The organism is Acidovorax sp. JHL-3, from assembly GCF_000526295.1.
Lineage (GTDB): Bacteria > Pseudomonadota > Gammaproteobacteria > Burkholderiales > Burkholderiaceae_C > Acidovorax > Acidovorax defluvii.
Genome location: NZ_JAFU01000001.1, coordinates 2,729,331 through 2,772,500, shown reverse-complemented (window position 1 = coordinate 2,772,500; position 43,170 = coordinate 2,729,331). Strand labels below are relative to the sequence as shown.

Below are 43,170 nucleotides of genomic sequence, written 5' to 3'. Positions count from 1 at the left end.
GGAAAGGCGAAAAGAACCCCGGGAGGGGAGTGAAATAGATCCTGAAACCGCATGCTTACAAAAAGTAGGAGCCCTTAGGGGTGACTGCGTACCTTTTGTATAATGGGTCAGCGACTTACATTCAGTGGCAAGGTTAACCGAATAGGGAAGCCGTAGAGAAATCGAGTCCGAATAGGGCGAATCAGTCGCTGGGTGTAGACCCGAAACCAAGTGATCTATCCATGGCCAGGATGAAGGTGCCGTAACAGGTACTGGAGGTCCGAACCCACTAGTGTTGCAAAACTAGGGGATGAGCTGTGGATAGGGGTGAAAGGCTAAACAAACTTGGAAATAGCTGGTTCTCTCCGAAAACTATTTAGGTAGTGCCTCAAGTATTACCGTCGGGGGTAGAGCACTGTTTAGGCTAGGGGGTCATGGCGACTTACCAAACCTATGCAAACTCCGAATACCGACGAGTACAGCTTGGGAGACAGAGCACCGGGTGCTAACGTCCGGACTCAAGAGGGAAACAACCCAGACCGCCAGCTAAGGTCCCTAAAATTGGCTAAGTGGGAAACGAAGTGGGAAGGCTAAAACAGTCAGGATGTTGGCTTAGAAGCAGCCATCATTTAAAGAAAGCGTAATAGCTCACTGATCGAGTCGTCCTGCGCGGAAGATGTAACGGGGCTAAGCCAGTTACCGAAGCTGCGGATGTGCAATTTATTGCACGTGGTAGGAGAGCGTTCTGTAGGCCTGTGAAGGTGTCTGGTAACGGATGCTGGAGGTATCAGAAGTGCGAATGCTGACATGAGTAGCGTTAAAGGGGGTGAAAAGCCCCCTCGCCGTAAGCGCAAGGTTTTCTACGCAACGTTCATCGGCGTAGAGTGAGTCGGCCCCTAAGGCGAGGCAGAGATGCGTAGCTGATGGGAAACAGGTCAATATTCCTGTACCGATGTGTAGTGCGATGTGGGGACGGAGAAGGTTAGCTCAGCCAACTGTTGGATATGTTGGTTCAAGCCTGTAGTCGTGCCCGGTAGGCAAATCCGCCGGGCTTAGATGAGGGGTGATAACGAGGCTGCTTGCAGCCGAAGTGAGTGATACCCTGCTTCCAGGAAAAGCCACTAAGCTTCAGCTACACACGACCGTACCGCAAACCGACACTGGTGCGCGAGATGAGTATTCTAAGGCGCTTGAGAGAACTCAGGAGAAGGAACTCGGCAAATTGATACCGTAACTTCGGGAGAAGGTATGCCCCAAGTAGGTGAACCTGTACAAGGCGAGCCCAAAGGGGTTGCAAAAAATCGGTGGCTGCGACTGTTTAATAAAAACACAGCACTCTGCAAACACGAAAGTGGACGTATAGGGTGTGACGCCTGCCCGGTGCTGGAAGATTAAATGATGGGGTGCAAGCTCTTGACTGAAGTCCCAGTAAACGGCGGCCGTAACTATAACGGTCCTAAGGTAGCGAAATTCCTTGTCGGGTAAGTTCCGACCTGCACGAATGGCGTAACGATGGCCACACTGTCTCCTCCTGAGACTCAGCGAAGTTGAAATGTTTGTGATGATGCAATCTCCCCGCGGAAAGACGGAAAGACCCCATGAACCTTTACTGTAGCTTTGTATTGGACTTTGAACAGATCTGTGTAGGATAGGTGGGAGGCTTTGAAGTGAGGTCGCTAGATCTCATGGAGCCAACGTTGAAATACCACCCTGGTGTGTTTGAGGTTCTAACCTAGGTCCATTATCTGGATCGGGGACAGTGCATGGTAGGCAGTTTGACTGGGGCGGTCTCCTCCCAAAGCGTAACGGAGGAGTTCGAAGGTACGCTAGTTACGGTCGGACATCGTGACGATAGTGCAATGGCATAAGCGTGCTTAACTGCGAGACTGACAAGTCGAGCAGATGCGAAAGCAGGACATAGTGATCCGGTGGTTCTGTATGGAAGGGCCATCGCTCAACGGATAAAAGGTACTCTGGGGATAACAGGCTGATACCGCCCAAGAGTTCATATCGACGGCGGTGTTTGGCACCTCGATGTCGGCTCATCTCATCCTGGGGCTGTAGCCGGTCCCAAGGGTATGGCTGTTCGCCATTTAAAGAGGTACGTGAGCTGGGTTTAAAACGTCGTGAGACAGTTTGGTCCCTATCTTCCGTGGGCGCTGCAGATTTGAGGAAGCCTGCTCCTAGTACGAGAGGACCGGAGTGGACACACCTCTGGTGTATCGGTTGTCACGCCAGTGGCATTGCCGAGTAGCTAAGTGTGGAAGAGATAACCGCTGAAAGCATCTAAGCGGGAAACTCGTTTCAAGATGAGATCTGCCGGGGCCTTGAGCCCCCTAAAGAGTCGTTCAAGACCAGGACGTTGATAGGTCAGGTGTGGAAGCGCAGTAATGCGTTAAGCTAACTGATACTAATTGCTCGTGCGGCTTGACCCTATAACTTTGACAGCCTGTCTTCACATCCCCCAAAGATGTGTCAGACATTCTCTTCAAAGATTGTTATGCCAAGTTGACGCATTCAAAAAAACACACAATCTGATTCCAAACTCTATGAATTCGCCGAGCTGTTCCAGTAACAGCTCAGCACTCAGTTATGCCTGATGACCATAGCAAGTTGGTACCACTCCTTCCCATCCCGAACAGGACAGTGAAACGACTTTGCGCCGATGATAGTGCGGGTTCCCGTGTGAAAGTAGGTCATCGTCAGGCTCTTACAGCCCAGCAACGCCCCCCTCTGTGATCAGAAGGGGGCGTTTCTGCTTTGGAATTGCCAAAACACTGCACACCAAACTCAATGCCTGCCAAGCCAGCCGGCAAACGTTGCATCCGGTGAGTCTGCTTTGCACCTTATCGGCCAAGCCAGCCCAGAGATCGCCTGCGAGGGGCTTCAGACCACCAGGCTGGCCAAGAATTTGTTCACAAGATGAACGTTCGGTTTGCGAAAAAGGGTGGGGCAAAATTCAATAGTGATGGTCAGATATGCGAGAAAAGCAACATCCACCGCTGACTGGTGCATCTTGAGCCGAGCACTTTGGAGTCGAAAGCAATGATTGGCATTAGAGTTTTTTCAATCTTCTAATGGCTTCATGCAAGGTTTCGTCTTTTTTGGCAAAGCAAAAGCGAACGACTCCTTGATTAAAACCATCGCCGTAGAAAGCAGACAAGGGAATGGCGGCAACCCCCACTTCACGCACTAGCCACTGGCAAAAGTCCGACTCATTTAGATCGCTCACGTTTGTCGTGTCTACGCATTGAAAATAGCTGCCTGTATTGGGAAGCAATTTCAAACGCGAGCCTTCCAGGCCTTCGCGGAACAGGTCGCGTTTAGCTTGATAGAAAGCCGGTAGCTGTAGATAAGGCGCAGGATCTTTCAAATACTCGGCCAGTCCGTACTGCATGGGCGTGTTCACGGTAAACACATTGAACTGGTGTACCTTTCGGAATTCGGCAGTGAGGTATGCAGGTGCGGCCACGGTTCCAACCTTCCACCCCGTAACGTGGAAGGTTTTGCCAAAGCTCGATACAACGAAGGCCCGCGCCGCCAAGCCCGGGAAACGTGCGGTGCTCTGGTGTTCAGCACCATCGAAAACCATGTGTTCGTAAACTTCATCGCTGATCAGCAGGATGTTGGTGGGGGCCAGCAGTTCCTGCAGTGCGAGCATATCCTCAGCGCTCCAGACCGTAGCGCTAGGGTTGTGCGGACTGTTGATGATGAGGGCGCGGGTTCGTGGCGTGATTGCCCCGCCAATCAGAGAAAAGTCGGGGAGAAACGTTCCTGGGATAAGGGGGACCCGCACAACTATGCCACCTGCCAGCTCGATGTTGTGGGCGTAACTGTCATAACAAGGGTCGAGCACGATGACTTCGTCGCCCGCGTGCACGATGGCCAGAATGGCTGTGAGTATCGCTTGCGTAGCCCCTGCCGTAATCGTTATTTCGGTGTCGGCGCAATATTTTCGACCATAGGTTGTTTCTATTTTTGAGGCAACAGCCTCGCGCAAAGCTGGAATGCCGGGCATGGGCGGGTACTGGTTGTGACCGGCCTTCATGGCCTGTGTCACCGCATCGACCAAGGCTGGATCACATTCAAAATCAGGAAATCCCTGGCCCAGATTCACCGCATCATGTTCAGCAGCAAGTGCCGACATAGCTGAAAAAATGGTAGTGCCGACCTGGGGTAGCTTGCTGGGAAATGTCGGTGTGAGTGGACTCGCGGCGGTGGAGGTCATGGGAAAAAGCACAAAAGATGCGGGGGATCGGTCGGTTACGACAGATGCTCAGAGTTCGTAATCATTGACATGCCCTGCCATGGCACGGGCTATGAGTTCGCGGCTCAGGCGGTCGCTCAGCAGTTCGGCGAATTTGTAGACAAAGTTACGCAAGTAGGCTCCGCGCTTGAAGGCCACCCGTGCGACGCTCTGCCCGAAAAGATGCCCCACGGGTCGCACAACCAAGTCACCCAAAGGATCTTCGCGCATAGCCATTTCAGCCACGATGCCGATGCCCAAGCCCAGGCGCACATAAGTCTTGATCACGTCGGAGTCGATGGCTTCGAGTGCAATGCGCGGTTGAAGTCGCCTCGTTGCAAAGGCCTGGTCAATCTTGCCGCGCCCTGTAAAGGTTGGGTGGTAGGTAATGAGAGGTTCGTGGGCGATATCATCCAGTCCAATGCGCTCTTTCTGGGTCAGCGGATGACCCGGAGGCAGCACCAACACATGTTCCCATTCATAGCAGGGCAGGGTCACCAGCTCGGGGTAGTCGGCCAGCGACTCGGTAGCCATGCCAATTTCCGCCACTTCATCAATCACCATGCGTGCGACCTGATCGGGCGTGGTCTGGTGCAGGCTGATGTTGACTTTCGGGTATGCCTCGCGGAGTCGCGCCACGGGGACCGGCAATACATAGCGCGCCTGAGTATGGGTGGTGGCGATCGACAGGGTTCCACTGTCCTGCGCACTGAACTGTTCTCCAATGCGCTTGAGATTGCCTACCTCGCGCATGATGACCTCAATGCTCTTGAGTACGTGCTGGCCGGGTTCTGTGATGCGTTTGAGTCGCTTTCCGTGGCGCGCGAAAATGTCAATTCCGAGTTCTTCTTCCAGCTCGATGATTGCCTTGGATACGCCGGGCTGCGAGGTGTGCAGGGCTTTGGCCGCCTCGGTCAGATTAAGGTTGCGGCGGGCTGCCTCTTGAACAAATCGGAATTGGTGCAAATTCATATCTAATGACGCCTAAAAATTCGCATCATTATGTTTTATTTGTCTAAGAGTTGAAGTCGGTCGTGGAGAAGTCACAGGCTATTTCGGCCATCAGTGTCGTCATGCGGTTGTCCTCTCCAATGGCCGCCTGCACGCTGAATTTCACCGATGGGTGAAGTGAGCGGAGTTGCTCCACCAACAAGGGCAGGTCTTCACGCGCATGTTTTCCGGTACCAAGAAACATTGGCACGACCACCATGTGGGTTGCGCCCCGTTGAGCGAGAGCCTCTGCTGCCTGGGCCAATGTCGGTTCGCACAGCTCAAGATAGGCACATTGCACCAACCTATCTGGATGGTGCAAGGCAATGCGTGAGGCAACTGCTTCTATGGGCGCGCGCCAAAGAGGATCGCGTGAGCCATGGGAAAAGAGCACGATGGCAGGAAGTGTGTGGGGCATACGCAAAAGGGGTAGTAGTGGGCTTAGCGTCGCAAGACCAGCCAACCAAAGGCTGCGAGCGACAAGAGGGAGTAAATCAATCCAGGAGCCGCAGCAGTGAGCCAGGGTGACCAATTCTGCAAATTACCGGCGTAGCCGAACACATTGTTCAGTAAAAAGAAGCTGATGCCTGCCATCACGCCGCCAAATACATAACCTGCAATTCCGCCTGCACGAAAGTGCAAGTATGCAAACGGCAATGCCAAAACCACCATTACCAAGCAACTCAGGGGGTAAAAAACCTTGCGCCAAAACTCAATTTCATACCGTTGGGCGGACTGGCCGTTGGCATCAAGATGGCGGATGTACTGGAAGAGGTCGACCGTTGCCATACGGTCAGGCTTGAGCAGTGAGGCCGCCACCATGTCGGCACTGATGCGGGTCGGCCATTGCAGTGCGGGAGTTTGCAGCTGTTCGACCCGGACTTCCTCGCTGTCTAGTTGAAGAAAGCTACTGCGCCTTACTTGGAGTAGCTCCCACATCCCAGGGGAAGCGAATCGCCCCGACACCGCATGGGTCTGTGAGGTCAGTTGCCCTTTTTCATCAAATTCGAAAATGCGCACGCCCAACATGCCGCCTTCGGGGGTTAATGCGCGCACGTTCACTGCAAAGGAATGGTCTTGCTGGCGCTCTTTGAGCCAAGCGCCGGTGGCACCAGAGGTCAACCGTCCCAGGTGGCGCACCTTGATGAGCTGCGCCGCTCGTTCCGACAGTGGGGTAATGTAGTCGCCCACGGCAAAGGTCAGTAGTACAAAGAACCCACCAAGAGTCAGCAAGGTGCGCAATGCCTGCCAAGGGCCCAGGCCGCTGGTACGCATGATGGTGAATTCGGAGCTTTGGGCCAGCCGCGCCATGACGAAAATGGTGCCGATGAGCACTGTGATCGGGAGCAATTCGTAAAGATGATTGGGAATGCTCAGCGACACAAAAAGTAACGCGTGGGAGAGTTGGTAGCCGTCAGATCCCGTCCGTCCAACCCAACGCAACTCGTCGATCAGATCGAAGAAAAAAAACAGCGCAAGGAACCCCAGCGTCACAAATCCCACAGCAAGGAGTGCTTCTCGGTGAATGAAGCGGCGAAGTACTCTCATGCGGGACTCCGGGTTTTGCGCAGACGCCGGAGCGTCCAGTGATTGTGTCGCGCAGCCAGGATGGCCAGCGCGAGTACTGCCGTGCCACCATGAAGGAGAATCATGAAGGTTGGCAATCCCAGCTTTCCTGCTCCAACCCAGCTCTGCCCAAGCGTCATGAGGTTGTAGTACACAACGAAAGATAACAGTGCAAACATCATGCCGCCGCTGCGACCGGCGCGTGGGTTCACGCTGGCCAGAGCCAAGCCCAGAATGACAAAGTTGACGGCCGCCACTGCCAGTCCAAGTCTCCAGCCCAGTTCTGCCTGGTATGCGGGTATGGTCGATTGCAAGAACAGCTCATGGGTAGCGCGGGTCTTGACAGCCAGTTGATCTGTACCTGTGCCGGATGCCGAACCGATGCGGGTGCCGTATTCCGAAAACTCACTCAGTTTCAGGCCTGGCTGGTCCGTAGTGGACTCCAGTCGCTGCCCCTGACTAAGCAATGCGAAGCGTTCGCCTGCACGTATTTCCAGGCGAGCACTGCGAGCTGACGTTACCGATTCTTTGGCGCCGCTGCTGGCCGCAATGAAAATGTTGTTTCCCGCCTGGGTGTCCGGGCTGTCCTTGTCGATAAAAAACACCCGGCTACCGTTGGCTGACTCCTGAAATTCGCCAGGCGCAATGCGGTCGATGTCGCTGCGTTGTTCATAGCGCGTCTTGAGCTCCTGAATCTGGGCATTAGCCCACGGCCATACCCCAAGGGACAGGATGGCAATGACTGCCATCACGGGCCATGCAAAGCGCAGCAATGGGCGCAGCAGGCTCATGAGTCCCTGGCCACTTGAGAACCAGATCACCATTTCGCTGTCCCTGTACATGCGTGACAGGACTCCCACCACAGCGACAAAAAGACTCAGGCTGAGGATGATTGGGAGTTGCCCCAGCACCGTGAAGCCCATGACCAACATGACGTCGGAAGGGTTGACACTGCCGCGCGACGCCTGACCGAGGGTTCGGATCAGCATCATGGTCATGACTACCGTGACGAGCACCACGAGCGTGGCGCCAAAGCTCCGCGCCAGCTCTCTGCGAATGGATGAATCGAATAACATTGGCTCGAAGGAAAACACCGATTATGAACTTTGATCTGAAGACGCTGGAGTTGACGGCTGCTGCTACCGAAAAATGCGATCTACTTGTCGTGTTGGTACCCGAGGGCTTCAGGCCGGGGCAGGACGCCTTGTCGGTGCTTGCTGCCCATGCACTCAAATGTGGCGATCTGAAGGCCAAGGCCGGCACACACCTCCAACTCTATCTGGCACCCGCTGTCAGCGCACGTCGCGTTGTGCTGTTGGGCGCAGGCAACGGCTCGGCCCGCGCCATTCGCCAGGCCTTGCAAGCCATTGCGACAACTTTCAAGCTGCCTCAGGTCAAGCGAGCGGTAGTGTGTTTTGCTGGCGAAGCCCAGCCAGATGGCGTAAGTGCTGCAGTGCAGGCAGTTGCGGATGCCAGTTATGTTTATGCCACCACCAAGCCCAAGGCCGAAGCGCGCACCCTGAATCGGGTGGTGATCGGCGTCGTTCATGCAGAACCGGTTCGCGAGGCATTTGCGCACGGGGTGGGTCTTGTGGCGGGGGTGGAGTTTGCCCGCGAATGGGGAAACCGTCCGGCCAATCACGCAACGCCGAGTCTTTTGGCAGATGCCGCCAAGTCCCTTGGCAGCCAGCCCCGCATCCAGTGCAAGGTGCACGGCCCTGCCGAAGTTGCCCGACTTGGCATGGGGGCATTCATGGCCGTTGCGCGAGGCTCCGAGGAGCCGTTGCGGCTGATCGAACTTCGTTACAGGGGTGCGAGCAAGTCCGATGCCCCGGTGGTGCTCGTGGGCAAAGGCATCACTTTTGACACCGGCGGCATCTCCATCAAGCCTGCCGCCGAGATGGACGAAATGAAATTCGACATGTGTGGCGCGGCGAGTGTGCTGGGTGTATTTCGCGCTCTTGGAGAATTGCAGCCCGCAATCAATGTGGTGGGCCTCATTCCTGCGTGCGAGAACATGCCGGACGGTCGGGCGGTGAAGCCCGGTGATGTGGTTACCAGCATGAGCGGTCAGACGATCGAGGTATTGAACACAGACGCGGAAGGTCGGTTGGTACTTTGTGACGTGTTGACTTATGCCGCGCGCTTCAAGCCGGCAGCGGTGGTGGACATCGCCACCTTGACCGGTGCCTGTGTAATTGCTTTGGGGTCTGTGCGTAGCGGACTCTTTGCAAACAACGATGTCCTGGCTGCTGCCTTGTCTGCGGCTGGGGATGAGGCGCAAGATCTTTGCTGGCGCATGCCGTTGGACGAAGACTACGCGGAAGGGTTGAAGAGCAATTTTGCCGACATGGGCAATGTGGCGGGACGAGCAGGCGGTTCCATCACGGCGGCCAAGTTTTTGCAGCGATTCGTGGGCGAGTTTCCATGGGCGCACTTGGATATTGCCGGCACTGCGTGGAAAAGTGGTGCCGGCAAGGGGTCCACCGGCCGACCTGTTGGCTTGCTGGTGCATTACCTGCTGGGCCATGCGCAGCAGCGCTCCGCAACGGGCACGGTCAAGGCTGTTAAGCCCGCTCTACCTTCCCGGCGCAAGTTTCAATCGAAGCCTGCTTGAGAGCGTCATGACGGAAATCGCTTTCCACTTCAATGCGCCAGACAAAATGGCCTACGCCTGCCGGTTTGCCCGCAAGGCACTGCGCAGTGGCGTACAGCTCATGATCACAGGTTCCGCACAAACGCTGGCTGAACTCGACGACATGCTCTGGAACATGACGCCCCAGGATTACGTGGCCCATTGCCGCATCGACGCAGGGGAAGAGCTTTTGCGGTTCTCCCCCGTGGTGCTTGCCGTGGATGTGCAGCAGGGGCCACATCACGAGATGTTGCTGAATCTGGGGGGCGTCGTGCCGCCCGGATTTGGTAGTTTTGAGCGTCTGGTAGAGGTGGTCAGTGCCACCGATGAGGTGGAACGCGGTGAAGCGCGTGCGCGTTGGCGCCACTATGCGTCACAGGGCTATGCAATCACACGCCATGATCTCGTGTTGAAGGTCGACTGATGCCTCACCCTCCCAAGCCGCTTCCTCGTTTTGTACCGACTCTCACCGAAGTGGTGCAGGGGCCAGATGTACTCCCCGTTTCAGTGCCAGTGGCGCAAGCTGCCACGTCGACCAAGGTGCTTGCCCCTTCCATTTCACCGTCCGCGCCATCCATCCAGGCAAGGGTTGCAGTTCCCGTCGTGCCGGTGCGATTTCCTACCAACGAGCTGGCGGACGTCGCCAGCGCTCAGCACGTCCCGGCGCCCGCCGCGCGCCGCCCCTTGCCGCCGGGCATGGAGGAGTACATGGTGCACCGGGTGATGCAGCGTGTGGATGTGGTGCTCGACCAGAGGCTGCGCGAGGCGATTGCACTGGTGGTGCAGGAGCAGACCCGGTCCGTATTGCCCCGTTTGCGGGAAGAAATCGAATCGGTGGTGCGGCATGCGGTTTATGAGGCGGTGGCTGACGAGCTGGCTAGCGGCAATCCGTCGTAGTCCATTGGATGACAGGGTATATCCCTGTGGTTTCACTCGCATTTAGGCGTGTTCCCTAATGATCTGGCCCGTAAATTGCGATATGTTCGCCTGCGTTGAGACACAAGAACAATTCTCAGCGTTTATCTTTACTGGAGATTGATATGCAATTGAAGTTGAAACTGACCGTGGTTGCTGCTATCGCAGCTGTTGCTGGTATGGCCTCTGCACAAGAGCAAGTGGTCAAGATCGGCCACGTGGCTCCGGTTTCCGGCGCCCAGGCCCACTACGGCAAGGACAACGAAAATGGCGCGCGCATGGCCATTGAAGAGTTGAACGCACAGGGCATCACCATCGGTGGCAAGAAGATCAAGTTCGAGTTGCAGGCGGAAGACGATGCAGCAGATCCCAAGCAGGGCACGGCTGCTGCACAAAAACTGTGCGATGCCAAAGTGGCTGGCGTCGTGGGTCACCTGAACTCCGGTACGACCATTCCTGCGTCCAAGGTCTATAACGACTGCGGTATTCCTCACGTTACGGGTGCGGCTACCAACCCCAACCTGACGAAGCCTGGATACAAGACCACCTTCCGTATTATTGCCAACGACAACGCCTTGGGCGCAGGCTTGGCGTTCTATGCCGCTGACACCCTGAAGCTCAAGACGGTTGCTATCGTTGACGATCGCACGGCCTATGGCCAGGGTGTGGCCAATGTGTTCAAGAAGGTTGCCGCCGAAAAGGGCATGAAGGTTGTGGACGAGCAGTTCACTACCGACAAGGCCACCGACTTCATGGCCATCCTGACGGCTATCAAGTCCAAGAACCCTGATGCCATCTTCTTCGGTGGCATGGATCCCCAAGGCGGTCCGATGCTGCGCCAGATGGAACAGCTGGGCATGGGCAACGTGAAGTATTTTGGTGGTGACGGCATCTGCACCGCCGAAATTGCCAAGCTGGCTGCAGGCGCCAAGACCCTGTCCAACGTGGTGTGCGCTGAAGGTGGTGCATCGCTCGACAAGATGCCCGGCGGCAAGGCGTGGAAAGCCAAGTACGACGCCAAGTACCCAGGTCAGTTCCAAGTCTACAGCCCCTACACCTACGACGCTACTCACCTGATTGTCGACGCCATGAAACGCGCCAATTCCGTGGACCCCAAGGTCTATACCCCCGAATTGCTGAAATCGCAGTTCAAGGGCGTGACCTCGACGATCTCCTTTGAGCCTAACGGAGAAATGAAGAACCCAGCCATCACGTTGTATGTCTACAAGGATGGCAAAAAGACCCCTCTGAACTAAATTGAGAGAGTCGGCGGGCAGCAGCTCTGGATGCTGCCCAACAAAAAGGCTTCCCTCGGGAAGCCTTTTTGTTTAGGCGCTTTAGCAACGTAGGGGGAACGACCAAGCCTCAACGTCGCACTTGCAGCGCACCGGGATTGGCGATATTGGTTGGTGTCCCCTTGATGAAGTTCACCACGTTATCAAAGGCAGCACCGAAATACAGTTCGTAGCTGTCCTGCTCGACATACCCGATGTGGGGCGTGCAGATGCAGTTCTCCAGGCGCAGCAGGGCATGGCCTTGCAGGATGGGTTCACTTTCAAAAACATCCACGGCAGCCAGGCCCGGCCGTCCGCGGTTCAGGGCTGCAATCAGTGCATCGGGCTCAATCAGTTCAGCCCGCGAGGTGTTGACCAGCAGCGCGGTGGGCTTCATGCACGAAAGGTCTTCCAGTGAAATGATGCCGCGGGTCTCGTCATTGAGCCGCAGGTGCAGGGACAGCACATCGCATTGCGAGAAAAACTCTTCCCGATTGGTGGCCGCCTGGTAACCATCGGTCAGGGCTTGGGCGCGGGACGCTTCGCGACCCCAAACGCGCACGTTCATGCCAAACGCGCGGCCATAACCAGCCACCAGTTGACCAATACGGCCATAACCCCAGATTCCCAGCGTTTTTCCGCGCAACACGCTGCCGATGCAGAAGTTGGGAGGCATGGAGGCCGCCTTGAGCCCGGACTGCTGCCACGCGCCGTGTTTGAGGTTGGCAATGTACTGAGGTAACCGTCGCGTGGCCGCCATCACGAGCGCCCAGGTGAGTTCCGCCGGCGCCACAGGCGATCCAACCCCCTCTGCTACCGCAATGCCGCGTTCGGTGCAGGCTGCCACATCGATATGGCTACCTATCTTGCCGGTTTGGGCAATCAGCTTCAGTCGGGGTAGTTTCTCGACCAGCTGGCGCGTGATCTGGGTGCGTTCACGCACAAGCACGATGATGTCGGCATCCTTCAGGCGCACGGCCAACTGTCCTTGACCTTTCACCGTGTTGGTGTAAACCTTCGCAGAATAGGGATCAAGTCGGCTTGCGCAGTGGAGTTTGCGCACCGCATCCTGATAGTCATCCAATATCACAATATTCATCCCGACATTGTGCCTTGGCGTGGACTGGTCGAAGCCTGCTCGGGCCAGAAGGCCGCTATCAGAATGCAACGTTTTGTGGCGCTCGCAGTTTCGGATATACGGACACCGGTATCAGTGATGCCATGTATCGCACGCCGCCATGCGCTCCAGCTCGGCGCAGACGTCGGCCATGCGGCCCGCGATGACCATGCGCCCGACCTCTGCGCGGGCTGCTGGGTGCAGCACGCGTACCGGGCGTCGGGTGTTTCGGTGACTGGATGCACCAGGCGCGAAAGTGCCCGACGTCGCACTGTGTACGCGATGTGTGATGTGGCTGCGCGGTACAGACATGCCGACGCTTGCCAGCTGGCGCAACGGAGGTTTCGACCGCCCGGCAATACCGGAGACCGCGCCCGGTAAGGGGCCTTGGCTGCAGACGCTGGCAGTGCTCGCTGTAGGTGCCGCAGCACTGCTCGAAAGCTCGCCACGGCTCGGGTGAAGCCAGTGTGCGAGTGCAGAAAACGATTGAGAAAGCGCAGAGAAAGTGGAGAAGGCAAGACGCATGTGAAAACTCCGTCAATCAGAGGTTGAGCACAGGCAGGATTGCAAAATGGTGCGCGCTCTCAGGGCTGGAAAACCATAAGGTTTTTCCAAACGCCCACCACCTGAGGCACGCAGCAGGTGGAGGAAATTACATGAGCATGGTGTTGCGGATCAGACCCACAGCCAGGCCTTCAATCTCGAAAACCTCTCCGGGTTGGACAACTATGACCGGGTAGTCGGGATTTTCGGGAAGCAACTCGATGGTGCTGGCCGTGCGGCGCAGGCGTTTGACGGTGACATCATCGCCCAGCCTTGCCACCACAATCTGGCCGTTGCGGGCCTCCCGAGTGGACTGAACGGCAAGCAGGTCGCCATCGATGATGCCGGCGTCGCGCATGGACATGCCGCGCACCTTGAGAAGGTAGTCGGGCTTGTGCTGGAACAGGCTGTTTTCCACACTGTAGGTCTGGTCCACATGTTCCTGCGCGAGAATGGGCGAGCCAGCGGCCACGCGACCAATGAGGGGTAGAACCAGCTGCGACAACCCTGGCATGGGCAGACTGAACTGGGTGCCGCGTGCCGCATTGATGGAGCGCACCGTTTCGTTGCGCAAGCGGATACCGCGGGAGGTGCCGCTGACCAACTCGATGACGCCCTTGCGCGCAAGGGCCTGCAAGTGCTCTTCTGCGGCGTTGGCCGACTTGAAGCCCAACTCGGTGGCGATTTCGGCCCGTGTAGGCGGCGCGCCGGTGCGGGAAATAGCCATCTGGATCAGGTCCAGGATTTGTTGCTGGCGGGCGGTGAGCTTGGGATGGTCGAGCATGGCGTTTCCAGTGCGTGCCACAGTGGTGGCGGATAACTGTTTTTTAATCCAGTAACTGTATTTTTCACCAGTTTTTCAAAGGATGCAAGTGCACGGACAAAAAATTGTGGTGCTGGGGACGGGGGGGACCATCGCCGGCACGGCGTCTGCCGCAGACGACAACATCGGCTACACCGCTGCACAGGTGGGGGTCGAGCAGTTGTTGCATGCCGTACCCGGCCTGCAAGCGGCGTCAGGTGGCAGTCTGGTCGCCGAGCAGATTGCGCAGCTGGACAGCAAGGACATGGAGTTCAGTGTGTGGGGCGCGCTTGCACAGCGTTGTGCCAGCGCTCTCGCCGACCCCGACGTGCGCGGCGTTGTTATCACCCACGGCACCGACACGCTGGAAGAGACCGCGTGGTTCTTGCAGTCGGTGCTGGATGCCCATAAGCCGGTGGTACTGACCTGCGCGATGCGACCCGCAACGGCATTGGTGCCCGATGGCCCGCAGAACCTGCTGGATGCCGTTGCCGTGGCAACGACTCCAGGCGCCCGGGGCGTTGTGGTGGTGGCAGCCGGCGCGGTGCACTGCGCTCAGCGTGTCCAGAAAGTGCACCCCTACCGCGTGGATGCGTTCAGCTCAGGCGATGCCGGGCCGTTGGGCTGGGTGGAGGAGGGTGCTGTACGTTTAGTGAAAAATTGGCCTTCAGGCCAATCAAAACAAGCGCTCTTAGCTATGAAAAACATAGCATCTTGTGTGCAATGGCCCCGGGTCGAGGTGGTTCTAAGTTATGCCGGTGCCACCGGTGCTCTGGTGGATTCACTGGTGCGCGATGGTGTGCAGGGCATCGTGGTGGCCGCCACGGGGAACGGAACGATCCACCGTGCACTGGAAGGCGCACTGCTGCGCGCCCAGGCTGCCGGAGTGCGTGTGGTGCGTTCCACGCGCTGCCCGGAGGGCCAGATTTTGCCCAAGCCCGGCGATACGTTTGCGGATTCCCGGGGCTTGTCTGCGGTGAAGGCGCGCATCTCGCTGATGCTGGAACTACTGGCGTAACGGCTTTATGGTTGTGCCGCGGTGGCCGCCAACGCCGCGGTGCATGCAAGGTGCAACATTGGCCGCGCGCTGGCCGCACCGGACAAAGGCCGGTGCGTTACCCCAACGTGGAGCGCTTTAGCTGGACAGTGCCTGCAGGGCGCGTGCAGTGATCTCTTCAACGCTGCCCGTGCCGCTGATGGCGCGGTATTTGGGGGCTGCGCCCGGCTGGGCCTTGGCCCAGTTGCTGTAGTAGTCCACCAGGGGGCGGGTCTGGTCGCTGTACACCTGCAGCCGCTTCTTGACAGTTTCTTCCTTGTCGTCTTCGCGCTGGATCAGTTCCTCTCCTGTCACGTCGTCCTTGCCTGCCACCTTGGGCGGATTGAACTTGACGTGGTAGGTGCGGCCGCTGGCAGGGTGCGAGCGGCGGCCGCTCATGCGCTCAATGATGGCGTCAAACGGCACATCGATCTCCAGCACGTAGTCCAGCTTGACGCCGGCTTCCTTCATGGCGTCGGCTTGCGGAATGGTGCGGGGGAAGCCGTCAAACAGGAAGCCGTTGGCGCAATCTGGTTGCGTGATGCGTTCCTTGACGAGTCCAATGATGATGTCATCGCTGACCAGGGCACCCGAATCCATCACGGCCTTGGCCTGCAAGCCCAGCGGTGTGCCAGCCTTGACCGCTGCGCGCAGCATGTCGCCTGTCGAGATTTGCGGGATGCCGTACTTCTGGCAGATGAACGTGGCTTGCGTGCCCTTTCCGGCGCCTGGAGCGCCCAGCAGAATAAGTCTCATGGAAATCCTCGAAGGTTAGAAATCGGCCGGCACTGCTGGCAGAAGGCGCAGGCGCACGCCCAAGACGCAGTACTCTCTTTGCGTTCAAGGATAGCATGTGAGTGCCTTGCCCTGGCTTACGTCAGCGCACCCCTATCAGGTGGCGACGTGCGTGGTTTCAGGCCAGCAGTGCCCGCACCCGGTTCAGATCGGCGGGGGTGTCCACGCCGGGGCCGGGCGCCTTTGCGGTGATGTGCACGGCGATGCGGTGCCCGTGCCAAAGTGCCCGCAACTGCTCCAGCGCCTCCACCGTCTCGGTGGGTGCCTGGGACAGGCCGGGAAACTGCCGCAGAAAACCCGCGCGATAGCTGTAAATGCCGATATGGCGCAGCGGCGCAAATCCGGTCAGGGCAGCAATGCCGGGCGCGGCCTGTGCCGCTGCCCCTTGCCACCAGGCCTTGCCTGCATGGTCGCGGGCGTGTGGAATCGGCGCACGGCTGAAGTAATGGGCCAGGCCCCGGGCGTCCAGCACCACCTTGACGACGTTGGGGTTCTCATAATCGGCCAGGGTGTCGATGGCATGGGCTGCGGTACCCATGCTCGCCTCGGGCCGCGCGGGCAGCAGGGCCGCCACGGCGTCGATGAGCGCCGGGTCCATCAGGGGTTCGTCGCCCTGCACGTTGACCACCACCGCATCACCGTCCAGCCCAAGCTGCGTGCAGGCTTCTGCCAGCCGGTCGCTGCCGCTGGCGTGGTCGGTGCGCGTGAGCAGGGCCTGCACGCCGTGGGCCTGGCAGGCTTGCAGAATGCGCGGGTCGTCGGCGGCCACCACCACGCGTGTCGCAGCGCTTTGGACGGCGCGGCGGGCCACATGCACCACCATGGGCAGGCCGGCGATGTCGGCCAGGGGCTTGTCGGGCAGGCGGCTCGATGCCATGCGTGCCGGGATCAGCACCGTAAAGCCCGTTGCCGTGGCTGGGCTCACGCCTGCAGCTCCTCGTCGGTCAGGGTGCGCGCCTCGTTTTCCAGCAGCACGGGAATTCCGTCGCGTACGGGATAGGCCAGTCGCGCGCTGCGCGACACCAGTTCCTGGCGCTCGCGGTCGTAGATCAACGGACCTTTGGTGACAGGGCAGACGAGCAGTTCAAGCAGTTTGGAATCCATGACGGCATTTTCCGGAAATCAGGCAGAGGGGGATGATAGCGGCGTGGCCCGCCACGGCGCGAGCCGGCGATCCAGTGCTTTCATGAAGGCGGGATCGATATCCAGCTCCAGTGGCACCGCCATCGCATCGGGGTGCAGTGACCAGAGCTTCACGGCATCCTTTTCAGTGCAAATAAGGACTATTTCCTTATCTGAAGGGCGCTCCCAGCTATTGAAATCATAGTGATCAGGCAGTGCCTCGGCACCCGCCAGTTGCAGCCCTTGCGCCCGCAGCATGGCAAAAAATTCCTCGGGCCGGGCGACGGCGGCGATGGCGTGCACAGGCTGGTGTTGCAGGGATGCCAAAGCAATCTTCTGGCCGTCTGCGCGCAGGGCATGGGGCGCCAGCTTGCGCTGCATCGCAAAACCGGGAGCACGCCCGGCGGGGGGCTTGCCAGCATGCAACACCCAGTCCACGGGGCGGGGCCAGGGCTCGCGCAGGGGGCCGGCGGGCAGCAAAAAGCCATTGCCCACGCCGTCACTGTTGAAAACGCAGATCTCCAGGTCGCGCGCCAGGGCCAGGTGCTGCAGGCCATCGTCACACACCAGCACATCGGTGCCGGGGTGTGCGGCCCGCAGGGCGCGCGCCGCCGCAATGCGCCGGGGCGCCACAAAAACGGGTGCGTGGGTGGCCCGGGCGATCAGCGTAGGTTCGTCGCCCACCTCTGGCGCCGGGCTGTCGGGCAGCACCGCGCGGCAGTCGTGGGTGCTGCGGCCATAGCCGCGCGAAATCACGCCAGGTTGCCAACCCTGCGCTTGCAAATGCCGCACCAGTGCAATCACTACGGGGGTTTTGCCTGCGCCGCCGGCAATCACGTTGCCCACCACGATGACGGGAACGCCTGCATGTTCGCTGCGCAACCAGCGCAGCCGGTACAACCCGCGCCGCAGTGCCACCAGCGCGCCATAAATCAGAGAAATTGGCCACAGGGCCCAGGCCACAGGCCCGCGTGTACGCCAGACACGCGCCATGCCCGTGGGCGGCGGGCTACCGGTAACCGGGGTGACTGTGGTGGGCGGGGAGGGCGGCTGCGGCCCGGCGGCAGCCATGGTGCCTAGCGGCCGTTGCCCGAACGGGCCGATGCCGAGGACTGCGTTGCGAAGGTGATCTGGCTGAGGCCCACGCGCCGCGCGGCCTCCATCACGGTAACGACCGACTGGTGCGGCGCAGTGGCATCTGCACTGATGATGACCACGCTGTCGCGGCCTGCGCCGGCGGCCTGGCCCAGTGCACGGGCCACAGCGTCCACGCCCTTGCCATCCACTGCAGCCTTGTTGACGGCATAGCGTCCGTCGGCCGCCACGGCCACGATCACCTCCTTGGGATGGTCGCGCTGCTGCTCTGCGTCGGCCACGGGCAGCGTCAGTTGCAGTTCTGTGAACTTGCTGTAGGTGGTGGTCAGCATCATGAAGATGAGGATCACCAGCAGCACGTCGATGAACGGGATCAGGTTGATCTCCGGCTCGTCCTTCTGGCGGGGGCGGAAATTCATCGGCAGGGTCTTTCAGGCGAAGGGCTGGGCGGCACCGTTGTGCTGTGGGCTTACTTGCGCAGCCGCAGGATGTGGCGCACGAACTGCTCGGAAGCCAGCTCCAGCGTGAGCAGATAGGCATCGACGCGGCTGCGGAAATATCGCCAGAAAATCAGCGCCGGAATCGCCACGATCAGGCCGAATGCCGTGTTGTACAGCGCCACCGAAATGCCGTGCGCCAGCTGCGCAGGGTTGCCGCCGCCCATGGCCTGGCTGGCACCGCCGGTGCCCACTTGTGAGCCGAAGATCTCGATCATGCCGATGACGGTGCCCAGCAGTCCCAGCAGCGGGGCCGCCGAGGCGATGGTTGCCAGGGCATTGAGGTATTTTTCGAGCCGGTGTGCCACGGCGCGGCCTGTGCCTTCCATGGTGGCGCGCAGGTCCGCCTCGGTGCACTGGGGGTTGTTGTTGAAGGCGCGCAACCCGCTGGCCAGCACCTCGCCGAGTGCAGAGTTTTGCGCCAGCTGGTTCACCACGTCGGGCGTGGGCACGGCCTTGGCCGAGACGGTAATGGCTTCGTCCAGCAGCTTGGGGGGGGCGACGCGGGCTGTTTTCAGGGCTACAAAACGCTCGAAAATCAGCGCCAGTGCCAGGACGGAGCAGGCGATCAGCGGCCAGATGGGCCAGCCTGCGGCTTGTATGATGGACAGCAATTCTCTCTCCGCTCGGGTGAAGGCAAGCGCTGATTATGACCCAGCTTGTCGGGCCGCCCTGGACACAAAAGGTTACGAGAAGGTACACGCCGAAAGCCTTTTTTTCACCCACAAAATCTGTGGATAACTTTGTGGGCAACTGGGCTTCATGGCCTCGCAAAGTGGCGCCAAACCGTGGCTTCAACAGATTGATGAAAAATTGATCAGTGAAAAATCTTTATAAATCAACAGGTTGCACCAATGTCTGTGGTTTCTGGCGGGTTTGGACGCCAGGCGCCAAAGCGGCTGTCGCTCGCTCCGCGCTGTGGAATAGTCACACTGTGAATCGCCTGCAAACGCTGGCTCTGCCGCATGTCTGAGCCCTCAACCCCAGTGGCGACGCCACGTATCTGGGAAGTTGGCGCCCTGTGCCGCGCCATTGCTGATGCGCTGGAGTCGCGCTTCAACCCTGTGGCCGTGCGCGGCGAGATCACGGGCTTTTCGCGCGCGTCCAGCGGACATTGCTACTTTTCAGTCAAAGACGCGAACGGCCAGTTGCGCTGCGCGATGTTCCGCCGCTCTGCCAGCCTGCTTGACTTTTCGCCGCGCGATGGCGAATTGGTAGAGTTGCGCGGGCGCATCGGCGTGTACGAGGCCCGGGGTGACCTGCAATTCATCGTCGAGAGCATGCAGCGCGCAGGGCAGGGTGCCCTGTTCGAGCAGTTTCTGCGTCTGAAGGCGCAACTGGAGCGCGAAGGCCTCTTTGATGCAACACGCAAACGCCCCCTGCCGTTGCAGCCACGCGGCATTGGCCTGGTCACATCGCCGGGCGCGGCGGCGCTGCATGACGTGGTGACGGCCTTGCGCCGCAGGGTGCCGCATATCCCGGTGGTGCTGGTGCCGGCGCTGGTTCAGGGACCGGCGGCGCCGCAATCGCTGATTGCGGCGCTATCAAAACTGTATCTGCTAGCGCAGGCAGGACAAGGGTCAGAGACCGATTTGGCTCAAAATCCTGCGATTGACGTGATTTTGCTGGTGCGCGGCGGCGGGTCGATGGAAGACCTGTGGGCCTTCAATGACGAGCAGCTTGCGCGCACCATCGTGCAAAGCCCGGTGCCGCTGATTTGCGGCGTGGGCCACGAAACCGATTTCACCATTGCCGACTTTTGCGCCGACCTGCGCGCGCCCACGCCCACGGCAGCGGCCGAGCTCGTGGCCCAGCCGCGCGAGGTGTGGCTCGGTGCGCTGGGCTTGCTGGCGGGCCGGCTGGCCGACGGGCTGCAGCGCCAGCTCGATGTCCGCCATCAGCGGCTGGACCAGGCCGCTGCCCGCCTGGGCCGGCCCTCGGGCCTGGTGGCCCGCCAGCAGATGCAGTTGGCGCGTCTGGCCCAACGCATGCGCCACGGATTGCTATTAAAAATGCAGTGGCTTGCGCAAACCCAGCAAGCGCTAGAGGCCGATTTGCCTGCAAAACTGCACCGACGGCTCGCGCTGCACGCCGATCGGCTGGACCGCGCCGCCCTGCGGCTGCAACTGCTCGACCCGCGCCTGGTGCTGCAGCGTGGGTATGCGCTGCTGACCGACACGCAGGGCCAGGCGGTGACCAGCGTGTGCCAGGCGCAGCCAGGTGATGCCCTGCGCGCCACGTTGGCCGACGGCGCGGTGGATGTCACCGTGGTGCAGCCGCGCCTGTTGTAGCGGGTGGGTAGTGCCGCCGCCGCGCGCACCCACTGTAGGACAAATGCGCCTTTGCGGGGCTGCGGTGGGTGTTGGCATGCCCCATGCAGCACAGGTCTATTGATCTTCCTACAATGCCGGTTCACCTGTGCCCGATCGCCTTGCAGCCGGGTTACGGGGCATCCCAGAATTTCAAACCACGAGGAAACACCATGGAACACACCCTTCCCCCGCTGCCCTATGCCATCGACGCCCTGGCCCCGCACTACAGCCAGGAAACGCTCGAATACCACCACGGCAAGCACCACAACGCTTATGTGGTGAACCTCAACAACCTGCAAAAGGGCACCGAGTTTGAAGCCATGACGCTCGAAGAGATCGTCAAGAAGTCGTCCGGCGGCATCTACAACAACGCTGCCCAGATCTGGAACCACACCTTCTTCTGGAGCTGCATGGCCCCCCAGGGCGGCGGCGAGCCCACGGGCGCGCTGGCTGCGGCCATCAACGCCAAGTTCGGCTCTTACGCCGCTTTCAAGGAAGCCTTCGTCAAGTCGGCCGTGGGCAATTTCGGCTCGGGCTGGACGTGGCTGGTGAAGAAGCCCGATGGCAGCGTGGACATCGTTAACACCGGCGCTGCCGGCACGCCGCTGACCACCGCCGACAAGGCGCTGCTCACGGTGGACGTGTGGGAACACGCTTACTACATCGACTACCGCAACCAGCGCCCCAAGTTTGTCGAAACCTTCCTGGGCAACCTGGTGAACTGGAAGTTCGCCGAAGCCAACTTCGCCTGAAGCAGTTAGCGCAGGCGAAAGCCTCGTCACCAAAAAAAACGGCCCTCGGGCCGTTTTGTGCTTTTTAGGGCTGCAGCGCTTTTCTGGAAAGCGCTTGTAGCTACATAAATAATAGCGAACAGTGACGCATCAACGCTTCGAAAACGGGGCTCCGCCGAGCTTGAAGCCAGCCTTGATGCCCTTCTTGCCAAACCACCCCTGGTTCATCTCCAGCACATAGCGCACGGGTTTGGTCGAGCAATGCGAGTCGGTGGTTTGCGGCTTCATGTCGGCCAGGTTCACGATGGTGCCGTCGTCGGCCACAAACGCAGCCGTCAGTGGCAGCAAGGTGTTTTTCATCCAGAAGCACTGCACGCCGGGCTGGTCAAAAATGAACAACATGCCTTCTTGCGTCGGCATCTCCTGGCGATGCATCAGGCCGATCTGGCGCTCCTGCGGGGTCTGCGCCACCTGGGCGTCGATGCGGTGCATGCCGGCAGTCAGCTCAACACGTTGCAGGGCCAGCTGGGGTGCGTTCTGGGCGGGGGTGGCAGTGGTCCACAACGCCAGCAAAGCGGCGGCCAAGCGGGCCATTGCAGGGCTGACGGCGCGGCGAGCGCGGCGTTGATCAGGGGCGCAGGAAACGTGGGAACCGAGGGTCATCGTTGTCATGGGCAGTCTTTCAGCAATAGCAAACGATAGCAGGGGGCGCACAGGCGGGGGCCGCCCCCCAAAACAAAGCCATCCGAACCGCGCAGATTGTTTCACAGGGGCCATTCGGGACGCTTGCATGCCGAATGGCTGGAAGGGCGGTTTTACCCACCGCCACCAGGTTCGCCTGCGGTGTGATCTTCATCCGATGTGCGTGGGCCGGGCAGCTGCCATGGGGCTGTTGGATCAAAAAATTGGCCAATTTAATCTCCTGATTCCGCATCGTGAGATTACATTGCAAAATAACCGGTTGGTGCGCAGAACAAGTAAGCACAATGGCGCTGTTCGATCAGCGCTACCGGCCGGTGCCCCAGCTGGTGGTTTTTTCAGCCATTTCTTGAGACATAAGCGATGAGTACCCAGCAACCCACCATCATCTACACCCTGACCGACGAGGCACCTCGCCTGGCCACTGCTTCTTTCCTGCCGATCGTGCGCACCTTTGCGGCGCCTGCGGGCATCAATGTGACCGAAAGCGACATCTCGGTGGCGGCCCGCGTGCTGGGTGAGTTTCCCGAGTGCCTGAGCGACGACCAGAAGGTGCCGAATGCGCTGGCTGCGCTGGGCAAGAAGACCCTGGAGCCCGACGCCAACATCATCAAGCTGCCCAACATCAGTGCCTCGGTGGGCCAGCTGATCGCCTGCATCAAGGAATTGCAGGGCAAGGGCTATGCGATCCCTGATTACCCTGAAGACCCCAAGACCGACGAAGAAAAGTCGATCCGCGCGCGTTATGCCCGCTGCATTGGCAGTGCCGTGAACCCCGTGCTGCGCGAGGGCAACTCCGACCGCCGCGCACCCAAGGCCGTGAAGGAATACGCGCGCAAAAACCCCCACAGCATGGCCGAGTGGAGCCAGGCCTCGCGCTCGCACGTTTCGCACATGCATGCTGGCGACTTCTACCACGGTGAAAAATCGCTCACGCTGGACAAGGCCCGCGATGTGAAGATGGAGCTGCTCACCAAGAGCGGCAAGACCATCGTCTTGAAGCCCAAGGTGTCGCTGCTCGACCGCGAAATCATCGACAGCATGTTCATGAGCAAGAAGGCGCTCGTCGAGTTCTATGAAAAAGAAATCGAAGACGCCCGCAAGACCGGCGTGATGTTCTCGCTGCACGTCAAGGCAACGATGATGAAGGTGTCGCACCCCATCGTGTTCGGCCACTGCGTGAAGATTTTCTACAAAGACGCGTTTGCCAAGCATGGCAAGCTGTTCGACGAGCTGGGCGTGAACGTGAACAACGGCATGGCCAACCTGTACGAAAAGGTCGCCACCTTGCCCACCGCCCAGCGCGAAGAAGTCCTGAAAGACCTGCACGCCTGCCACGAAGGCCGCCCCGAGCTGGCCATGGTCGATTCGGCCAAGGGCATCACCAATTTCCACTCGCCCAACGACATCATCGTGGACGCCTCCATGCCCGCCATGATCCGTAACGGCGGCAAGATGTGGGACGCCAACGGCCGTCTGAAGGACGTCAAGGCCGTGATGCCCGAGTCGACCTTTGCCCGCATCTACCAGGAGATCATCAACTTCTGCAAATGGCACGGCGCCTTTGATCCCAAGACCATGGGCACGGTGCCCAACGTGGGCCTGATGGCCCAGCAGGCCGAGGAATACGGCTCGCACGACAAGACGTTTGAGATCACCGAAGACGGCGTGGCCAACATCACCGACCTGGCAACGGGCGAAGTGCTGCTTTCGCAAAATGTGGAAGCCGGCGATATCTGGCGCATGTGCCAGGTCAAGGACGCCGCCATTCGTGACTGGGTGAAGCTGGCCGTCAACCGCGCCCGCAACTCGGGTATGCCTGTGGTGTTCTGGCTGGACTCGTACCGTCCGCACGAGGCGCAACTGATCACCAAGGTCAAGATGTACCTGCACGAGCACGACATTGCGGGTCTCGATATCCAGATCATGAGCCAGGTGCGCGCGATGCGTTACACGCTGGAACGCGTGGTCCGCGGCCTGGACACCATCAGTGCCACCGGCAACATCCTGCGCGACTACCTCACCGACCTGTTCCCCATCATGGAACTGGGCACCAGCGCCAAAATGCTGTCCATCGTTCCCCTGATGGCGGGTGGCGGCATGTATGAAACCGGTGCGGGCGGCTCGGCACCCAAGCATGTGCAGCAGCTGGTGGAAGAAAACCACCTGCGTTGGGACTCGCTGGGTGAGTTCCTGGCGCTGGCCGTATCGCTGGAAGACCTGGGCCTGAAAACCGGCAACGCCAAGGCCAAGGTGCTGTCCAAGACGCTGGACGCCGCCACCGGCAAGCTTCTGGACAACAACAAGAACCCTTCGCCCAAGACCGGCCAGCTCGACAACCGTGGCAGCCAGTTCTACCTGGCCCTGTACTGGGCGCAAGAACTGGCCGCGCAGACCGACGATGCCGACCTGGCAAAGCGCTTTGCCTCGCTGGCCCAGCAACTGGCCGCCAACGAGCAAAAGATCGTCGACGAGCTCAACGCCGTGCAGGGCAAGCCCGCCGATATCGGTGGTTACTATCTGCCCGATGTCTCCAAGCTCGATGCCGTGATGCGGCCCAGCCCCACCCTGAACGCGGTGCTTGCCGCCGTCTGACGCCGCAACGCGGCTGCCCGTGATGCACGGCAGCCGCCCCAGGCCAAACCGATCTGCCGTGCTGCGGGCCAACGCCCGCCGTGCGGCATTTTTCATGGGGCGGAGCCACCCAACCGGCAGAAGGCGTCAGCCCGCACGCCCGGTGGCCTCTTGCACAGCAGAGCCGCTAAAATTCAGGCGTTTTACGGATTTTTCCAAACCCGCTGCAGTTCATTCCAACATCCCACCGGAGACACCCGCTCATGACCACCTACCAGCACATCAAAGTGCCTGCCGAAGGCCAGAAAATCACCGTCAATGCCGACATGTCCCTCAATGTGCCGGACCAGCCGATCATTCCCTTCATCGAAGGCGACGGCACCGGTGCCGACATCACGCCCGTGATGCTCAAGGTGGTGGACGCTGCCGTGGCCAAGGCCTACGGCGGCAAGAAGAAGATCCACTGGATGGAAGTGTTTGCGGGTGAAAAATCCACCAAGGTGTATGGCCCCGATGTGTGGCTGCCCGAAGAAACGCTGCATGCCGTCAAGGACTATGTGGTTTCCATCAAGGGCCCGCTGACCACGCCCGTGGGCGGTGGCATCCGCTCGCTGAACGTGGCGCTACGCCAGGAGCTTGACCTGTACGTCTGCCTGCGCCCCATCCAGTATTTTGACGGCGTGCCCTCGCCCGTGAAAGAGCCGCACAAGACCAACATGGTCATCTTCCGTGAAAACTCGGAAGACATCTACGCGGGCATCGAGTTTGAAGCCGAGAGTGAAAAGGCCAAGAAGCTCATCAAGATCCTGCAGGACGATTTTGGCGTCAAGAAGATCCGCTTTCCCAACACGTCGGGCATCGGCATCAAGCCCGTGTCGCGTGAAGGAACCGAGCGGCTGGTGCGCAAGGCCATCCAGTACGCCATCGACAACGACAAGCCCAGCGTGACCATCGTGCACAAGGGCAACATCATGAAGTTCACCGAAGGCGGCTTCCGTGACTGGGCTTACGGCCTGGCAGCCAAGGAGTTTGGCGCCGAGTTGATCGACGGCGGCCCCTGGATGAAGTTCAAGAACCCCAAGACGGGCAAAGAAATCACCATCAAGGACAGCATTGCCGACGCCTTCCTGCAGCAAATCTTGCTGCGCCCGGCCGAATACTCGGTGATCGCCACGCTCAACCTGAACGGTGACTATGTGTCTGACGCGCTGGCAGCCCAGGTGGGCGGCATCGGCATTGCTCCTGGCGCCAACCTGAGCGACACCATCGCCATGTTTGAAGCCACGCACGGCACGGCTCCCAAATACGCGGGCAAGGACTACGTGAACCCCGGTTCCGAAATCCTCTCGGCCGAAATGATGCTGCGCCACATGGGCTGGACCGAAGCGGCCGACCTCATCATCAGCTCGATGAAAAAGTCGATTGCCAGCAAGAAGGTGACCTACGACTTCGCCCGCCTGATGGACGGCGCCACGCAGGTGAGCTGCTCGGGTTTTGGGCAGGTCATGATCGACCACATGTGAGCTGGCCTGCCAGCGGTCGCTGGCATCAAAAAAGCCCCCGTGCTTTTAAGGCCTAGGCGTTGGCCAAAAGTGTGGATGGAGCAGGGTGTAAGCCACAGCAGGCCTCCGGATTACTTGCACAGTTATCTATCACATATAAAAAGCATTTCAGCTTCAATAGTGATAAAATTCTGTGCAAATGAATACGAGCTGCACCCTCCAACTGTTCGCTAACGGCGCTTGGTGCGACGTGGGAAGCGTAAGTCTGCTGGGCCCTGAAGCACAAGGCTGGCGCAGCAAGACGTATACCGGCTACTCGGTGGAGTGGGCCATCGAGCACGGCGGAGCGCGAGACGCTCATGCCTTTGCCTGTCGCTTCCCGGTGGGTCTCCAAGCGTTCGAGCATCCGCACTGGCCCGTTTTCCTTATCGATATGTTGCCGCAGGGCTTTGGGCGAGAAGAGCTTCTCCGCAGACTGGGGCTATCTGTAACGGCAGGGGAAAGCGTGGACTGGCGGCTGCTGCTCGCGGGTGCGGGCAACTCGGTAGGAAACCTGCGCGTGAAGGAGGCCGCGAGCTGGCTAGCCGCGAACGCTGGTCCGCTACGGGGCTTCACGGACGATGAGGTGGCCGAACGGGGAGACAACTTCGCGGAGTACCTGGCCTCGCACGGACTGTTTGTGGCTGGCTCCTCTGGGGTACAGGGCGAGTGGCCCAAGATTTTGCTCACGAGAGCAGAGGATGGGCTGCTGTACCTGGACCACACACTTGCGGATGCGCGGGCGCGGGAGCACTACATCGTCAAGTTCGGACGGGGCAGCAACGAGGCCCTTGCCTCCATCCTGCGGCATGAAGCCGCTTATATGGCGTTGGCACGAATGCTGGGGCTTCGCGTGCATGCGGACCTCGTACTGCTCAAGCGAGCGCTTTTCATACCGCGGTTCGACCGCCAAGTGACGGGCGGGGGTGTTCTCCGCCTAGGGCAAGAGAGTATCGCGACGTTGACGGGCAACCCTGGCTTCGATGCGGTGCCCAGCCACGACGAAGTGTGCCGGCAGCTGCTGCGGCAATGTATCCACCCGCTTGCGGAAGTGCTTGAGTACATCAAGCGGGATGTGGCCAACCTGGCTCTGGGGAACAAAGACAACCACGCACGAAATACCGCAGTCCAGCGCGACTTCAGTGGTGGTATCCGCCTGACACCCCTCTACGACTTCGCGCCGATGTACCTCCACCCTGACGGAATCGCCCGTCGCATCCGATGGGAGGGCAATGACAGTAGCGCTCCAGACTGGAACAGGGTCATCGACAAGGTGTGTGAGATTGCGCAGACCCTCAGGAATGAGAAGCGGATGCCTTCTGCGCAGAAAAAAGCGTTGCGCGAGGTGTGCCGCCCGGTATTGGTTGAAGGCTTGCGCCCGATGGCTGAGCCTCTGAAAAAGATTGCAGCCCACGGTACTGACTTCGGCTTGGAACCAGCGGTACACGCTCACATCAAGCGCGGAATTGAGGCGCAAGCCCAGCGATTGACCGCGCTGACTTGAACTGGACGCCGACATGGACAAGCGATACGAAACCTTGACCCTGCCTCAGCAGCTGGAACTGCGTAAGAAGGCTATCAACGACGTGCTGGCGAATCCGCAATGGAGCCTGGCGCAGGCCGTGCGCCATCTGAAGAAGACGATGCATCTCACCACTGCAGAACTGGCCAAGTTGGCGGGAATATCGTTTCGCACGCTGCAAGACATTGAGCGCGAGAAAAGTGAGGGAACGGTCCAGACAATGAACCGGGTCTTCGGCGTGCTCGGACTCAAGCTCGGTGTAGTCCGCGTGTCGTACGACGACGAGTTTCGTGCCGCGTCGGCCCCCGAGTCCGTGCAGGAAGCCTGAGGACGGGGCGTAGGCCGTCGAATCGCTAAGCATCTCAGGTACTGGAGAAATTTCCGGCAGGAAAAAGCCCTCTGAACCGGAAAGGCTCAGAGGGCGAAGCAGGTGCCGAGTTGGCTGACGTCAACACTTTAAGCCAACGCCTAGCTTTTAAGGCACCGGGGGCTTTTTCATGTCGGCTCGGCCGGGAGTGCGGCGTCAGTTTGCTTTCAAAGCAATAGCGTTCAGCGCTGATTGCACGGGGTCTAGGGGCCTAAAAGGCACTCCATCGCCCCCGGCATTCAGTGTTCCACGTACCACGCATCCTTCAAGGCGCTCACCGTGGCCTCGGCCACTTCTGGCTGTGCGGCAAGCCAAGCCTGGGTGGCTTGGCGGTCGTCCTCGGTGGCAGAGCCGCGCAGGTATGCCATTACGAAACCCTCGCTCACCCAGCCAGATGCTGCCAGGTTGCGGGGCAGGATCAACTCGTTCAGAAGGCGGTCCATCAGCGCCTCTTCCTGGTCGGGCGTCAGGGTCTGCTTCAACTTCAGCTCGTACTCGAACCCGAGTTCCTGAAATTCGCCCACGCGCATCTTCTTGCGAAGGCGTCGGCTGCGTTGCTTGTTGAATGGAAGTGACATGGAGATTGCTCGTAAAAGGTGAATGAGGATGCGTGCCCGCGATTGTCGCCCGGAAGGCGCCGCGGGCCCGGATACGCGCGGGGCTTGTGCCGCCGGGGCGTTAAATCCCCAGTAACTTCGCCACGTAATCCGCATCCTTGTCGCCACGGCCGGAGAGGTTCACGAGGATGTCGGTGTCCTTGCTCAGCGTGGGCGCCACGCGCATTGCCCAGGCCACGGCATGGGCGCTTTCCAGCGCGGGGATGATGCCTTCCACGCGCGAGAGCTGCATGAACGCATCCAGGCATTCCTTGTCCGTCGCCGACTCATACTGCACGCGCCCGATGTCCTTGAGGTAGCTGTGCTGCGGCCCCACGCCAGGATAGTCCAGGCCTGAGGCGATGCTGTGCACGGCGGCGGGCACGCCGGGGGCGTCTTCCAGCACATAGCACTTCATGCCGTGGATCTCGCCGGGCTTGCCCATGCTCAGCGTGGCCGCGTGGCGGCCGGGCTTGTCGGTGCCTTCGCCCGAAGGCTCCACGCCCACCAGCTTCACGCTGGCATCACCAAGGAAGGCGGTGAACATGCCCATGGCATTGCTGCCGCCGCCCACGCAGGCGGTCACGTAATCGGGCAGCTTGCCGTGCTTGGCCTGGAACTGCTCGCGCGCCTCGCGGCCGATGATGCTCTGGAAGTCGCGCACCATCATCGGGAACGGGTGCGGGCCCACCACCGAGCCGATGGCGTAGATGTAGTCCGTGGGGTTGGTCAGATACTCCTCGAAGGCGCTGTCCACGGCTTCCTTCAGCGTGGCGGCGCCGCGCGTCACCGGCACCAGCTTGCAGCCCAGGATGCGCATCTTGGTGACGTTGGGGTGTTCTTTTTCGATATCCACCTGGCCCATGTGGATCTCGCACGGAATACCCACCAGCGCGCAGGCCGTGGCCAGCGCAACGCCGTGCTGGCCCGCGCCCGTCTCGGCAATCACCTTCTTCTTGCCCATGAACTTGGCCAGCAGCGCCTCGCCCAGGCAGTGGTTGATCTTGTGCGCGCCGGTGTGGTTCAGGTCCTCGCGCTTGAGGTGGATCTGCGCGCCACCCAGCTGCGCCGACAGCCGCCTGGCGTGAAAAATGGGGCTGGGCCGGCCCACGTAGTCGGCACACAGCTGCGCCAGCTCGTCCTGAAAATCCTGCCGCTGCGTGATTTCGGCATAGGCGGCGTTGATGTCGTCCATGGCCTGCTTGAGGTGCGGCGGCACCAACTGGCCGCCATAGGGGCCGAAGAAGCCAGCGGTGTCGGGCATGGGGGCGAAGTCGGTAGAAGCTGTCATCGCAGATGGTGGAAGAGGGTGGTTAAAAGAACTTCAGTTTTGATAGCTGCCCGCGCTTTTCTGGCGTGCGCTACAAGCCATTTTCATGCTGAACCATTGCGGCGCCCTTACGGGTTGCCAGCCGCAGCACGGGCCAATATACGCCCATGCCGCGCCCCACGGTTCGATGCATGCCCCCCGGTTGCGGCGCCGCACCGCGCCGCCACAGAATCGCCCATGCACCTGCAACCCTACCAAAGCGTGAACGGCACACCCTTCACCGCCACGCGCGACGATGTGATCCGTGCCCACGGCCAGCCGCGCAGCGAATCGCGCAACTCCGTGGGCCTGACCGCGCTGGACTATGGCGATGTGGTCTACCGCTTTCAAGACAGCGGCCGGCTGGAAGAAGTGACCGTCGGTGCCGAGGTGCTGCACCTGGGCCCCGTGGCCGTGCCGTTCCGCGACCTGGCAGCGTTCGTCCAATCGAGCGACAGCACGGTTTTTGACCGCGCGGGGTTTCTCGTCAGCCCGCTGTACGGAATTGCCTTTGTGCCGGGGGAGCCCTGCTGGGTGACGGCGCTGGCGCGGCATTGCATGGCAGAGTGGGTGGCTCTCAGGGTCTCGTAAGAGAAAATTCCCAATCGCGCTGGCAGGTGTGTCTCGGGTGCTTTTTGCTCGGACCCTGTGCAGCCCCGGGCAAAAAGCCGACAAGCCCGTGTGTCACGTATTCTTGAAACATGCACTGTGCATAAGCGCCCAGTTTTCTCGCATCAAAGGAGTTTTTATGAGCTACATCCTTCAAGTTGATTTTCCGTACACCGGCCCCTGGGGTCAGGAAATGGCCGCAGCCATGGACGGACTTGCCCGATCCATCGCCAATGAGCCCGGTTTGGTCTGGAAGATTTGGACAGAGAACCAGGAAGCCAACGAGGCCGGCGGTATCTATTGCTTCAAGGATGCCCAGAGCGCACAGGCTTATTTGGCCATGCACACCGCACGGCTGAAGAGCTTTGGAATCTCTCAGGTGAATGGCAAGATTTTTCTCGTGAATGAAGCGCTGTCGAAGATCGATGCCGGACCGGTTTAGGAATTTGATCGATCATCAACTAAAAAGGCGCGATGAAGCGCCTTTTTTTGTGAAACCTAATAGGGCGCTTAATTGGAATCTGACCCCAGTTATTGTGACCCCAGTTATTGTTTACCGCCTCATGTCATAAACGTCGCTTTCTATAATCATTTTAAATGATGAACCGTTTGAAATAATTATTGCAGTAGGGCGATATGAATATTGATACCCATAACCGGCACACGTGAGAATCTTGTTGTCATCAAATATTATTACTCTGTCATACTCGCATCCTTCAAAGCTATCTGACTTCTTTCCGTTTCCGTCTTGGTAGCCTGCAACTGTCTTGCTCGCGATGATTGTGTACCCGACAAAGCGGGCGAGCTGACTGGTTATATCTGCGAATGCAGATGTTGTACTCGTTAAAAACGCCAGCAGTAAGAGTTGTTTTTTCATTTTTACGAACCTCCAAATGATGATGCCTAACTGTCGCCCTGAGTTCAGCTGCCGCCGTAGACGGTTGGCTGCGACGAAAGGTTAGGCTAGAAATCCAGCTTACTTACTCCGAACTTCATGCAGAAGAGTGCAAAAGCTATGAATGCAATATAACCGAGCACTTGAATAAGTTTTCCCCAGAATGCTTGCTTGATATTTTCTATTCTTTCTGAGCGCGATCTAACTGGTGATTTGTTCATATCTCAATAGTTTCAAATGTGTCATTAACTGTTCGTTGGAGTCTGTTTGATCATTGAGAGGCCGAGTCAAGTACCTAGGCCAACGCCAATTATGTCAGTTGCTATGAATGCTGGATTTCCTGACATGACAGCAATCGCGCAGGCAATACCAGCACCGATAAAAACGGTGGTTTTTGATTTTCCTAGTGCAGCAGCAATCACTGGTGGGATAGCGTGTCCTGCCGCTACGACAATTACAAACAAACTCATTTTTTCTCCACAAGAGTAGTTCAAGCGTGTGACATTTAACGTTTGACGTGAGGGGCCGCCGTAGCGGCGAAGCCGCGAAGGGAACCCACAAGCGCAGCTTGTGGGCGGTCCCTCTCGATGGAATGGTTAGCCTTCATGGCGACGCCACCAACTGGGCGATGATTGCACCCACCGATAGGGCTAGTGCAACCAAGGACACGCCAAGCGACCAGGCAAATTTAGAGTGCTCTTGGTCTTGACCAGCAAGAATGGCTGCGAGGTACGGCAAGTTTATGGCGTGACGCAGGTCACCAGCTCTTTGGGTGAACAGATGGACATAACTGTTTTCGCCAGATTGATACCGATACTTATGATCAAGGTGATAGTAGAGGTAGCCAAATAAAACATGCTTGTCGGTATCAAGCTTTTTCGCGAGCGCCTCAAGATCGATTGCAACCATGACCTTGCCAACATGTGAGCCTTCTACGGGGAAAGATTACTCATACGTATCGTAGATGCAGCGGAGCACTTGTCTTTCGGTGGGAATGCGCTTGGACATAATGGCTAACTAGAATTAGACGACTTCAGTTCAACTCACACTCGCCGGATAAAAACAGTGCACGTCGAGTTTTCCCTGGGGTTTTGCGGCTTGCCGCTATTTAGGCAAACCTAAAAATTTGCAGTCGAAAAATGACAACGGGCGCTGTAACTACATGCTACAGCACCCGTATTGTGATCGGCTGACAGAAAAACCCAGCTATGCCTGCTTCTTCTGAAGCATCTTGATCACGCTCGAGAAATCCTCTCCGCCGTGCCCCGCAATGCTGTGCGCCGCGTAGATCGCGCGGGCCATGCCGCCCAGTGGGGTGCTGGCTTTCACGGCTGTGGCGTTTTCCTGGGATAGCCCCAAGTCCTTGAGCATCAAGTCTGTGCCAAAGCCACCTGTGTAGCCCTTGCTGGCGGGGGCGTTTTCGTGCACACCGGGGTAGGGGTTGTACTTTTCCAGCGCCCAGTTGCCGCCCGAGCTGCGGCGCATGATTTCTGACAGCACCTTGGGGTCGAGGCCGTTGGCCACGCCCAGGGCGATGGCCTCGCTGGTGCCGACCATCAGAATGCCCAGCAGCATGTTGTTGCAGATCTTGGCGGTCTGGCCTGCGCCCACGGCGCCGGCGTGGAAGATGTTGGCACCCATCTTTTCGAGCAGGGGGCGGGCGCGCTCCAGTGCGGGGGGCGTGCCGCCCACCATGAAGGTGAGGGTGCCCGCAATGGCGCCACCGGTGCCACCAGAAACGGGGGCGTCGATGAAGTCAACGCCTTGCGCTTGGGCGGCCTGGGCCACTTTTTGGGAGGTGGCGGCGGCGATGGTGGAGCTGTCGATCACCAGCGCCCCCTTGGCGATGTGGGCCAGCAGGCCGCTCTGGCCGTTGCTGCCCAAAAACAGCGCTTCCACATGCTGGCTGGCGGGCAGCATGGTGATGATGGCCTCGGCGCCTTGCACTGCGGCGGTGGCGCTGGCGGCAATGGCCACGCCGTCAGCGGCCAGCTTGTCGCAGGCGGGTTTTGACAGGTCGAACGCCTGGACTTCGTGGCCTGCCTTGAGCAGGTTCAGGGCCATGGGGCCGCCCATGTTTCCGAGGCCGATGAATGCGATTTTCATGGTGTTGTCTCCTTGTGGTGATGTGGGTGATGGGTCGGAAATTTTTATGAATTTGATAGCTGCTAGCGCTTTATGGATAAGGGCTGGGGGCTAAAAAGGCTTGAAATTACGGAGAGTCGTCGCCAAAAATGCTGTGGCGCTTGCCGCTGGGGGTTGGCGGCGTTGGGGGTGGTTGCGGGCCGGCTGCCGCACGTTTGCGCGGTGGCGTGGCTTTGGCTTGCGGGTTGTAGGCCAGGGCTTCTGCGAACCACAAATTCCATTGCGCACGCGTGGCGTAGCCGTTGGGCTCGATCCAGAAGTAGCCCTGCATCTTGCCTTCGGGCGACAGCTCGCGCGTGTTCTGCATTTCCTGAAATTCGGCATGCCGTGTGGGCGGCAATCGCACCAGCAGTTCGTCGCCCTTGATGCCCATGCACAGCTTGCCGTCCACAAAAAAGCAGTAGCTGCCAAACAGCGTGCGTTCTTCCACATCGTTGCGCTGCGCCAGCGCGGCGCGCACGGCGTCGATCAGGTGCAGGGTTTCATCGCTGAGAGGGCGGGCGGGCATGGTTTACATGAAATGGGCTGCTAGCGCTTTATGGATAAGCGCAATCAGCTATGAAAAAGCTAGCGAATGACATCGGGCGCATCGCCTTCGAGCATGCGCCGCGCAATGATCACGCGCATGATTTCGTTGGTGCCTTCGAGGATCTGGTGCACGCGGGCGTCGCGCAGCAGGCGTTCCAGCGGGTATTCGCGGATGTAGCCGTAGCCGCCGTGCAACTGCAGGGCATCGTTGACCACGTTGAAGCCCGCATCGGTGGCGAAGCGCTTGGCCATGGCGCAATAGGTGCTGGCATCGCGCGCACCGGCGTCGAGCTTGCTGGCGGCCAGGCGCACCATCTGGCGCGCGGCAACGAGTTCGGTGGCCATGTCGGCCAGCTTGAACTGCAGGGCCTGGAAGCTGGCGATGGATTTGCCAAACTGCTTGCGGTCGTGCATGTACTGCTGGGCGGCGTTGAGTGCGCCTTGCGCCGCGCCCACCGAGCAGGTGGCGATGTTGATGCGCCCGCCGTCCAGCCCCTTCATGGCGATCTTGAAGCCTTCGCCCTCGCGGCCCAGCAGGTGGTTGGCGGGGATGCGCACGTTATCAAAGCTGATGGTGCGTGTGGGCTGGCTGTTCCAGCCCATCTTGTGTTCCTTCTTGCCATAGGTGATGCCGGGCGCATCGGCGGGCACCACAAAGGCGCTTATGCCGCCCGCGCCCGAGGCAGCGTCGCCCGTGCGCGCCATCAGCACCAGCACATCGGTGGCGCCCGCGCCGCTGATGAAGGCCTTGCTGCCATTGAGGATGTATTCGTGGCCCGCCAGCTCGGCGCGCGTCTTGAGCGAGGCGGCGTCCGAGCCCGCGCCGGGCTCGGTCAGGCAGTAGCTGGCCAGTTTCTGACCGGTGGTGAGCAGCGGCCCCCAGTGGTCGCGCACCGCGGGCGTGGCCCAGGTGCCCAGCATCCAGGTGGCCATGTTGTGGATGGTGATGAAGGCGGTGGTGCTGGGGTCCACGGCCGCCATTTCTTCAAAGACCAGCGTGGCGTCGAGCCGGGGCAGGGCGAGGCCACCGGCGGCTTCAGGCGCATACAGGCCGCAAAAGCCCAGCTCGCCCGCCTTGGCAATCGCCTCTTTGGGGAAGATGCCTTCGGCATCCCACAACGCCGCGTGTGGGGCCAATTCGGCCTGGGCAAAGTCGCGTGCGGTCTGGGCAAAGGCGCGTTGTTCTTCGGTGAGTTCAAAGTCCATGGGGGAATCTCGCAGGTGTCTTGCGACTAATGGGGTCTGTCAGGGCTTTGCAGGCGTGTCGGCGCTGAGCCAGCGCATGATGCCCTGGCGCCGCTGCTGCGTTTCGCGCGTCAGGCACTCGTGGTAGGTGCGCGGGCCATCGGGCTGCTGCTCGGTGGCCCGCGTGGCCTGCTTGCAGCGGGCAACGCGATCGCGCTGCCAGGCGCTGTGCTCCTGGCGCAGCTGCGGGCGCTCGTGGGCCGACAGGGCCCGCATCACGTCGCCATACAGCACGGCAATGGTGGTGTCGGCCGCCTGAAAATCCTGCACCGCGCAGGCATTGACCTCAGCCACGGTGCCACCCGGGCGGCAGGCGGCGCCCGCCTGTGCCCAGGCACCACCCACCTGCAACGCAAGCAGGGCGGCGATGACGATCGGCTGACAGCCCCTCATCATTTCAGCTATCGCTAGCGCTGCGCGCCGCCCGCGTCGCATGCAACGGGCGCGACCCAGGCCAGGGCTCCCGCGCAAGGGCCGCCCCGCCGCGCCGGGAGCGTCCCCCTGCCCGCAGCGCGCAGCGCTGCGAGAGCGGGGGGAAGGCCCGAAGGGCCTCAGGGGGGTGTTTCATTTCAGGCTAATCGTCGTGTTCACGCCCTGGCCAGCGGTGCTGTCATCAAACCAGCGTGCCGTCACGGTCTTCGTCTGGGTGTAGAACAGGATGACCTGCTTGCCGTAAGGGCCCAGGTCGCCCAGCTTGGAGGCGCGCGAGCCGGAGAACGAGAACAGCGGCACCGGCACAGGCACCGGCACGTTGATGCCGACCTGGCCGACGTCAATCTCTTCCTGGAACTTGCGCGCTGCAGCGCCACTTTGCGTGAACACGGCGGTGCCGTTGCCGTTGGGGTTGGAGTTGATGAACTCGATGGCTTCGTCCAGGTTGGCGGCGCCCACCAGGCACAGCACGGGGCCAAAGATTTCCTGGTCATAGATCACCATGCCGGGCTTGACGCCGCTGAAGATGGTTGGGCCGACGAAGTTGCCCTTCTCGTAGCCGGGCACGGTAGGCTTGCGGCCGTCGAGTTCCAGCGTGGCGCCGTCGGCAATGCCGCGTTCGATCAGGCCTTCAATGCGCGACAGTGCGGCGCACGAGATGACGGGGCCCACGTCCGTGCCCTTTTCGGTGCCGCCGCTGATCTTGAGCGTCTTGGCCTTGGCCACCAGGTCGGGAATCCACTTCTGTGCTTCGCCCACCAGCACCACCACGGGCAGGGCCATGCAGCGCTGGCCAGCGGCGCCGAACGAGGCACCGGCGATGGCGTTGAGGGTCTGCTCCTTGTTGGCGTCGGGCAGGATGATGGCGTGGTTCTTCGCGCCCATCATGCACTGCGCGCGCTTGCCGGCCAGGGTGGCGCGGTTGTACACATGCGTGCCCACCTTGGTGGAGCCCACGAACGACACGGCCTTGATGTCCGGGTGGTCGCAGATGGCGTTCACGGCCATTTCGCCGCCGTGGATCACGTTCAGCACGCCGGGCGGCACGCCAGCTTCGAGGGCCAGTTCGCACAGGCGCATGGTGACCATGGGGTCTTGCTCGGAGGGCTTGAGCACGAAGGTGTTGCCCGTGGCAATGGCCATGGGGAACATCCACAGCGGGATCATGGCCGGGAAGTTGAACGGCGTGATGCCGGCGCACACGCCCAGGGGCTGCAGCAGGGTGTAGGTGTCTACGCCGCCAGCCACGTTGTTGGCCAGCTCGCCCAGCTGCAGGTTGCCGATGCTGGCGGCATGCTCCACCACTTCCAGGCCACGGAACACATCGCCCTCGGCGTCGGGCAGGGTCTTGCCCTGTTCGGCCGTCAGCATGGCGGCCAGTTCGCCCATGTTTTCGCGGATGAGCTGCTGGAGCTTGAGAAAGACGCGGGCGCGCGCGCCGATGGGGGTTTTCTTCCAGGTCTTGAAGGCTTCCTTGGCAGAGGCCACGGCAGCGTTGATTTCTTCAGCGGTGGCAAACGGCACGCGGGCCAGCACCTGCTGCGTGGCGGGGTTGACCACGTCGCGCCATTCGGTGGTCTTGGATTCGACGAACTTGCCGCCGATCAGCAGCTTGACGGTGGGGGCCTTGACGGCGGTGGATGCATCCATGGGTTTTGTCTCCTGAATAAGAACGGGGCGGCAACAATGCCGACTGCACGCATGGTAGCTGTGCGAAATTATCTGCACAAGAGACAATAACGCACCTGAGATTTGCAAATTTGCACAGTGCGGGCCGCCTGGGATGCCGCTCGGAGACCGCCATGGGCCGGGCCAACTGCATCACCTTTTGCCTGCGGCCGTGCCTTTGCTGTGGCACCGGGTGGTGGCTTACCCATTTGCTCCTGAAAAAAATAGCTGTAGACGCTTTATTTGTAAGCGCCAAAGGCATTTTTGTTGGATTTTTACGGTGCTATTCAGTCCCGGCTGTACCCAGCACGCGTTGCGCCCAAGCGGGCAGGCGAGCTGCCAGTGTCGTGGTGGCACTGGCGGTGCGAACGGCCACCAGGCGTGTGCCGCCTTCGGTCACGTCCATGGCGTCGTAAAGGTAGGCCGCATCGGCCCATTGCACGGCCTGCGTGAGGTGGGCCATGGTGCGCGGGTAGCGCGCCAGGATGCGCTCGGGTGGCACAGGGTGGCCGCCTTCGCGCACGCGCTGCGCCACACGGTCGAGCAGGCGGGCCGGGTCGTCCAGCGCCACGATGTACAGCGCAACGGTAAAGCCGTGGCGCTGCGCTTCTTTGATCAATGCCAGTTTGGACGGGTGGGAGAACACGGTTTCACTTGCAAACGGCGTGCGATCTGCGAGCAGGCGTGCGCGGCGCGCGTCGGCCCAGGCGCGGGCGGCTTCAGAGCGCTCCTGGGCATTGGCGATGTGCTGCAGATATTCGCGCTCGTGCAGGTCGGCGTTCACGAATTCCAGCGGTGGGCCCAGCAAGCCTTCGCGCACCAAAGCGCGGTAGAGGGTGGACTTGCCCGCGCCATTGGGGCCGGCGAGCAGATGGAACCACAGCGGCGGGGGCGCTGCGGTGTGGGGCCGTGCCATGTGCTCAGGCTGCGTGGGTCTGGTTTGCACGCACCACTTCGCGCACGCGCTGGGCCAGCGAGCCGCTGGTTTGCGCAGCCAGCAGCCGGGCGGTCAGCGCGTCCACCGAGGTGGGAGCCGTGGCCTGCGCGCGGGGCGCGGCTTCATATTGCTCGATGGCGGAGCGTGCTTCTTGCACGCTCAGGCCGGTGTGCTCCACGATCTGGCCCAGCGTGGCCCAGTATTCAATCTAGCTGGCCACCGAGCGGCGCATGGGCTGCGCAGCCTGGCGGGCCTGCTCGACGAGGGTGTGGGGGAGCTTGACCGATGCAAACGGGGTGGATGCCATAAGGATCTCCTGATTGGCGCATTTTGCGTCAATTGGCGACTGACGGCAAGTTGTCGCCGGGAGGATTCATCCACGCGAACGACTGCTGACGTCATGAACGGCGTTGGTGCAAAAGTACCGGTGCAAGAGACAATGGAATGGTTGTATTTTGCAAATTTGCACATCGGTAGGCCCTTGGGCTGCCGCACGGAGACCGCCATGGATTGGGACAACCTGCGCTATTTTCTGGAACTGGCCCGTGCCGGCACGCTGGTGGGTGCGGCGCGGCGACTGGCGGTGGACCACACCACCGTGGCCCGGCGCCTGCAGGCGCTGGAAAAGCAGGTGGGCGCCGCCCTGTTTGCGCGCGAGGCGGGCGGCCATCGGCTCACCGAGGCCGGGCGCGCGCTGCTGCCACAGGTCGAGGCCATGGAGGCCGCCTTTCTGGCCGTGGAAAATGCTGCGCCTGGCGTGCGCCAGGGCCTGCACGGCCTGGTGCGCATTGGCACCACGGAGGGTTTTGGCAACCTGATTCTGGCGCCGCAACTGGCGCGCTTTGCACTAAGCCACCCCGGGCTGGTGGTAGACCTGCTGGCACTGCCGCGCCTGGTGCACCTGTCGCGGCGCGAGGCCGATATCGTCATCTCGCTGGAGCGCCCGGCGCGCGGTGCGGTGCTGGTGGTCAAGCTGACCGACTACGTGTTGCAGCTCTACGGTGCGCGCAGCTACCTGGAGCGCTATGCCCCCATCTGCACGGCCGACGACCTGCGTGGCCACACCTTCATCAGCTATGTGGACGACCTGCTGTTCAGCAAAGAGTTGCAGATTCTGGATGAACTGCACCGCCCCGCACACTTTGCGCTGCGCAGCACCAGCATCCTGGCGCAGTACGAGGCGGCGCGGGCTGGGGCGGGGCTGGCGGTGTTGCCTGCGTTCGTGGCAGCGCAAGACCCGGCGCTGATACCGGTGTTGCCGGGCGTGGCGCGGTTTCAGCGCACGTTCTGGATGTCCATGCCCGGCGACAACAAGCATGTGGCCCGAATGCAGGCCACCTGGGCCTTCTTGCGTGAGGCTGTGGCGGCCAAGCAAGGGCTGCTGTTGCCGCAGATAAACACTATTTAATCAATAGCTGCTCGCGCTTATCCCATAAGGGCTAACGCCATATTTCATTTGATTTTTAATCTGCTTCAACCCAAGAGCTGCTGAGCGCGACCCCAACAACAAAAGGCCCGGCCCGAAGTGGGCCAGGCCAGGCCCGAGCGAAAAGACGGGCGGACGGCTTTGGGCGACGGGGTTGCTGCACGCCTTGGGCAAGCGTGTAGCCCGCCCGGGTGGCGTGTGCCTTCAGGCCGCTTTGGCGTGCGTCAGATTTTGCCCATGAGCAGCAACACCACCAAAATCAGCACCACCAGACCCAGGCCGCCGCTGGGCCCGTAGCCCCATGAGCGGCTGTGGCCCCAGGTGGGCAAGGCACCGACCAGAATGAGGATCAGGACGATAAGAAGAATCAGCGAAAGTGACATGGTGTTTCCTGGTGAGGGTGAATCACTGCATTCTTCTCGCACTGCGGGCCGGGGCACGCAGGTGCATGGCTTGCCGTTGTGTCAGCCATTGCCGACAGCCTGCATGGCGCGGCCTTGGCGGGCAGGGCTGCGTGTGGCAATCGGGCTGGAACGGGGCAGGTGGCAGGACTGGCAAGAGGGCCAGTAAGAGGGCTGATTACATCAGCAGTGCCACCGCCACCGTGAGCACGCCCAGAGCGAGGTTGATGCCCACCCAGGTGCGGATGCCGATCAGCGCTTTGCCGCCAGTGGGCCAGTCGGTGGCGGCGACGGCGCGTTGCAGGCGTTTGTACAGGGCGAAGCGGATGTGGCCGAAGATGGCCACCATCACCAGGCCGAGCGTGGCCATCACAGTCCAGCCCAGCGGCATGGCAAAGCTGCCACCCGATTGCACGACCTGGCGTGCGAAGTTGCCGATCATCCACACGCCGCTGGCCAGCATCAGCACCACGGCCACCAGCACGGCGGCAAAGAAGCGCTCAAGCACGTCGTGCATGAGCCGCACGCGCACTGCGGGCTCCAGCGCCTGGGTGGCGGGGCGCAGGAAAAAGTGGGCAAACACCATGCCGCCGACCCAGACGACGATGGACAAAAGGTGAATCAGTTTCAGGCTGGCATAAAGCATGTTGCAGGGCTCGCGAAGGGTAGGGAAAGGCCGAAAATACGGGATTTGCCGTCCGCGCAGCATGGGTGCGCTGCGCCGGGCCCTCAAGCCGTGGGGGCATTGCGACGTTGCTGGGGTACCGTTGCTGCCACTACTGCCACTACTGCCACTTTTGCCACCACTGTGTCGCAGCAGGGCATTCAGAGCCTGTCAGTGGGGCGCATCAGGCTGCGGCGGGTCCTGCGGCGCCAAGCCGGGCCGACCGGTGGGGTCGGCGATGCGCACCTGGTTGCCGCCGCTTTTCTTGGACTGGTACATCGCTGTGTCGGCATGGCTGAGCAGCAGGCTTTCGTCGCTGCCGTGGTCCGGGTAGATGGAAATGCCGATGCTGGGCCACATGGGGACCTGGTTGCCATCCAGATCAAAAGGTTGGTTGAAGGCGGCCAGGATTTTTTCTGCCACCGCTGTGGCATGTTCGACCGCATGGCCGCTTTCGACCAGCAAGACGAACTCGTCGCCGCCCAGGCGCGCCACCGTGTCCGAGGCACGCACGCATTCCAGCAGGCGCTGCGCCACCCGCTGCAGCAGCAAGTCTCCCATTGCGTGGCCGAGTGTGTCGTTCACCTGCTTGAAGCGGTCCAGGTCCACAAACAGCAGTGACAGCAGGGTCTGGTCGCGTTGCGCCCGGGTCAGCGCGGTTTTCAGGCGGTCGAGAAACAGCTGGCGGTTGGGCAGGTGCGTAAGCTGGTCGTACTGCGCCATCTGCTGCAGTCGATTGCGCATCTGGGTGCGCTCTATGGCGGACGCCACCTGGGTCGAGACGAACTGCAGCAGCTCTTTGTCCCGATGCGAGTAACGCGCCTCCTCGGAGTAGCCTTGCAGCACCAGCGCGCCCATCACGCCCGCCTGGGTGTGCAGCGGCACACCCAGCCAGTAAAGCGGCCGGGGGGCAGCTGCCATGTGCGGCGCCGTGGGGGGCAGGGTGTCGGGGGTGAGCAGCAGCGTCTGCCCGTTTCGGATGACGTGCGAGCACAGGGCATCTGCATCCAGTGGGCGGGTTGCGGGGGGCGGATGGCGCTCGTTCACGTGGTACGGAAAGCTGACCGTGTCGGTCAGGTGGTCGTGCAGCGCCACCGAGAAATTGGAGGCAGGCAGCAGCGTGCCGATGGTCTGGTGGATGTGCGCAAACAGCGAAACCAGGTCTTCTGCCGCCTGCGCGGCCTCCGAGATGGAATAGATGGCCGCCTGCAGCGATTCGGTGTGCTTGCGCTCGGTAATGTCGTGTGCCACCGCCAGGCGCACCTGCTGGTCGTCTACCCAGCGTGCCGTCCAGCGGATATGGACGATCTGCCCATCCTTGCGCACATAGCGGTTCTCGAAATGCAGCTGGAGCTGGCCTTCGGTCACGCGTTCTGCCTGGCTCTGGGTGGCGGCGAGATCTTCCGGGTGCACCATGTCCAGCATGCGCCTGCCAATGACCTCTTCGGGGGCATAGCCAAAGATTCGCTCGAATGCCGGACTGACATACACGATGGAACTGTCGGCCTTGACGATGCACACGGCGTCGAGGAGCAGGTCCACGACGTTCGGGGGGGCAAGGGTCTTCATCGCAGAGAAAGAAAATTCCGGCAGACCGGATGAAAAGCAGGCATGGGGCGCTGTGGGATGCGAGTGACGGCCCCATTGTGCCTGCGCACGAATGGGCGTGGGGTTGCCATATGGGGTGTGCAGGCAATGCCTTGCGCGTTGCTTTGTGCCACTGCAGCAAGGGCGGGCCAGAAATTGCCGCTATTCTCGGGGCCGGTTTCCTTGGTTTTTTTGGCGCTCCATCACCTGGCTGTCACACTGCAACGCTTCAAATTTTGATGGTATTCACTGGTAACCCGCTCCGCCACCGGCATTGGCTGCTCGGTTTTGCCGTTGCCATTGCGGGGCTTTTGACAACATTGTGGCTGGCACAGCAGCAGGCGCGGTCGGTGGCAACGATCTCCGAGGC

Annotated in this window: 44 protein-coding genes and 2 rRNA genes (2 of these 46 running past the window's edge); 17 read left to right on the top strand and 29 right to left on the bottom strand. The window is 60.5% G+C overall.

The window, feature by feature from the left end; genetic code table 11:
- Together K226_RS0112955 and rrf are read left to right on the top strand one after the other, a co-directional pair.
- Positions 1-2,414, top strand: a 23S ribosomal RNA gene (locus K226_RS0112955); it begins 465 nt to the left of the window's first position.
- A gap of 160 nt (positions 2,415-2,574) precedes the next feature.
- Positions 2,575-2,687 (top strand): 5S ribosomal RNA (gene rrf / locus K226_RS0112950).
- Between the two features lie 347 nt (positions 2,688-3,034).
- On the opposite strand, the gene K226_RS0112940 is transcribed toward rrf, so the two are convergent.
- The 5 genes from K226_RS0112940 to lptF are packed head-to-tail and all read right to left on the bottom strand — an operon-like array spanning position 3,035 to position 7,857.
- The gene (locus tag K226_RS0112940) at positions 3,035-4,207 is read right to left on the bottom strand and encodes a pyridoxal phosphate-dependent aminotransferase (RefSeq protein ID WP_024815219.1); all 1,173 of its coding nucleotides are present in this window, start codon (positions 4,205-4,207) and stop codon (positions 3,035-3,037) included.
- Positions 4,208-4,255: 48 nt separating this feature from the next.
- Positions 4,256-5,197, bottom strand: a complete 942-nt coding sequence (locus K226_RS0112935) for a CysB family HTH-type transcriptional regulator (RefSeq protein WP_024815218.1) — start codon at positions 5,195-5,197, stop codon at positions 4,256-4,258.
- Between the two features lie 43 nt (positions 5,198-5,240).
- The gene (locus K226_RS0112930) at positions 5,241-5,633 is read right to left on the bottom strand and encodes a sirohydrochlorin chelatase (protein WP_024815217.1); all 393 of its coding nucleotides are present in this window, start codon (positions 5,631-5,633) and stop codon (positions 5,241-5,243) included.
- A gap of 23 nt (positions 5,634-5,656) precedes the next feature.
- The gene (gene lptG, locus K226_RS0112925) at positions 5,657-6,763 is read right to left on the bottom strand and encodes an LPS export ABC transporter permease LptG (protein WP_024815216.1); all 1,107 of its coding nucleotides are present in this window, start codon (positions 6,761-6,763) and stop codon (positions 5,657-5,659) included.
- The gene (gene lptF, locus K226_RS0112920) at positions 6,760-7,857 is read right to left on the bottom strand and encodes an LPS export ABC transporter permease LptF (protein ID WP_024815215.1); all 1,098 of its coding nucleotides are present in this window, start codon (positions 7,855-7,857) and stop codon (positions 6,760-6,762) included. The genes lptG and lptF overlap by 4 nt, the downstream gene beginning before the upstream one ends.
- Positions 7,858-7,880: 23 nt before the next feature.
- Here lptF and K226_RS0112915 point away from each other — a divergent pair, with 23 nt between their 5' ends.
- The 4 genes from K226_RS0112915 (at position 7,881) to K226_RS0112900 (ending at position 11,587) form a co-directional block, all read left to right on the top strand.
- Positions 7,881-9,398, top strand: a complete 1,518-nt coding sequence (locus tag K226_RS0112915; RefSeq protein WP_024815214.1) for a leucyl aminopeptidase — start codon at positions 7,881-7,883, stop codon at positions 9,396-9,398.
- 7 nt (positions 9,399-9,405) lie between these two features.
- Positions 9,406-9,840, top strand: coding sequence for a DNA polymerase III subunit chi (locus K226_RS0112910; RefSeq protein WP_024815213.1), 435 nt, complete (start codon positions 9,406-9,408; stop codon positions 9,838-9,840).
- Entirely contained in the window at positions 9,840-10,313 is a 474-nt protein-coding gene (locus K226_RS20290; protein ID WP_035241055.1) for a hypothetical protein, read from the top strand. Before K226_RS0112910 ends, K226_RS20290 begins: the two co-directional genes overlap by 1 nt.
- Positions 10,314-10,456: 143 nt before the next feature.
- Positions 10,457-11,587 carry a branched-chain amino acid ABC transporter substrate-binding protein gene (locus K226_RS0112900; RefSeq protein ID WP_024815212.1) on the top strand — a complete coding sequence of 377 codons (1,131 nt, stop codon included), beginning with the start codon at positions 10,457-10,459 and terminating at the stop codon, positions 11,585-11,587.
- A 109-nt stretch (positions 11,588-11,696) separates the two neighbouring features.
- Here K226_RS0112900 and K226_RS0112895 read toward each other — a convergent pair whose 3' ends face one another.
- The gene (locus tag K226_RS0112895) at positions 11,697-12,704 is read right to left on the bottom strand and encodes a D-2-hydroxyacid dehydrogenase family protein (RefSeq protein WP_024815211.1); all 1,008 of its coding nucleotides are present in this window, start codon (positions 12,702-12,704) and stop codon (positions 11,697-11,699) included.
- A 670-nt stretch (positions 12,705-13,374) separates the two neighbouring features.
- The gene (gene lexA / locus K226_RS0112890) at positions 13,375-14,049 is read right to left on the bottom strand and encodes a transcriptional repressor LexA (RefSeq protein WP_024815210.1); all 675 of its coding nucleotides are present in this window, start codon (positions 14,047-14,049) and stop codon (positions 13,375-13,377) included.
- Positions 14,050-14,131: 82 nt separating this feature from the next.
- Between lexA and K226_RS0112885 the strand changes: the two genes are divergently transcribed.
- Complete coding sequence (locus K226_RS0112885) at positions 14,132-15,085, top strand: asparaginase (protein ID WP_024815209.1); 954 nt, start codon at positions 14,132-14,134, stop codon at positions 15,083-15,085.
- 117 nt (positions 15,086-15,202) lie between these two features.
- On the opposite strand, the gene adk is transcribed toward K226_RS0112885, so the two are convergent.
- The 6 genes from adk to K226_RS0112855 all read right to left on the bottom strand — a co-directional run bounded on the left by adk (position 15,203) and on the right by K226_RS0112855 (position 19,226).
- Entirely contained in the window at positions 15,203-15,859 is a 657-nt protein-coding gene (gene adk / locus K226_RS0112880) for an adenylate kinase (protein ID WP_024815208.1), read from the bottom strand.
- Positions 15,860-16,016: 157 nt separating this feature from the next.
- Complete coding sequence (gene kdsB / locus K226_RS0112875) at positions 16,017-16,823, bottom strand: 3-deoxy-manno-octulosonate cytidylyltransferase (protein ID WP_024815207.1); 807 nt, start codon at positions 16,821-16,823, stop codon at positions 16,017-16,019.
- A complete protein-coding gene (locus K226_RS0112870; protein ID WP_024815206.1) occupies positions 16,820-17,002 on the bottom strand; it encodes a Trm112 family protein in 183 nt (60 codons plus the stop codon). The genes kdsB and K226_RS0112870 overlap by 4 nt, the downstream gene beginning before the upstream one ends.
- A gap of 18 nt (positions 17,003-17,020) precedes the next feature.
- Positions 17,021-18,013 carry a tetraacyldisaccharide 4'-kinase gene (gene lpxK / locus K226_RS0112865; protein ID WP_035241052.1) on the bottom strand — a complete coding sequence of 331 codons (993 nt, stop codon included), beginning with the start codon at positions 18,011-18,013 and terminating at the stop codon, positions 17,021-17,023.
- A gap of 83 nt (positions 18,014-18,096) precedes the next feature.
- Positions 18,097-18,534: a biopolymer transporter ExbD gene (locus K226_RS0112860; protein ID WP_024815204.1), complete on the bottom strand. Its 438-nt coding sequence runs from the start codon at positions 18,532-18,534 to the stop codon at positions 18,097-18,099.
- A 50-nt stretch (positions 18,535-18,584) separates the two neighbouring features.
- Positions 18,585-19,226: a MotA/TolQ/ExbB proton channel family protein gene (locus K226_RS0112855; protein ID WP_024815203.1), complete on the bottom strand. Its 642-nt coding sequence runs from the start codon at positions 19,224-19,226 to the stop codon at positions 18,585-18,587.
- A 351-nt stretch (positions 19,227-19,577) separates the two neighbouring features.
- On the opposite strand from K226_RS0112855, the gene xseA reads away from it, so the two are divergent.
- A complete protein-coding gene (gene xseA, locus K226_RS0112850) occupies positions 19,578-20,903 on the top strand; it encodes an exodeoxyribonuclease VII large subunit (RefSeq protein ID WP_024815202.1) in 1,326 nt (441 codons plus the stop codon).
- A gap of 191 nt (positions 20,904-21,094) precedes the next feature.
- A complete protein-coding gene (locus K226_RS0112845) occupies positions 21,095-21,676 on the top strand; it encodes a superoxide dismutase (protein WP_024815201.1) in 582 nt (193 codons plus the stop codon).
- Positions 21,677-21,805: 129 nt separating this feature from the next.
- On the opposite strand, the gene K226_RS0112840 is transcribed toward K226_RS0112845, so the two are convergent.
- Complete coding sequence (locus K226_RS0112840) at positions 21,806-22,249, bottom strand: DUF192 domain-containing protein (protein ID WP_051463486.1); 444 nt, start codon at positions 22,247-22,249, stop codon at positions 21,806-21,808.
- Between the two features lie 468 nt (positions 22,250-22,717).
- Between K226_RS0112840 and K226_RS0112835 the strand changes: the two genes are divergently transcribed.
- The 4 genes from K226_RS0112835 (at position 22,718) to K226_RS0112820 (ending at position 28,319) form a co-directional block, all read left to right on the top strand.
- Complete coding sequence (locus tag K226_RS0112835) at positions 22,718-24,949, top strand: NADP-dependent isocitrate dehydrogenase (protein ID WP_024815199.1); 2,232 nt, start codon at positions 22,718-22,720, stop codon at positions 24,947-24,949.
- Positions 24,950-25,191: 242 nt separating this feature from the next.
- Positions 25,192-26,451 carry an NADP-dependent isocitrate dehydrogenase gene (icd, locus tag K226_RS0112830; RefSeq protein WP_024815198.1) on the top strand — a complete coding sequence of 420 codons (1,260 nt, stop codon included), beginning with the start codon at positions 25,192-25,194 and terminating at the stop codon, positions 26,449-26,451.
- A gap of 178 nt (positions 26,452-26,629) precedes the next feature.
- Positions 26,630-27,973 carry a type II toxin-antitoxin system HipA family toxin gene (locus K226_RS0112825; protein ID WP_024815197.1) on the top strand — a complete coding sequence of 448 codons (1,344 nt, stop codon included), beginning with the start codon at positions 26,630-26,632 and terminating at the stop codon, positions 27,971-27,973.
- A gap of 13 nt (positions 27,974-27,986) precedes the next feature.
- A complete protein-coding gene (locus tag K226_RS0112820) occupies positions 27,987-28,319 on the top strand; it encodes a transcriptional regulator (protein ID WP_024815196.1) in 333 nt (110 codons plus the stop codon).
- A 278-nt stretch (positions 28,320-28,597) separates the two neighbouring features.
- Here K226_RS0112820 and K226_RS0112815 read toward each other — a convergent pair whose 3' ends face one another.
- Positions 28,598-28,936: a YggL family protein gene (locus tag K226_RS0112815; protein WP_024815195.1), complete on the bottom strand. Its 339-nt coding sequence runs from the start codon at positions 28,934-28,936 to the stop codon at positions 28,598-28,600.
- 100 nt (positions 28,937-29,036) lie between these two features.
- The gene (gene trpB, locus K226_RS0112810) at positions 29,037-30,245 is read right to left on the bottom strand and encodes a tryptophan synthase subunit beta (RefSeq protein ID WP_024815194.1); all 1,209 of its coding nucleotides are present in this window, start codon (positions 30,243-30,245) and stop codon (positions 29,037-29,039) included.
- A 216-nt stretch (positions 30,246-30,461) separates the two neighbouring features.
- Here trpB and K226_RS0112805 point away from each other — a divergent pair, with 216 nt between their 5' ends.
- Positions 30,462-30,854, top strand: a complete 393-nt coding sequence (locus K226_RS0112805) for a hypothetical protein (protein WP_024815193.1) — start codon at positions 30,462-30,464, stop codon at positions 30,852-30,854.
- A 157-nt stretch (positions 30,855-31,011) separates the two neighbouring features.
- Complete coding sequence (locus K226_RS0112800) at positions 31,012-31,314, top strand: monooxygenase (protein WP_024815192.1); 303 nt, start codon at positions 31,012-31,014, stop codon at positions 31,312-31,314.
- A 111-nt stretch (positions 31,315-31,425) separates the two neighbouring features.
- On the opposite strand, the gene K226_RS19840 is transcribed toward K226_RS0112800, so the two are convergent.
- From K226_RS19840 to K226_RS20285, 10 genes are all read right to left on the bottom strand, one after another.
- Positions 31,426-31,749 (bottom strand): hypothetical protein, encoded by a 324-nt coding sequence (locus K226_RS19840; protein WP_155886520.1) that lies wholly within the window; start codon positions 31,747-31,749, stop codon positions 31,426-31,428.
- A 305-nt stretch (positions 31,750-32,054) separates the two neighbouring features.
- The gene (locus K226_RS19835) at positions 32,055-32,237 is read right to left on the bottom strand and encodes a hypothetical protein (RefSeq protein ID WP_155886519.1); all 183 of its coding nucleotides are present in this window, start codon (positions 32,235-32,237) and stop codon (positions 32,055-32,057) included.
- Positions 32,238-32,370: 133 nt separating this feature from the next.
- Positions 32,371-32,676 carry a hypothetical protein gene (locus tag K226_RS18970; protein WP_202899887.1) on the bottom strand — a complete coding sequence of 102 codons (306 nt, stop codon included), beginning with the start codon at positions 32,674-32,676 and terminating at the stop codon, positions 32,371-32,373.
- A gap of 297 nt (positions 32,677-32,973) precedes the next feature.
- Positions 32,974-33,873, bottom strand: coding sequence for a 3-hydroxyisobutyrate dehydrogenase (gene mmsB, locus K226_RS0112790; RefSeq protein ID WP_024815191.1), 900 nt, complete (start codon positions 33,871-33,873; stop codon positions 32,974-32,976).
- Positions 33,874-33,979: 106 nt separating this feature from the next.
- Entirely contained in the window at positions 33,980-34,420 is a 441-nt protein-coding gene (locus tag K226_RS0112785; RefSeq protein WP_024815190.1) for a TfoX/Sxy family protein, read from the bottom strand.
- A gap of 59 nt (positions 34,421-34,479) precedes the next feature.
- Positions 34,480-35,646: an acyl-CoA dehydrogenase family protein gene (locus K226_RS0112780; protein WP_024815189.1), complete on the bottom strand. Its 1,167-nt coding sequence runs from the start codon at positions 35,644-35,646 to the stop codon at positions 34,480-34,482.
- A 39-nt stretch (positions 35,647-35,685) separates the two neighbouring features.
- Entirely contained in the window at positions 35,686-36,081 is a 396-nt protein-coding gene (locus tag K226_RS0112775; protein ID WP_369795434.1) for a lysozyme inhibitor LprI family protein, read from the bottom strand.
- A 168-nt stretch (positions 36,082-36,249) separates the two neighbouring features.
- Positions 36,250-37,767: a CoA-acylating methylmalonate-semialdehyde dehydrogenase gene (locus K226_RS0112770; protein ID WP_024815187.1), complete on the bottom strand. Its 1,518-nt coding sequence runs from the start codon at positions 37,765-37,767 to the stop codon at positions 36,250-36,252.
- 301 nt (positions 37,768-38,068) lie between these two features.
- Positions 38,069-38,701 carry an AAA family ATPase gene (locus K226_RS0112765; protein ID WP_024815186.1) on the bottom strand — a complete coding sequence of 211 codons (633 nt, stop codon included), beginning with the start codon at positions 38,699-38,701 and terminating at the stop codon, positions 38,069-38,071.
- A 4-nt stretch (positions 38,702-38,705) separates the two neighbouring features.
- Positions 38,706-38,900, bottom strand: a complete 195-nt coding sequence (locus K226_RS20285; protein WP_238324225.1) for a hypothetical protein — start codon at positions 38,898-38,900, stop codon at positions 38,706-38,708.
- Between the two features lie 327 nt (positions 38,901-39,227).
- On the opposite strand from K226_RS20285, the gene K226_RS0112755 reads away from it, so the two are divergent.
- On the top strand, positions 39,228-40,130 hold the full coding sequence (locus K226_RS0112755) for a LysR family transcriptional regulator (RefSeq protein WP_024815185.1): 903 nt from the start codon (positions 39,228-39,230) through the stop codon (positions 40,128-40,130).
- 242 nt (positions 40,131-40,372) lie between these two features.
- Here K226_RS0112755 and K226_RS19550 read toward each other — a convergent pair whose 3' ends face one another.
- From K226_RS19550 to K226_RS0112740, 3 genes are all read right to left on the bottom strand, one after another.
- Complete coding sequence (locus tag K226_RS19550; RefSeq protein ID WP_081739379.1) at positions 40,373-40,531, bottom strand: DUF3309 family protein; 159 nt, start codon at positions 40,529-40,531, stop codon at positions 40,373-40,375.
- 196 nt (positions 40,532-40,727) lie between these two features.
- Positions 40,728-41,195, bottom strand: a complete 468-nt coding sequence (locus K226_RS0112745; protein WP_024815184.1) for a CopD family protein — start codon at positions 41,193-41,195, stop codon at positions 40,728-40,730.
- Between the two features lie 189 nt (positions 41,196-41,384).
- A complete protein-coding gene (locus K226_RS0112740; protein WP_024815183.1) occupies positions 41,385-42,782 on the bottom strand; it encodes a GGDEF domain-containing protein in 1,398 nt (465 codons plus the stop codon).
- 257 nt (positions 42,783-43,039) lie between these two features.
- Between K226_RS0112740 and K226_RS0112735 the strand changes: the two genes are divergently transcribed.
- Positions 43,040-43,170 carry the beginning of an EAL domain-containing protein gene (locus K226_RS0112735; protein WP_024815182.1) on the top strand. 3,055 nt of this gene lie beyond the right edge of the window, so 131 of the gene's 3,186 nt are visible here — the first part of the coding sequence; it begins with the start codon at positions 43,040-43,042; the stop codon falls past the right edge of the window.

Excerpts from the sequence above, each read along its gene's own strand:
- K226_RS0112940 (WP_024815219.1), bottom strand. The coding sequence starts at position 4,207 with ATGACCTCCACCGCCGCGAGTCCACTCACACCGACATTTCCCAGCAAG.
- K226_RS0112935 (WP_024815218.1), bottom strand. The coding sequence starts at position 5,197 with ATGAATTTGCACCAATTCCGATTTGTTCAAGAGGCAGCCCGCCGCAAC.
- K226_RS0112930 (WP_024815217.1), bottom strand. The coding sequence starts at position 5,633 with ATGCCCCACACACTTCCTGCCATCGTGCTCTTTTCCCATGGCTCACGC.
- lptG (WP_024815216.1), bottom strand. The coding sequence starts at position 6,763 with ATGAGAGTACTTCGCCGCTTCATTCACCGAGAAGCACTCCTTGCTGTG.
- lptF (WP_024815215.1), bottom strand. The coding sequence starts at position 7,857 with ATGTTATTCGATTCATCCATTCGCAGAGAGCTGGCGCGGAGCTTTGGC.
- K226_RS0112915 (WP_024815214.1), top strand. The coding sequence starts at position 7,881 with ATGAACTTTGATCTGAAGACGCTGGAGTTGACGGCTGCTGCTACCGAA.
- K226_RS0112910 (WP_024815213.1), top strand. The coding sequence starts at position 9,406 with ATGACGGAAATCGCTTTCCACTTCAATGCGCCAGACAAAATGGCCTAC.
- K226_RS20290 (WP_035241055.1), top strand. The coding sequence starts at position 9,840 with ATGCCTCACCCTCCCAAGCCGCTTCCTCGTTTTGTACCGACTCTCACC.
- K226_RS0112900 (WP_024815212.1), top strand. The coding sequence starts at position 10,457 with ATGCAATTGAAGTTGAAACTGACCGTGGTTGCTGCTATCGCAGCTGTT.
- K226_RS0112895 (WP_024815211.1), bottom strand. The coding sequence starts at position 12,704 with ATGAATATTGTGATATTGGATGACTATCAGGATGCGGTGCGCAAACTC.
- lexA (WP_024815210.1), bottom strand. The coding sequence starts at position 14,049 with ATGCTCGACCATCCCAAGCTCACCGCCCGCCAGCAACAAATCCTGGAC.
- K226_RS0112885 (WP_024815209.1), top strand. The coding sequence starts at position 14,132 with ATGCAAGTGCACGGACAAAAAATTGTGGTGCTGGGGACGGGGGGGACC.
- adk (WP_024815208.1), bottom strand. The coding sequence starts at position 15,859 with ATGAGACTTATTCTGCTGGGCGCTCCAGGCGCCGGAAAGGGCACGCAA.
- K226_RS0112870 (WP_024815206.1), bottom strand. The coding sequence starts at position 17,002 with ATGGATTCCAAACTGCTTGAACTGCTCGTCTGCCCTGTCACCAAAGGT.
- lpxK (WP_035241052.1), bottom strand. The coding sequence starts at position 18,013 with ATGGCGCGTGTCTGGCGTACACGCGGGCCTGTGGCCTGGGCCCTGTGG.
- K226_RS0112860 (WP_024815204.1), bottom strand. The coding sequence starts at position 18,534 with ATGAATTTCCGCCCCCGCCAGAAGGACGAGCCGGAGATCAACCTGATC.
- xseA (WP_024815202.1), top strand. The coding sequence starts at position 19,578 with ATGTCTGAGCCCTCAACCCCAGTGGCGACGCCACGTATCTGGGAAGTT.
- K226_RS0112845 (WP_024815201.1), top strand. The coding sequence starts at position 21,095 with ATGGAACACACCCTTCCCCCGCTGCCCTATGCCATCGACGCCCTGGCC.
- K226_RS0112840 (WP_051463486.1), bottom strand. The coding sequence starts at position 22,249 with ATGGCCCGCTTGGCCGCCGCTTTGCTGGCGTTGTGGACCACTGCCACC.
- K226_RS0112835 (WP_024815199.1), top strand. The coding sequence starts at position 22,718 with ATGAGTACCCAGCAACCCACCATCATCTACACCCTGACCGACGAGGCA.
- icd (WP_024815198.1), top strand. The coding sequence starts at position 25,192 with ATGACCACCTACCAGCACATCAAAGTGCCTGCCGAAGGCCAGAAAATC.
- K226_RS0112825 (WP_024815197.1), top strand. The coding sequence starts at position 26,630 with ATGAATACGAGCTGCACCCTCCAACTGTTCGCTAACGGCGCTTGGTGC.
- K226_RS0112820 (WP_024815196.1), top strand. The coding sequence starts at position 27,987 with ATGGACAAGCGATACGAAACCTTGACCCTGCCTCAGCAGCTGGAACTG.
- K226_RS0112815 (WP_024815195.1), bottom strand. The coding sequence starts at position 28,936 with ATGTCACTTCCATTCAACAAGCAACGCAGCCGACGCCTTCGCAAGAAG.
- trpB (WP_024815194.1), bottom strand. The coding sequence starts at position 30,245 with ATGACAGCTTCTACCGACTTCGCCCCCATGCCCGACACCGCTGGCTTC.
- K226_RS0112805 (WP_024815193.1), top strand. The coding sequence starts at position 30,462 with ATGCACCTGCAACCCTACCAAAGCGTGAACGGCACACCCTTCACCGCC.
- K226_RS0112800 (WP_024815192.1), top strand. The coding sequence starts at position 31,012 with ATGAGCTACATCCTTCAAGTTGATTTTCCGTACACCGGCCCCTGGGGT.
- K226_RS19840 (WP_155886520.1), bottom strand. The coding sequence starts at position 31,749 with ATGAAAAAACAACTCTTACTGCTGGCGTTTTTAACGAGTACAACATCT.
- K226_RS19835 (WP_155886519.1), bottom strand. The coding sequence starts at position 32,237 with ATGAGTTTGTTTGTAATTGTCGTAGCGGCAGGACACGCTATCCCACCA.
- K226_RS18970 (WP_202899887.1), bottom strand. The coding sequence starts at position 32,676 with ATGGTTGCAATCGATCTTGAGGCGCTCGCGAAAAAGCTTGATACCGAC.
- mmsB (WP_024815191.1), bottom strand. The coding sequence starts at position 33,873 with ATGAAAATCGCATTCATCGGCCTCGGAAACATGGGCGGCCCCATGGCC.
- K226_RS0112785 (WP_024815190.1), bottom strand. The coding sequence starts at position 34,420 with ATGCCCGCCCGCCCTCTCAGCGATGAAACCCTGCACCTGATCGACGCC.
- K226_RS0112780 (WP_024815189.1), bottom strand. The coding sequence starts at position 35,646 with ATGGACTTTGAACTCACCGAAGAACAACGCGCCTTTGCCCAGACCGCA.
- K226_RS0112775 (WP_369795434.1), bottom strand. The coding sequence starts at position 36,081 with ATGATGAGGGGCTGTCAGCCGATCGTCATCGCCGCCCTGCTTGCGTTG.
- K226_RS0112770 (WP_024815187.1), bottom strand. The coding sequence starts at position 37,767 with ATGGATGCATCCACCGCCGTCAAGGCCCCCACCGTCAAGCTGCTGATC.
- K226_RS0112765 (WP_024815186.1), bottom strand. The coding sequence starts at position 38,701 with ATGGCACGGCCCCACACCGCAGCGCCCCCGCCGCTGTGGTTCCATCTG.
- K226_RS0112755 (WP_024815185.1), top strand. The coding sequence starts at position 39,228 with ATGGATTGGGACAACCTGCGCTATTTTCTGGAACTGGCCCGTGCCGGC.
- K226_RS19550 (WP_081739379.1), bottom strand. The coding sequence starts at position 40,531 with ATGTCACTTTCGCTGATTCTTCTTATCGTCCTGATCCTCATTCTGGTC.
- K226_RS0112745 (WP_024815184.1), bottom strand. The coding sequence starts at position 41,195 with ATGCTTTATGCCAGCCTGAAACTGATTCACCTTTTGTCCATCGTCGTC.
- K226_RS0112740 (WP_024815183.1), bottom strand. The coding sequence starts at position 42,782 with ATGAAGACCCTTGCCCCCCCGAACGTCGTGGACCTGCTCCTCGACGCC.